This window comes from Actinoplanes sp. NPDC048967, assembly GCF_040649415.1.
Classification (GTDB): domain Bacteria; phylum Actinomycetota; class Actinomycetes; order Mycobacteriales; family Micromonosporaceae; genus Actinoplanes.
This window is the reverse complement of the sequence record NZ_JBEZFL010000005.1, coordinates 554119-609439: the sequence shown is the minus strand read 5'-3', so window position 1 is coordinate 609439 and position 55321 is coordinate 554119. Positions and strand designations below refer to the sequence as shown.

Sequence of the window (55321 nt, the reverse complement as noted above, 5' to 3'; positions counted from 1 at the left end):
TTTCGCCGCGAACTGGTTGAGCACCGTGAACGTCGCGCCGAGCCAGGCATTGGCCGTCGGCAGCCTCTCGGTCGGCACCAGCGCCGGGACGAACGCCGACGCTGCCGTGTCCGCCAGCGTCTCCCCCGTGCCGAGCACGAAGAAGACCGCATAGATCAGCGGTACGGTCACCGCGTCGCCGGCCACCGCCACCACCAGCGTGGCCATCGCAGCGGCTCGGATCAGGTTGACCGTCACCACCAGGCGGCGGCGGTCGAGTCTGTCCGCCCAGGCCCCGCTGATCAGGGCGAACAGCAGCCACGGCAGTTGCTGGGCGAAGACGGCGCCGGCCACCGCCGCCGGTTCGGCGGTGATCGAGGCGACCAGCAGCGGGCCTGCCGCCATCGTGACGCCGTCGCCGAGGTTGGAGACCGCGCTCGCGGTCCAGAGTTTGCTGAAGTCCGCGCCGAGGCGCGGGAAAAGGGCACGCAACATTGCTCCTCAAGACAGGGGTGACGGTCGACGACCGCCCCGTGCGAGGAGCTACGGGCCGCGGGAGACTAAGCGGCGCGTCCTCGCGTCGGGGCGAAGACCGTTGCCATGTCGAGTTGCATCACGCACCCTTTCTGTCGGCTGGTAAGGCACTCTAGATCGAAACGGGGAGGTACGGGTGCGGGGTCGTTCGCCGTGGCAGTACCCGGCCCGGATCGTGCCGATCGCGTTCCTCGGCGCCATCGCCGTGGGCACCGCGCTGATGATGCTGCCGGCCGCGCGGGCCGAGCCCGGGCATGCGCCGTTCGTGACCGCGCTGTTCACCGCGACCTCCGCCGTCTGTGTCACCGGGCTGGCCGTGGTGGACACGCCGAGCTACTGGTCCGGCTTCGGCGAGGTGCTGCTCACCGTGCTGTCGCAGATCGGCGGCTTCGGGATCATGACCCTCGCGACGCTGCTCAGCCTGCTGGTGTCACGGCGGCTCGGGTTGCGCAGCCGGCTCATGGCGCAGGCCGAGAGTGCCGGGCTGTTCAGCGGCAACGTCGGCGGCGTGCTCGTCCGAGTCGCGATCGTCATGTTCGCCTCCGAGGCCGCCATCAGTGTCGTGCTCACGTTGCGGTTCTGGCTGGCGTACGACTATCCGTTCGGCCGGGCCGTGTGGGAGGCCGTCTTCCACGCCGTGCAGGCGTTCAACAATGCCGGGTTCGCGCTCTATCCCGACAGCTTGACGCGGTTCGTCGGCGACTGGTGGATCTGCATGCCGCTCGCGCTCGGCGTGCTGACCGGCTCGATCGGCTTTCCGGTCCTGTTCGAGCTGGCCCGGGAGTGGCGTACCCCTGGCTTCTGGTCCACCCACACGCGGCTGACCGTGTGGGGCACCGTGTTGCTCAGCGGGATCGGTTTCCTGGTCTTCCTGACGTTCGAGTGGACCAATCCGCAGACCCTCGGCCCACTCGGCACCCCCTCCAAGATCCTGGCCGCGTTCACCCAGGACGTGATGACGCGTTCGGGCGGCTTCAACAGCATCGACCTGGGCAAGATGAACACCGAGACCATCGCCGTCACCAACGGCATGATGTTCATCGGCGGCGGCAGCGCCAGCACCGCCGGCGGCATCAGGGTCACCACGTTCCTGCTGCTGGCGTTCGTCATCTGGGCGGAGATCCGGGGCGAGCCCGACGTGGTCATCCGCAAGCGGCGGATTGCCGAGGAGACGCAGCGACAGGCCATCACCGTCGCGCTGCTCGGCGTCGCCCTGGTCGCCGGCGGCACGCTGGCGCTGATCGGGCTGACCGACGACGTGCCGTTCGACCGGGCACTGTTCGAAGTCACGTCGGCGTTCGCTACGGTCGGCCTCAGCACCGGCATCACGCCCACCCTGCCGCCGTCCGCGCAGGTCCTGCTCACCATCCTGATGTACGTCGGCCGCGTCGGCACGATCGCTGTGGGAACGGCGATCGCCCTGAACACTCGCCGCCGGCTCTACCGCTACCCGGAGGAGCGACCCCTCGTTGGCTGACAGAAAACTCACCGCGAGCCCGGACAACGTTGTTGTCGTCGGGCTGGGCCGCTTCGGCGGGCAGGTCGCCGCATCGCTGGTCAACCTCGGTCACGAGGTGCTCGGCATCGACGCCGACCCGCACATCGTGCAGGACTGGTCCGACCGGCTCACCCAGGTCGTGGAAGCCGACGCCACCGACACCGAGGCCCTGCGCCAGCTCGGTGTGCAGGAGTTCGCCCGGGCCGTGGTCGGCATCGGCACGAACCTCGAGGCCAGCGTGCTGACCGTGCTGACGCTGGCGGAGATCGGCGTGCCGGAGATCTGGGCCAAGGCGATCAGCACCAAGCACGGCAAGATCCTGTCCTCGGTCGGCGCCCGGCACGTCATCTACCCCGAGGCGGAGATGGGTGAGCGGGTCGCGCACCTGATCACCGGCCAGATGCTCGACTACATCGAGTTCGACGACGGCTTCGCCATCGCGAAGGTGCGGGCGCCCAAGGAAGCGATCGGCCGCACGCTGGCCGACATCGGCCTGCGCAGCAAGTGGGGCGTGACGGTGGTCGGCACCAAACTGCCGGGCGAGGACTTCACGTACGCGCGACCCGAAACGGTCGTGCCGCCGGGCTGCATCCTGATCGTGGCCGGCGACACGACCAAGGTGGAGCAGTTCGCCGCGGTGACCTGAGCGAAACCGCGGCGGGTCCGGCTCAGACCGTGACTGAGAAGCCGGACTTCTTCTCCGGTGCCTTGGCCGGCGGTCTGCTCGACTTCGCCGGCGCGGGCGCCGGCGCTTTCTTCCGCGGAGACGGCTTCTTCCGCACGTCATCTGACGCCGGCATCCCTCCGGAGGTCTCCGCCGAAGGAGCCGCCGCCACCGCCCCGAGCACCTCAGCCTGGCAGGCCTTACCGTTCAGCACGAACGCCACCGGCAGCGGATTGCTGATCCGATAACTGCCGCTCAACGTCACACTCGCCGACCGCCCCGGCCGCAGCTTCGTCCCGTTCTTGGCCCGCAGCACCAGCTTCCGCCCCCGCTGGGTGAGCCGTTTCGGCGCGTCGGTGAGCCGCTGACCACCCGCGAAATTGAACTCCAGCGACCACTCCGACAGCACATGCTCTCCCGTGTTGACCACGGTTACCTGGGCGCCGAAGTCCGACCCGGAGTCACGCTGCACGCGGTAGCGGACCTTGCACCCCGTACCGTGCGGGACCACCGCCCCCGGCCCGGCGCCGGCCGCCGCCGCCTGAGCTGTGCCGACGTCGACCGGCTCGCGGGTCGACGACCAGATCAGGCCCACCGCCGCCGCCAGGATGATCGTCGCGACGCCTGCCTGGATGCGATGCCGCCCGGCCAGCACCGCATCCGTGAGTCGCGCCCCCGGGACCGGCAGCCCACCAGAGCGCAGCAGCCCACCCGCGCGGAACAGCCCGCCACCCAGCGGCTGCGGACCGCCGAGCCGCAACGCCCGGGCCACCCGCAAACCGGCGCGGACCCGCAGCCCGGGTGCCCGGGCCGGCCGTGGCATCGGATGCGGTGACGGACGCAGCCCGGACGCGGGCGCACCGACGGCGATGATCGGCTGAAGACCGACCAGCGCGGCCAGTTCCGCGGCGACCACGGCCGCGCCGGGCCGGTCCTCGGGCTGCTTGGCCAGGCAGCGCAGACAGAGATCGGCGACCTGCGCCGGCATTCCGGGCAGCGACGGTACGGGCTCCGGATCAGCGAACAGGTGTGCCCGCAACGCCTGCGTGGTGTTCCCCGCCGGCCACGGCAGCCGACCGGTGAGTGTCCGATAGAGCAGTAGCCCCAAGGCGTACACGTCGGCGGCCGGTGAGACGTGGCCGCCGCCGAGCCGTTCCGGGGCCAGGTAGGCCGGGGTGCCCAGCAGGCTGCCGTCCGGTGCGGCGTCCCGCTGCCCGATCAGCGCCGAGATGCCGAAGTCGACGACTTTCGCTCCCGCGCCGGTGAGCATCACGTTCGCCGGGGTCACGTCGCGGTGCACCACACCTCGGGCGTGGGCCGTGGCCAGGGCTGAGGCCACCTCAGCCGCGATCACCACCGCGTCGCGCCAGGGCAGCGGGCCTCGGCGGCTCAGCCGGGCGGCGACCGACTCGCCCTCATGGAGTTCCATCACCACGTACGGGACCGAGCGGTGCTCGTCCAGCGGCGATTCCCCGAAGTCGAACACGCCGGTGATGTGCGGGTGGCACAGCCGGGCCGCGGCCAGCGCCTCCAGCCGCAGCCGGTCGCGGAACGTCGAGTCACCGGCGAGTTGCGGCGACAGCACCTTGACGGCGACGGCCCGGCCCAGCACCTGGTCGTGGCCCCGCCACACGACGGACATGCCGCCGGTGCCGAGCCGCTCGATCAGGCGGTACCGGTCGCCGACGAGGCTGCCCTGTCCCCCGGTCGCCAGCCAACCCATGTGCCGATTGTGGCCCGAGGGACGCCCCGCTCACCGGGGGTCGGCGGAATCCGGAAAGCCGCCGGGCGTGCTCTGACCAGCACATCGCTCTTTGTCCGGAATAACCCCGGCGCCACCCCGCCACGACCCGATCCACCGACGCGAAGCCGCCGGCCGACACCCGACGGGTGCCACCCGACCGCCGTCACCCGGCCAGGAGCTGATCCACCGGCGCGAAGTCGTCGGTCAGCACCCGGGCGTCGTCGATGAAATCGGTGAGTGGCTCACCCGACAGCAGCTGCACCGGTTCGTCCACCAGGTCGAGATGGTTGCGCAGCTCGTCCAGGGCCAGCGGCGACTTCGACGCGACGATCACGAAGTTCGAGCCGGTCTCACCGTCCAGGGCGGCCTGCGGCGCCACCAGGGCCACGTGCGGGAAGACGTCGGCCACCGTGGCCAGCTCGGCCCGGATGAAACGGTTCGGCGGGTAGTCGATGACGTTCTGCGCGTACACGCCGTCGGTGCGCAGGACGCGGGCGATGTCGGCGGCCATCTCCCGGGTGGCGAGGTGCCACGGGACCACCAGGTGGCCGAACGCGTCGCCGACCACCACGTCGTACCCCTGGCTCCGCTGCTCGGCCAGGCCGACCCGCGCGTCGCCGACGCGGACCCGCAGGTTCGGCCCGGTGCGCAGGCCCAGCTCGCGTTTGTCCAGGTCGACCAGGCCGCCGTCGAGCTCCAGGACGAGCTGGTCGCTGCCGGGCCGCGTCCGCGACACGTACGCCGGAACGGTGAACCCGCCCCCACCCAGGTGCAACGCACTGATCGGAGCACCGCCGGCCCGCACGACGTCCACCACGGCACCGATCCACTGCACGTACGCGAACTCGAGGTGAGTCGGGTCGTTCAGGTCGACGTACGAGTGCCGCGCCGAGTTCAGAATCAGCGTCCGCCCACCGGCCACGCTCGGATCGGCGTCCACCCGTGCGCAGTGATAGGCGGTCTCGATGTCGCAAGGGGTCGGCGCGGTGGCCCCCAGCCCGGCCCCGAACAGCCCGATGGTGACCACGACCGCCCTCGTCCGCGGCTTGCCGGGCAGCTTCAGCTCCGGGTTGGTGCGGTGCAGCCACCAGCCCAGCCCGAAGCCGGCCACGGCCAGCACGCCGGCCAGGGTCAGCACGATCCAGCTGCTGGGCATCGCGGCGACGAAGACGAAGCCCGTGCCCAGCGTCGCGGTGATCGCCCCGAGCGTGCCGAAGCTGGACAGCCGGCCCACCACCTCGCCGGTCCGGCGCAGGTCGCCGAGCTGCAGCTTCACCGTCAGCGGGGTGATCGCGGCGAGCAGGAACGCGGGCAGGAAGACAGCCAGCACGGCCAGCAGCAGCACGGCCGGCGCCGACCCGCCGCGCAGCAGCTCACCACCCCAGCGGACCAGCGGCAGGGTGATCGCCGTGCCGATCGCCGCCAGCAGCAGGGCGGGGGCGAGCAGCAGCCGGGGATCGAACTTGTCGGCCAGCCGGCCGCCGAGCCAGGTGCCGTACGCGATGGCGGCCAGCGAGATGCCGATCACCGAGCTGCTGACCTGCAGCGTCACCCCGACGTAGGGGCCGACGAGCCGCAGCGCCACGATCTCCAGGACCAGCACGGCACCGCTGGCGAAGAACACCAGGGCGGTGGCCAGTCCGGAAGGCAGGGCACGCGGGGCGGAGGTCTCCATCGCGCGGATGCTACCGGCGTGCTCCTGTCAGATGACTGATAGGTGCACGTGGTTGGTGTGGGTGGCGGCCGGCCCGCCCGAGCCGCTGTACGAACGCCAGCCGGTGCCCGGATGCCAGATCTGCCGGTACCAGATCACGTACAGCACGCCGAGCCGTGAGGAGTTCTTCACGAAGTACGCCGCCAGGTTGTCGCCGTATGTGCGGTCGCCGCCGGAGGCGTTGACGTTCTCGAAGCCGCCGGAGGCCGCGGAGAAGTCACAGGCTCGGCCCTTGGGGTGCTCACCGGAGGAACGCTGACTGAAGCAACCTGTGTACCGCTTGAAACCCGCCGCCCGAGCCTGCTGGTACGCGTTCAGCGTCCGCGGCGTGATGCACCCGCTGCCGCCCGGGGAGGGGTCGCTGACCGAGCAGGACTCCTTGGGCCAGGAGCCGTCGGAGTTGCGCGGGGCCGGCTTGGCCAGCGGCGAGTTGGCGTTGATGAAGCCGCTGCGCGACGCGCCGCCGCCGGCGATGGCCAACGCCTGCTCGGCTTGCTGCTTCTTCTTGGCCATGACCGTGACCTGCTTCTGCTGCTCCTTGATCTCCAGGTCGATGGCCTGCTTGGCCCGCCGGGTGGTCTCCAGCGCCTCCCGGTAACCGGTCAGGGCCTTGCCGTCGACCTGGGCCATCTGGTCCAGGCGCAGCGCGCGTTCCAGAAACGTGTCCGGCGACGAGGCGTTGAGCAGCAGAGTCATGGTGTTGAAGCGGCCTTGCCGGTATGCGCGGTTGGCGACCTCGCTGACCCGGCCCTGCAGCTCGGTGGTCCGCTGCTTGGCCTGGGCCAGCGTGACGGTGAGCTGCTTCTGCCGCTTCTGGGAGTTGTCGAGCTTGTTCTTGGCCTCGATGTGTCCCTTGGCCGCGGACTCGAGCGCCGACCGCAGCGTCTTGGTGCCGCCCTCGTCGTCCGGATCCGCGTGCGCGGCCGGGGCGGCGACGAGCAGCACCGCGAGGGCAGCGAGAATGGCCAGGACAGGCTGAAGCCGGCGCAGGAGAGTCGCCGCCACGGTCTACCTCCCAAGTCGTGAGCGCGGTGACTCTACCGCGCCGCACGTCGAAACGGCAGCGCGCTCACGTCGACGAATATCCACCGTCGACGAAGAGTGTCTGGCCGGTCACCGCAGCGCTAGCGGCACTCGCCAGATACACCGCGCATCCGGCGAAATCGCTCGGCAGCCCGTTCCGGCCGATCATCGTGCGCCGGGCATGCGCGGCGACCTTCTCCGGATCGGCGAAGACCGGTTCGGTCAGCGGCGTGTGCACCACGCCGGGGGCGACCGCGTTGCAGCAGACGCCCCGGGCCGACCACGCCTCGGCCTGCGAGCGGGTCAGGGCCACCAGACCGGCCTTCGAGACGCCGTAGGCGCCGCTGTTGCCGTACGCACGGAAGGCCTGCTGGGAGACCACGTTGATGATCCGGCCCCAGCCGCGCCCGGCCATCGCGGGCCCGAAACGCTGCCCGAGCAGGAAGGGCGCGGTCAGGTTGGCGGCCATGGTGACGTCCCAGTCGTCGTCGGTCAGCTCGTCCATCGGCGGGCGCCGGTTCACCGCCGCCGCGTTGACGAGGATGTCCGGTTCCCCGTACCGGGTGATGATCGTGTCGATCGCGGCCGGGAGCGCCGCCCGGTCGGCGAGATCCGCCGGGACCGCGGCGGCCTCGATCCCGTCGGCGGTTAGCTCGCGGACGGTCTCGGCCAGCGGCTCCGGGCGCCGGGCGACCAGCACGACGCGGGCGCCGGCGCCGCCCAGCGCGCCGGCCATGGCCCGGCCGATCCCGGAACTGCCGCCGGTCACGACCGCGGTCCGGCCGGTCAGACCGAAAAGCTCAGACAGGTACGCAGACATGCGGGCACCCTAATATCCGAAAGATGGCGTTCACCGAGGCATTTCCCGTCATCACCGTGGCCGACCAGCCCTGGGGCGAACGGCTCGCCCGCGCCGTCGATCCCGGCGGCCACAAGCTGATGATTCTGTCGAGGCTCTAGGCGAACAGGGCGGCGTGCGCCGTCCGCCAGATGTCCTCGTTGGCCGCCACCAGCAGGCCACGCTCCGAATCGGTCGGCCGGTACGCCGAGCCGTCGAGGTGCAGCACCGTGCCACCGGCCTCGCGCACGATCAGCGAGCCCGGCACGTGGTCCCAGGGCAGAATCCGCCAGAAGGTGGCGAACTGCTGCTCGTCGGAGACGACCGCCGGATACTCGTAGCCGGCGCAGTGATGGCCGCCGGTCACCGTGCCCAGCGTGGCGATCCGCCGCTCGATCCGCTCGCGCAGGTCGTCGGGGAAGTAGTTGCGCGACAACGAACCGGTCAGCTCGGCCGCACCCGGATCGTCGGTGCGGGTCTTGACCCGCAGCCCGTCGATGAACGTGCCGCTGCCCGCCTCCGCGACCGTCATCCGGTCGGCGACCACGTCGAGGATCCAGGACGCGGCCGGCTCCCCGTCGCGCAGCAGCGCGACCATCACGGCGAACGGCGTCTTGCCGGCCGCGAAGTTGTTGGTGCCGTCGACCGGGTCGACGATCCACACCGCGCCCGAGTCACCGACGCGGCCCAGTACGCCCGGGTCGGCCGCCACCGCTTCCTCGCCGACGACCTGCGAGCCGGGCAGCAGCGCGGTCAGGCCGGCGGTCAGCGCCCGCTCCGACTCCTGGTCGGCGATGGTGACCAGGTCGCCGGGCGACTTCTGCTGGATCTCCGAGTCGCTCAGATGCCGCCACCGGGGCAGCACGATGGTCTGCGCCACCTCCCGGACCAGGGTGGTGACCTCGTCGATCAGATCGTCACGCACGCGGCGGCAGCTTCACGACGCTGACGAAGAACTCGTCGATCTGCCGGATCACCGAGATGAACCGGTCGAAGTCGACCGGCTTGGTGACGTAGGCGTTGGCGTGCAACTGGTAGCTGCGCAGGATGTCCTCGTCGGCGGCCGAGGTGGTCAGCACCACCACCGGGATGCGGCAGAGGTCGTCGTCCTTCTTGATCTCCTCGAGCACCTCCCGGCCGTCGCGGCGGGGCAGGTTGAGATCGAGCAGGATCAGGTCGGGCCGCAGCGCACCCTCGTACGCGCCCTCGCGGCGCAGGTAGGCCAGCGCCTCGGCGCCGTCGGACACCACGGTCAGCCGGTTGCGGACCTTGTGCTCCTCGAACGCCTCCTGCGTCATGAGCACGTCGCCCGGGTCGTCCTCGACGAGCAGCACCTCGATGGGTGTGCCGTCCTGCCGCACCGCACCCGTCATGCCGAGCCTCCTTCAGCACGTTCCGGCGTCATGCCGCGACCTCATCCTGTTTCCGGGGTTCCGCCACCGGCACCCCGGCCAGCAGCGGCAACGTGAAGTAGATCGACGTGCCCTCGGTCACCTCGAGGTCGAGCCAGATCCGTCCGCCATGGTATTCGACGATCTTCTTGACGATGGCCAGCCCGATGCCGGTGCCCTCGTACGCGTCCCGCGCGTGCAGCCGCTGGAAGATGACGAAGACCTTGTCGGCGAACTCGGGCTCGATGCCGATCCCGTTGTCCCGGACGTTGATCTGCCACTCCTCCTCCAGCCGCTCGGCCGTGACCCGGATCACCGGGGCGACGTCCGGGCGGCGGAACTTCAGCGAGTTGCCGATCAGGTTGACGAAGAGCGTGGTGAGCAGCGGCTCCTCGCCCTCCACGGTGGGCAGGTCGGCCCAGGTGATCTCGGCGTCGTCCCCGGCCCGGGCCTCCAGCTGCGACTTCACCTCGGTCAGCACCCGGTCCAGGTCCACGTCGGTGAAGCCCGCGGTGAGCCGGCCGATCCGGGAGAACGCCAGCAGGTCGTTGATCAGGCGCTGCATCCGCTGCGCACCGTCGACCGCGAAGGCGATGTACTGGTCCGCGCGCTCGTCCATCTGGCCCGCGTAGCGCCGCTGGAGCAGCTGGCAGAAGCTGGCCACCTTGCGCAGCGGCTCCTGCAGGTCGTGCGAGGCCACGTAGGCGAACTGCTCGAGGTCACGGTTGGACCGGGTCAGCTCCTCCGCCTGCTGCTTGAGCTGGTCGTTGACCCATTCGATCTGCTCGCGGGCCTCGCGCACCTCGGTCAGCTCGCTGGCGATCTGCCGGCGCATCCCGTCCACGTCGGCGGCCAGGGTGCGCAGCTCCGGGGAACCGCTGCTGGTGATCTGCCTGTCGTAATCGCCGCGGGCCACCTCGCGGACCTGCTCGGCCAGCTCGGTCACCGGCCGGCTGACCAGGCGGTCGAGCAGCAGGAAGAGCACCGCTCCGGCCAGGATGACGACCACCGCGGCGAAGATCTCCAGCGCCACCAGCACCGTGCCGGTGCGCTTCGCGGCCTCGGCCGCCTCGGTGCGCACCACGAAGATGTCGGCCTGGAGCTTGGCGATCGCGGCGCGCAAGGCATCGAAGCGCGCGGTGCCGGCCGCGTCGACCACCTGCTGGCCGGCCTGCGGCCCACGTTCCCGCACGGCGTTGATCACCGGCACCGCGACAGCGGCCCGCCAATCGTCCGCCTGCTGCTGCACGGCCCGCAGCGAGGCTCGCACGTCGGCGTCCCCGCCGGGCCCGTTGAGCCGGTCGATCTCAGCCAGGAGCTGCGTCTGCGCGGCGAGACCCTCGTTGTAGGGCTTCAGGCTGTCCTGGTCGCCGCTGATCGCGTACCCGCGGACGCCGGTCTCCTGGTTGACCACCGCGGTGTTGAGGCTCTCGCCGGAGGAGCGCATCGGACCGGTCTTGTTCAGGATGGTGTCGATGTGCTCGTTGCTGTCCGCGGCGGTGATCGCGGCGAAGACGCCGAGGATCGTGAGCAGCAGCGCGACGGTCACCGACAGGGCCACCACCCGGCGGCGCAGCGTCCAGGTGCGCAGGTCGAGCAGGCTCATCGGCCGCCGCCCCGGGAGATCAGCAGCATCGCCACGTCGTCGGCGAGCGGGCCGCCGTTGCCCTGCTCGGCCCGGCCGACCAGCCAGGCCGGGAGCGCCGCCAGCGGCACCTGGATGGCGGCCGGCTCGGCGAGCACGCCGCACAGCCCGTCCACGTCGAGACGTTCGTTGCCCACGCCGGTGTGCCCCTCGATCAATCCGTCGGTGTACATCAGCAGAGACCAGTCGTCGCCGGAGAGCTCCACGTCGGTCGCGGGCGTGGGGGTCGGCTTGACGCCCAGCACGATGCCGCGGCGCGCGGCCACCGGCTCGGCCCGGCCGTCCTTGAGCAGCACCGGCGGCGGATGCCCGGCCAGCCGCACGGTGGCCCGGTTGGCGCTCAGGTCGAGGACCACCGACGCGACCGTGGCGAAGACCTCACGGGCCCGCCGCTCGCTCATCAGCACCTGCTCCAGCGCGCCCAGGATCTGGTCCTCCGGCACCCCGCCGAGCACCAGCGCCCGCCACGCCACCCGGAGCTCGACACCGAGGGCGGCCTCGTCCACGCTGTGCCCGCAGACGTCACCGACGATGACGTGGAGGCGGTCGGGACCGACCTGCACCACGTCGAAGAAGTCGCCGCCGAGCAGGCCCATCGCCCGTCCGGAACGGTAGAACGTGTGCACCGCGACCTCGGTGGTCTGCATCAGCGGCTGGGGCAGCAGGCCGCGCTCGAGCCGGGCCGACTCGGCCTGACGCAGCTCGACCTCGCGCAGCCGCTGGGTGTTCTCGTCGGCCCGCTTGCGCTCGACCGCGTACCGCAGGGCGCGGACCAGCAGGACGCCGTCGACCTGACCCTTGACCAGGTAGTCCTGGGCGCCCTCGGCGACCGCCGCGACCCCCAGGTGCTCGTCGGAGCGCCCGGTCAGCACGCAGACCGCGGCGCTGCCGGCCACGGCGAGCAGCTTGCGCAGGCCGTCGATGCCCTCGGCGTCGGGCAGCCCCAGGTCCAGCAGGACGCACTGCACGCCGCGCATCATCGGCCGGGCCTCGCGCAGGCTGGTCGCCACCCGCAGGTCGAACAGCGCACCGGCCTCGGCGAGCAGCTCCTTGACCAGGAAGGCGTCGCCCTCGTCGTCCTCGACCAGCAGGATGCGCAGCCGTTCGGGGGCTTTCAACGCCGCCGGCGGCACTGTGAGAGCGCGTTCGCTCACCACGCCACCCCGCACGACGGGGTGCGCGCAACGGCGGCTCCGGCGCGGTGGTAACGCTTGATGGCTCGACTCCTTCGGGCGTGACCCGCTGATAGTCCACCACCGGCTGCGGACGCACAACACCGGACACCCACGGCAGCGGCGCGGCTCACGCCGGCGGCCCGTACGACGGGTCCTCGGCCACCCGGCGGGCGTGCTCGGCGATCACCTGGCCCAGGATCCCGTGCAGCCGGCCGCAGTCGCCGCAGTGCAGGTTCTCGTCGAGGCGGCGGCTGCCGCAGCCGGTGCAGGTGCCCCGGTCGGCGGGATCCCGGTACGCCTCCAGGGCCCGGCACATCGCCCGCACGACATGGTCGCTGACCTGGAACGTCGCCTCCCCGAGCGCGGTGCGCAGGCCGAGCACGGCGGCGGGACCGGCCTCGGGCGCCGGGTCGTAGCAGGCGACCCGGTCGATGAACTCGGCGAACACGGCAGGGGGGTCGAGCGGGGCGGTCACCGCACAAAGTTATGTCACCGCCTCGAAAGATCCACGGGGTACCCGGGCGGGGCGGCAGCGGCTTAGATGGCATCCGAAGCGTCGTGAAGGAGGCTCACGTGGGCGTACCGCCGATCGAGGCCGCGTCCCGGGCCCTGGCCCGGCCCACCCACCGGGTGAGCGCGGCGCTGCTCGCGGTCCTGCTGCTGCTGATGGTCGCAGTGGCGGCAGAGCGGTCCGTGCAGCCGCCCGGAGCGCGGGCCGTCAATGCCCCGGCCGCCGAGTTCAGCGCCGGGCGTGCGTTCCAGCACGTCCAGGCGATCGGCACGGGGCCGCACGTGGCGGGCAGCGCACCGGCCGACGCGGTCCGCGAGCGTCTCCTGACCACCCTGCGCGGTCTGGGCCTGGCGCCCGAGGTTCAGGACACGGTGTCGGTGCAGGGCGGCGAGCTGTCGGCGAGCGCGGGCGGGACCGGCCTGGCCCGCGTCCGCAACGTGGTCACCCTGCTGCCCGGCACGGCGTCGACCGGCCGGATCTTCCTGGTCGCGCACTACGACTCGGCCCAGGTCTCGCCGGGCGGCAACGACGACGGGGCGGGCACCGGGGCGATTCTCGAGATCGCCCGGGCGCTGGCGGCGGGACCGCGCCTGCGCAACGACGTCGTGCTCGTGCTCACCGACGCCGAGGAGGCCTGCCTGTGCGGGGCGAAGGCGTTCGTCGATCAGCATCCGCTGGCCCGTGCCGGTGGCGTCGTGCTCAATCTGGAGGCCCGCGGCAGCACCGGGCCGGCGATCATGTTCGAGACCGCGACGGACAACGCGGGCCTGACCCGGGTGTACGCCCGGACGCCGCGGCCGGTGGGCACCTCGTTCGCCGTGGAGGTCTATCGGCTGTTGCCCAACGACACCGACTTCACCCCGTTCCTCGATGCGGGCTTCACCGGGTTCAACAGCGCTTACATCGACGGCTCGGCGGTCTATCACGCGCCGACCGACACCCCCGCGGCGATGGATCAGGGCAGCCTGCAGCACCTCGGCGCGAACACTCTGGCGCTGACCCGCGAGCTCGGCCGCCGCGAGCTGCCCGCGCTGCGTTCCGACGGCGACGCGGTGTATTTCCCGGTGCCCGGCGGCCTGGCCGTCTACCCCGGCACGCTGACCTGGCCGCTGGCCGGGCTGGCTCTGCTGGCCGTGCTGGCGCTGGCATGGCTCTCCCGGCGCCGCGGGCTGACCACCGGCGGCCGGCTGGCGGGCGGTTTCGGGCTGGCCCTGGTGCCGCTCATCGCGGCTCCGGTGGCGGCCCAGATCCTGTGGGCGATCCTGAAACTCATCCGGCCGGGGTACGCCGCACAGCTGATCGACCCGTACCGGCCGTTCTGGTACAGACTGGCGATCCTGGCCCTGACCGCGACGATCGTGTTCGCCTGGTACGCACTGCTGCGTCGCCGGATGAGCCCGGCGGCCCTGGCGGTCGGCGGCCTCGGCTGGCTGGCGGTGCTCGGCCTCGTCCTGGCCGCCTTCGCTCCCGGCGGCTCCTACCTGGCGGCCCTTCCCGCCCTGGCCGGTGCGCTCACGGGCATCGTGGCGGTGCTGTGGCGCGGCTGGTGGTCGGTGCTGGCCGTAACGGTGGGCGCGGCGGTCGCGGTCGTGGTGCTGCTGCCCACGGTGGTCATGTTCTTCCCGGCCCTGGGTCTGGCGATAGGCGCTGCCAGCGCGTTGTTCGCGACACTGCTGGCTCTGGCCGTGCTGCCGATCGTCGACCTGCTGCATCCGGAGGCCGGCGGCCAGCGCGGGCTGGTGGCGCTGCGAGCCCGGCGACTGGGCGGCCTGCCGACGCTGGTGGCCACACTCACCGCCGTGGCGTGTGCCGCGACCGGGCTGGCCGTGGACCGCTTCGATCCGGCCCACCCGTCCCCCACCCACCTGATGTACGCCCTGGACACGGACACCGGCCAGGCGCGCTGGCTGAGCCAGGAGAGCAAACCGCAGGAGTGGACAGCTCAATACGTCTCGGGCGAACGAGCGCCGGTCCTCGACACCCTGCCCGCGTTCGGCCCGGCGGAGGTGTTCAGCGGCCCGGCCCAGCCCGCCGGTCTGCCCGCCCCGAAACTGACCCCCTCGGCCGACACGACGACCGGGGGCTTGCGCACGGTCACGTTCCGGCTGACCCCGCAGCGAGCGGTACGCCTGATCACCCTGCACGTCAACGCGGAGGCGACGGTCAGCGCGGCCACGGTCGCCGGCCGTCCGGTGCCCACGGACCGAAAGGCGGGCGGACCGTGGGGCTTCGGCTTCGTGTTCCACGCGCCGCCGCCGGAGGGCATCGAGGTGAAGCTCACCGTCCCCGCGAATACCCCGCTGCGGCTGCGGGCGATGGACGCCAGCGACGGGCTGTCCAGCCTGCCGGGCTTCCGGCCCCGGCCCACGGACGTCGGGGTCGTGGGCTCACACAGTTCGGAGATGGCCGCGGTGGCCCACACCTTCACGCTCTGACGGCTCAGCGGCCGCGCCGGCCCTTGCCCTGCGCCGACTCGAACTTGAAGTGCACGAAGAGCCGTCCCCAGTTGTCGCCGTCCTTCTCGACCCGGTGGTAGAGCTGCTTGATCTCCTTCTGGTCCAGGAAGCGGATCACCTTCTTCTTGAGGGCGCCCGACCCCTTGCCCGGGATGATCTCGACCAGCGTGGCCTTCTTCTGGATGGCCTCGTCGATGACGTCGCGCAGCGCTTTGTCGATCTGGGTGCCCTTGTTGAAGATGTCGTGCAGGTCCAGCTTGATCTTCACGTCTGCGATCCTCGTCCCTCGTCGTTCTTGCCCAGCCAGGTCTCGACCCGCCGCAGCGCCTCGGTGTAGTCACCGTGATTCTTCATCGCCGCGGCCAGCCGCAGGTGCGGCAGGGCCTCACGAAAGCGGCCGGCCCGTTCGAGGGTCCGGCCGAGGACGTGGTGTGCGTAGTGATCGGAGGGATCGTGCTCGATCAGCGCTCTCAGCTGCGCCTCCGCCCCGCCGAGCTGCGCGGAGTTGAAGTAGGCGCGGGCCAGTAACTGGCGTACGGCCGCGTTGTGCGGCTCGGCCTCGACGATCGGTTCGAGCAGCCGGGCCGCCCCGAGGGGGTCGCCGGACTCGAAGAAGAATGTGGCCCTGCGGTACTCCTCCAGAAGATCCACGACCCCGCTCCCCACGCTCGCACACCAGCGGCTGATCTCACCCGCGGCGGAAAACCCAGGCAAAATCACACTGGCACCAACGCTGGCACAACATCTCTCGAACGGCGAGTGTTCCGCTGGCTCAAGCTTCCCGACAATTCGGCCCATTCCGCAACCCTCACGGCACAGAATGCCGGGGTGGGGGACTTCCCGCTCCATCTCGTCCAAGCGCCGCGGCGGCACCGGTCCGCGCGCGCCAAGCCGCTGCTGATCGGTGCCGTCACGCTGGTCATGTGCCTGTTCCTGGCCGGCGCGGCAGCACGGCCCGAGCCGCGCTCGGCGGCCTTCGCGATCCCCGGTATGACCGGGATCGGCTCACCGCCCACCGGCCGCTCCTGGGCTCCCACCCCTCGGGAGACCGGCGGCCTGCGCAGCCTCGCGACCGCCGGTCACGGCCGGTTCGCGCTGCACACCGCGGCCGGGGACGCCACCTTCCTGCCGGGCGTGAACCTGGGCAGCACCACGCCGGGGCACCAGCCCGGGGAGCTGTCGGTGAGCACCGGGCAGTACCGGACCTGGTTCGCGGCGATGGCCTGGCTCGGCATCCGGGTGGTGCGGATCTACACCATCCACCCGCCGTCCTTCTACACCGAGCTGGTGGCCTACAACCGGGCCAACCCGGACCGGCCGCTCTATCTCATGCAGGGCGTGTATCCCCCGGATGAGTCGTACGTCGAGAAGAACAACCTCTACGACCGGGCCGTGACGACCGCGTTCCAGCGGGAGATCCGGGACGCCGACAGCGCGGTGCGGGGACAGCTCACGCGTACGCCGCAACCGGGGCGGGCCGACGGCACCTGGACCGCCGACGTGACCCCCTGGCTGGCCGGCTGGGTCATCGGCGCCGAGCTCGACCCCGTCGCCACGGCCCGCTCCGACGACCGCAACGCGGACGCTCCCCCGGTCCGCGGCCGATACATCCGGAGCACCCCGCAGGCGTCCCCGACCGAACGCTGGCTGGCCGCGCGCCTGAACGAGCTGGCCACCCTCCAGGCGGCGGCCGGGCTGAGCCAGCCGATCGCCTTCGTCAACTGGCCGACCACCGACCCACTGCGCCACCCCCAGGAGCCGCTGCCCGAGGAGGACCTGGCCCAGCTCGACGCGAACCACGTGGTGGCGACCGGAAAGTGGCCGGCCGGGACCTTCGCCAGCTACCACGCCTACCCGTACTACCCCGACTTCCAGCGGCACGAGCCGGCGCTGCTGGCCCACCGGTACGCGGGCCGCGCCGACCCGTACGCGGGTTATGTCGCCGCCCTGAAACGGCACCACGGTGACCTGCCCACGCTGATCACCGAGTTCGGCGTACCGTCCGCGCTCGGATCCGCGCACAACGGCCCGCTCGGGCGCAGCCAGGGTGACCACAGCGAACGGGAGGCCCTGCGGATCGACGCGGAGCTGCTGCGGCTGATCCGCGACGAGGGTCTGGCGGGCGGTTTCCTCTTCGCCTGGACCGACGAGTGGTTCAAGGCCACCTGGAACACCCAGCGGCACCAGGATCCCGAGCGCCGCCAGCTCTGGCACGACGTGCTCACCAACGAGCAGCACTTCGGCCTGATCGCGATGGACGCCGCCGGCTCCCCGGAGGCGAGCACCCAGTACCTGCTGGACGACGAGAACGGCTGGCCGTCGCGGCGGGTCACGGCCCGGGTCGACGAGGCGTACCTGCGGTTGCGGGTCCGGCTCGGCAACCCCGCGCCGAGCACGCTGACCCTCGGCTTCGACGTGCTGCCCGGGCTCACCGGCGAGCCCGCGCCCGGCACCGCGAACCGCAGCGCCGACGCCGCGTTCTTCCTGGACCTGGTGGCCCGGAACGGGCAGGCGTACCTGCGCCGGGAGCTCGACCCGCTGCCGCTGGACGTCAAGGTGCCGGTCGCGGCCCGCGGGCCGGCGGCGATCGGCTGGCAGCGCTTCGAACTGATCGTCAACCGGGCCCGGACCCTCCCGGGCACCGGCCAGAAGCTGCCGGCCGAGCTGCAGAACGCCGGGATGCTCCGGTACGGCGGCCCGGACGCGGACAGCCGGGCCCTGTGGGAACGCGACGGCGACGATCTCGTGGTGCGGGTGCCGTGGGCGATGCTCGGCTTCGCGGACCCGTCCCGGCACATGGTCGGCGTGCCGGCCGGGCGCAAGCTCACTCTGCGGGCCGCGCCGGGGGTCGGGGTCACCGTGTCGGCGACCGGCACCGATCAGACGGCCGGCCCCGTGACCTGGGTGAACTGGAACCGGCCGTACTACACCGAGCGCCTCAAGCAGGGCGCCGAGCAGTTCCGGGACGCCGCCCTGGACACCGCGGGGTCGTGACGGCTCAGGACCGGCGGACGAGCATGGCGGCCAGCCCGCCGCCCAGCAGCAGGGTGCCGAGCGCGATGAGCGCGACCGGGCTGAGCCCGGTGACCGGCAGGCCGCCGCCCGAGCCGGGCAGCACCGAGACGCTCATCCGGCGCGGTTCCGGGGTGTCCGAGGGCAGGGGCGCGGCCGCGGCGGGCGTGGCTGTCACGAAGTCACTGACGGTGATGCCGTCGCCGGTGCGGACCACGACCGCGACGTCATACTCCCGGTCGTTGCGCAGCCCGGTCAGCTCGCAGACGCCGGCGGTGGGGACGGTGAGTGTGCAGCCGGACTCGTAGCCGGCGGTCGTCGCCCAGAAGTAGGCGAACTTCCCGGTGCCCAGGTCGGCCGGCGGCCGCCAGTCGACCCGCAGACCGCCGTCGAGGGCACGCACCCGGATGCCGGTCGCGGTGCCGGGCGGCCGGGGCAGACCCGTCACCGGTACGGGCACAGCACTGGCCGCAGTGCCACCCGATCCCAACTGTCCGCCGGCCCCGGCTCCCCAGCAGTACGCGTACCCCCGGGTGTCGAAGGCGCAGCTGTGCTCCTCGCCGGCATCCAGATCGCGCAGCGCGGGCCCGGCTGCGCGGACCGGCACCGCCCGGTCCACCGAACGCCCGCTGCCCAGCCGCCCGTCGGCCCCGTCGCCCCAGCAGAACGCCCGGCCGGCCCGGTCCAGCCCGCAGGTGTGAGCGCCGCCCGCGCTGATCTCGCCGAGCGCCGCGGCCAGATCAACGCCGACCGGCTCGCTCTTCGCCCGGCGAGCACCCCAGCAGAAAGCCTGTCCCTCGACTGCCAGCGCGCAGGCCTGTGTCCCGCCGACCGTGACTTCGCGGACCCGGCCCCGCACGGAGACGGCCACCGGCTCGTCCCGGTCACCGCGGTCGCTCGTCCCTAGTTGCCCGAACGCGTCCGACCCCCAGCAGTACGCGGCCCCCGCCGCGGTCACCGCACAGGTGGTGTCGCGGCCGGCGGCGATGTCGACCACCGGGCCCCGCATGCCGCTGCGCGCGCCGACCCGGACCGGCACGGTCGAGCCGCGCAGCCCGGCCACGCCGAGCTGGCCGTGCGAACCGTCGCCCCAGCACCAGGCGCCGCCCTCGTCGTCCACGGCACAGGTGTGCCGGGCGCCAGTGGTGATCTCCACCAGGTCGCGGCCGGCCGGACCGGTCACCGCCACCGGCGCGTCCCGGTCGGTCCGCGTGCCGTCGCCGAGCTGGCCCGCGGAGTCGTCACCCCAGCAGTGCGCGGCACCGCGGACGTCGATCGCGCAGGTGTGCGCCTGGCCCGCGTCGACGGCGACCGCTTTGTGCAGCGCGAGCACCGCCTGCCCGGCGGTGTGCGGCGCGACGCCGTCACCCAGCTGGCCCGACGAGTCGTCGCCCCAGCAGTACAGCTCCCCGAGGCTGGTGAGGGCGCAGGAATGGGCGCCACCCGCCGCGATCGAGGCCGTGCCGGGGCTCGCCAGCCGGATCGTGTCGGCGTTGATCCCGGGCGGGTACGGCCCCTGCGTGGCCGCCGCCGGGGCCACCGGCAGAACGATGAGGGCGAGAGCCGCGAGGGCACCACCGAGACGACCCAGTCGCAACCGTTCCTCCGCTCTCCACCGCCGGCACAACGCGGGCCATTATGCGGAGTTTTAAGCTTTTAGTCCGTTTCCGACACGCTCCGGCCACGCCTCACGGCCGGAACCTCGGCGAGCACCGGACACACAGGTGCTACACAGGAAGCGGAAAGCCGGCGCAAAGCGTGGCCCGCGACAGTAGGGGCATGACGATGGCGAACGCAGACAGCACGGAGCTCCGGCGCCCCGACGGTGGTCCGGTCCGGGTGCTCGTGGTCGACGACGAGCCCACCCTGGCTGAGCTGCTCTCGATGGCCCTGCGCTACGAGGGCTGGGACGTGCGCAGCGCCGGCGACGGGCAGACCGCCGTCAGGACCGCCCGCGACTTCCGCCCGGACGCCGTCGTCCTGGACATGATGCTGCCCGACATCGACGGCCTCGAGGTGCTGCGCCGGCTGCGCGGCGAATCGCCCGAGGTGCCGGTGCTGTTCCTGACCGCCAAGGACTCGGTCGAGGACCGGATCACCGGCCTGACCGCCGGCGGCGACGACTACGTCACCAAGCCGTTCAGCCTGGAGGAGGTCGTCGCCCGGCTGCGCGGCCTGATGCGCCGGATGGGCCACTCCCCGATGCGGACGGACTCGCAGCTCATCGTCGGCGACCTGAGCCTGGACGAGGACAGCCACGAGGTGCGCCGCGGGGGCGACCTCGTGACGCTGACCGCCACGGAGTTCGAGCTGCTGCGGTATCTCATGCGCAACCCGCGCCGGGTGCTGAGCAAGAGCCAGATCCTGGACCGGGTGTGGAACTACGACTTCGGCGGCCAGGCCAACGTGGTGGAGCTGTACATCTCGTACCTGCGCAAGAAGATCGACGCCGGCCGCAACCCGATGATCCACACCATGCGCGGAGCCGGTTATGTCCTCAAGCCCGCAGACTGAGAGCCGCCCGGCCCGGTGGAACCCGGCCGGCTGGCCGCTGCGCACCCGGCTGGTCGCGATCATGATCGGCCTGCTGATGCTGCTCGGCCTCGTGGTCGGCGCCACCGCCGAGATCTACCTGAACAAGTCGCTGTACCAGCAGCTCGACTCCAAGCTCGCCGAGACCAACGCGCGCAACCACCCTCGGGGACCCGGTGGCGGCGGCCTCTTCAACACCGACAAGCCCCCGCCCGGCTCCGAGGCCGACTGGATCGTGCTGCGCCTGAACGACAGCGGCGCGCGCACCGGCGGCGGCATCGTCGCCATCGGCACCGACGCGAACGGCTTCTACGACGACATCTACCAGGCGTTGCCCGCTGCCACCGTGGCTCAGCTGGCCGCCGTGACACCCGACGACGCCGCCCGGGACATCGACCTCGGCGGCGAGCTCGGTGACTATCGCGTGGTCTCGTCGCTGACCTCGGGGGGCGTGAGCGTCACCGCGCTGCCCCTCGCCTCGACGCAGGCGACGCTGATCCGGGTCGCCCTGGTCACCGGCGGGGCGGTGCTGGCCGCCCTGGTCATCGCGGGCTGGGCGGGAGCGTTCATCGTCCGCCGTACCCTCCAGCCCTTGTCCCGGGTCGCGGCCACCGCGACCCGGGTCGCCGAGCTGGAGCTGGACCGGGGTGAGGTCGAGCTGGCCCAGCGCGTGCCGGCCTCGGACACCGACCCGCGCACCGAGGTGGGCCAGGTCGGTTCGGCGCTGAACAGGCTGCTCGACCATGTCGGCAACGCCCTCGAGGCGCGGCATGCCAGCGAGATGCAGGTCCGGCAGTTCGTCGCGGACGCCAGCCACGAGCTGCGTACCCCGCTCGCCGCGATCCGCGGTTACGCCGAGCTGAGCCGGCGCAGCCGCCGGCCGGTTCCGGAGGAGATCGCCCACGTGCTGCGGCGGGTCGAGTCCGAGGCCCAGCGGATGACCGCGCTGGTCGAAGATCTGCTGCTGCTGGCCCGCCTGGACGCCGGCCGGCCGCTGGCCCAGGACCCGGTCGACCTGACGATGCTGGTGGTCGACGCGGTCAGCGACGCGCACGCGGCCGGCCCGCGGCACGACTGGCAGCTCGCCCTGCCCGAGGAGCCGGTCACGGTGGTCGGCGATGCCCAACGGCTGCACCAGGTCCTGGCCAACCTGCTGGCCAACGCCCGCACGCACACCCCGGAAGGCACCACCGTGACGGTCGGGGTGGGCGAGAGCGGCGGCGCGGCCGTGCTGACCGTGACCGACGCCGGGCCGGGCATTCCGGCGGAGTTGCAGCCGCACATCTTCGAGCGGTTCGCACGCGGGGACAGTTCCCGGTCGCGGGCGGCGGGCAGCACGGGCCTCGGGCTCTCGATCGTGCACGCGGTGGTGACCGCGCACGGTGGCACGGTCTCGGTGCAGACCGTGCCGGGCCGGACCGAGTTCACCGTACGGCTGCCGACCGCCGCGGCCCTCGCCGCGCCGCCTACGCCGGGTGTCCCCGTCGCAGCGCGTCCATGAGGACGTCGCGCAGATCCTCCAGCAGCGCGCCGGCGGCTTCCCCGTCGGTGACGTGCAGCTCCAGCGGGACCGACTCGCGGTCGCGGCCCACCAGCACGTCGAGCGCGCACAGCGCCCGCCCGGCCAGCTCGCTGGTCACGTCCGGGCACGCCGCCGCCACCAGCCGGTCGTCGAGCCAGGGCCGGGCCGCCGCACCGGGCAGCCCGGCCGCGATCGCGGCGATGGCGGTCAGCGCCTGCGTCGGTGGTATCTCATCCAGCAGGACGGACGGCGTCTCCCAGACCCGGAGCACGACCGCCGCCACGGCCTGTCTGCGCCGGGCCGGCGGGAGCTCGGCCAGGCCGTCCAGCAGGTACGGCGCGCTCGCGTTGTTCATGTGCTCAATCGCAGCACAGCAACTTGCACGTGCCCATACCCCGGCTGACGGACACCCGGACGCCGCGATGAGCTAAGCTCACCGCGTGTCCTGGACGTATCAGTGGTTTACGAGGCCGGCTCCCGCCGGTGCCTCAGCCATGATCCCATGACCTGAGACACCCCGTAGGGCCGGCCGAGGCAGCGACATTCGTCGCTGCCTTTTCGTTTGCACGAATGCCGGTCACCCCGGGGCTGCCGGCCCCCGGTCCCGGCGGAGGAGAAGACAGCCGTGACCATCCCCGAGGTGCAGCGGGTCAGCGACCAGCGCATCGAGACCGTCGTGCCGCTGATGAGCCCCGCGCTGCTGCATCACGAGCTGCCGCTGACCCACGAGTTGTCGGCGACCGTGCTGGACAGCCGCCGGCAGGTGGAGGCCGTGCTCGACGGCCGAGATCCGCGCCTGCTCGTCGTCGTCGGCCCGTGCTCCGTGCACGACCCCGTCGCCGCCACGGAGTACGCCGACCGGCTGCGCGGCGAGGCCGCCCGGCTCGCCGACGACCTGCTGATCGTGATGCGGGTGTACTTCGAGAAGCCGCGCTCGACCGTGGGCTGGAAGGGCCTCATCAACGACCCGGGACTCGACGGCACCGGCGACGTCGGCAAGGGCCTGCGGGTCGCCCGGGCGCTGCTGCTCGAGGTGCTGGGCCGGGGCCTGCCGGTCGGCGTGGAGTTCCTCGACCCGATCACCCCGCAGTACATCGCCGACACCGTGGCCTGGGGTGCGATCGGTGCCCGTACGGTGGAATCGCAGGTGCACCGGCAGCTCGCCTCCGGCCTGTCCATGCCGATCGGCATGAAGAACCGGCCCGACGGCAGCATCGCCACCGCCATCGACGCGATCAACGCGGCCGCGGCCCAGCACGTGTTCCCCGGCATCGACGTCTCCGGCACCCCCGCGATCATGCACACCACCGGAAACCCGGACTGCCACCTGGTGCTGCGCGGCGGCAAAGGCCCGAACTACAGCGCCGCCGACGTCAACGCCGCGCTCGGCCAGCTGCGCGCCGCCGGGCTGCCGGAGCGGCTCATCGTCGACTGCTCGCACGGCAACAGCAACAAGGACCACCTGCGCCAGCCGATCGTCGCCGACGACGTGGCCGGCCAGCTGGAGGCCGGCCAGCAGGGCATCAAGGGCGTGATGCTGGAGAGCTTCCTGATCCCGGGACGGCAGGACCTGGGCGGCGAGCTGGCGTACGGGCAGAGCGTCACGGACGCGTGCATGGGCTGGGAGCCGACCGTCGGGGTGCTGGACCGGCTCGCGACCGCAGCGGCGAAACGACGCGCCGGCTGATCCCACAGGCGGCCCACAGGATGGGCATAAGGGGCCGACAGGCAGGCGGAAGACAGTGACGAGGTCAGAGCTTCCGCCTGCCTCTCGAAGGAACCCCGATGACCTCGACGTTGCCCGTACCGCCGATGGTGTCGCCGGCCGGCCCACCGCCGGCCGCGCCTCCACCGCCGGATCGTCCCCGGTCCCGCTGGTCGGCGTTCTTGCGCGGCCGCGCGGACGACGCCCCCTGGGTACGGCCCGCGCTGCTCGCCCTGCTGTTGCTCACCGGCGTCCTCTACCTCTGGGGACTGGGCGCCTCCGGCTGGGGCAACGCGTTCTACTCGGCGGCCGTGCAGGCCGGCTCGGAGAGCTGGAAGGCGTTCTTCTACGGCTCGTCCGACGCGGCGAACTCGATCACCGTCGACAAGACCCCGGGTGCACTGTGGATCATGGCGCTGTCGGTCCGGATCTTCGGACTCAGCTCGTGGAGCATCCTGGTGCCGCAGGCGCTGATGGGTGTCGCGACAGCCGGCCTGCTGTTCACCACGGTCCGCCGCTGGTACGGCCCGGCCGCGGGCCTGCTCGCCGGAGCCGGGTCGGCGCTGACCCCGGTCGCCGTGCTGATGTTCCGGTTCAACAACCCGGACGCCCTGCTCGTGCTGCTGATGGTGGCCGGCGCCTACGCGACCGTCCGGGCCATCGAGAACGGTTCCACGAAGTGGCTGGTGCTGGCCGGGGTGTTCGTCGGCTTCGGCTTCCTCACCAAGATGCTGCAGGCGCTGCTGGTCGTGCCCGCGTACGCGCTGGCGTACCTGTTCGCCGGCCCGCCGAAGCTGGGCCGGCGGATCGGTCAGCTGCTGCTCGCCGGGCTGGCGGTGGTCGTCTCGGCCGGCTGGTACATCGCGATCGTCGAGCTGGTGCCGGCGTCGATGCGGCCGTACATCGGCGGTTCGCAGAACAACAGCCTGCTGGAACTGACCCTGGGCTACAACGGTCTGGGCCGGCTCAACGGCGAGGAGACCGGCAGCGTCGGTGGCGGCATGTGGGGTGAGTCCGGGCTGCTGCGCATGTTCGACAGCGCGCAGGGTGGCCAGGTCTCGTGGCTGCTGCCGGCGGCACTGATCGTGCTGGTCGCCGGGCTGGTGCTGACAATGCGCGCGGCGCGTACCGACCGGTTGCGGGCCGGGCTGATCCTGTGGGGCTCGTGGCTGGTCATCACCGCGGGCGTCTTCAGCTTCATGCAGGGCATCTTCCACGCGTACTACACGGTGGCGCTGGCCCCGGCGATCGGCGCGGTGATCGGCATCGGCTCGGTGTTGCTGTGGCGGCGCCGGAACAACATCTTCGCGGCGCTGACCCTGGCGGCGGCGATCGCGGTGAGCGCCTGGTGGTCCTTCCACCTGCTCGGCCGCAGCGCCGACTTCGTGCCCTGGCTGCGCTGGGTGGTGCTGGCCGGCGGCATCGTGGCGGCGTTGGGCATGCTGGCCGGGCTGCGGTTGCCGGCTCGGCTGGCCCTGGTCATCGCGGGTCTCGCCCTGGCCGCTGTGCTGGCCGGGCCGGCCGCGTACGCGGTGCAGACGGCCGCTACGCCGCATACCGGCTCGATTCCGTCGGCCGGCCCGGCTTCTCAGGGCGGCGGCTTCGGTGGTCGCGGCGGCCCGGGCGGCGGTGGTCCCGGCGGTGCTGGTGGCCGCGGTCAGCGCGGCGGCTTCCCCGGTGGCGGTTTCCCGGGCGGCGGCTTTCCGGGTGGCGGTTTCCCGGGCGGTGGCACGCCGCCGGGCGGCACCACTCAAGGCGGCACCACTCAAGGCGGCACCACTCAAGGCGGCACCGCTCAAGGCGGCACCGCTCAAGGCGGCACCGCTCCCGGCGGGGCGACGAACGGCGGCGGTGTGCGCGGTGGTGGCGGCATGGGCGGGTTGTTGAACGCCGCCACGGTCAGCGACGAGATGAAGTCGCTGCTGGACACCGACGCCGACCAGTACACCTGGGTCGCCGCCGCGGTCGGCTCGCAGAGCGCCTCCGGTTATCAGCTGGCCACCGGCGATCCGGTGATGGCGATCGGTGGCTTCAACGGCAGCGACCCGTCCCCCACGCTGGCCCAGTTCCAGCAGTACGTCGCCCAAGGAAAGATCCATTACTTCATCGGCGGCGGTGGCTTCGGCGGCCGGGGTGGCACCAGCTCGGGCGGCAGCAACGCCGGCTCGCAGATCGCCGAGTGGGTCAGCGCGAACTTCACCAGCCGGACCGTCGACGGAGTGACCCTCTACGACCTCACCACCCGGTAGCTGACGACCGGACCACGGGCGGCCCTCCACGCCGGGGGCCGCCCGGCCGGCGTGTCACCGCCAGCCACAGAACTCATAGGGCCGCCACAGGTTCGCCACAATCCGGGCAAAGCCGGGGAGCCGACCTTGGTGGCATGAGCCTTTCCACGCTGCCCTCGTACGCCGACGACCAGGTGCGGGCCGTTGCGCCGGTGCTCGACGTGGTCGTCCCGGTCCACAACGAGGAGATCGACCTCGAGCCGTGCGTACGCCGGCTGCACGCGTACCTGCGGGACGGGTTTCCGTACCGCTTCCGGATCACCATCGCGGACAATGCCAGCACCGACTCCACCGCCGAGGTGGCCGACCGCCTCGCCGAGGTGCTGCCCGGCGTCACCGCGGTGCACCTGAGCGAGAAGGGCCGCGGCCGGGCGTTGAAATTCGTGTGGACCCACTCCGACGCGGCCGTACTGGCCTACATGGACGTGGACCTGTCGACCGACCTCGGCGCACTGCTGCCGCTGGTCGCCCCGCTGATCTCCGGCCACTCCGACCTGGCCATCGGCTCCCGGCTGGCCCGCGGCTCCCGGGTCGTCCGCGGCGCCAAGCGCGAGTTCATCTCCCGCACCTACAACCTGATCCTGCGCGGCACCCTGGCGGCCCGCTTCTCCGACGCGCAGTGCGGCTTCAAGGCGATCCGCGCGGACGTGGCCGCCCGGTTGCTGCCGATGGTCGAGGACACCGGCTGGTTCTTCGACACGGAACTGCTGGTGCTGGCCGAACGCGCCGGGCTGCGCATCCACGAGGTGCCGGTGGACTGGGTCGACGATCCGGACAGCCGGGTGGACATCGTGGCCACGGCGCTGGCGGACCTGCGCGGCATCGCCCGGCTGACCCGGGCACTCGGCACCGGCCGGCTGCCGCTGGGCGCGCTGCGGGAGCAACTGGGCCGCAATCCGCTGCCGGTCGCCGGGGTGCCGGCCGGCCTCACCGGCCAGCTGCTGCGCTTCGCCGCGGTGGGGGTGGCCAGCACGCTGGCCTACCTGCTGCTCTACGCGCTGCTGCGCACCGGCGCCGGCCCGCAGGCGGCCAACCTGGTCGCGCTGCTGGTGACGGCGGTGGCGAACACGGCGGCCAACCGGCGGCTCACTTTCCGGGTACGCGGCCACGACGGCGCCTGGCGTCACCAGGCCCAAGGGCTGGTCGTCTTCGCCGTCGGGCTGGGCCTGACCAGTGGCTCGCTGGCCCTGCTGCACGCCGTCAGCGACCCACCGACCACGGTGGAACTGGGCGTGCTGGTGACGGCCAACCTGGTCGCCACCGGGGTGCGTTTCCTGCTCATGCGGATCTGGGTCTTCCGCGCCGCGCAGCCGATGCCGGCGAGCCCGGCAACCGCCCATGAACCCGGCATGAACGCAAGGGCCTCGACTGTATGAATTCGATGACCGGCGGGTAACAATGGCAGGGACCGGGGTCGCCAACGGCCCCGGTCGATGTGCCTTTCAGTCCGGGCCCCGCCGGAGGTGGCGACATGCTCAGCAAGGAAGACAGCCGCAGGCTGGCGCAGCTGGAACGCCAGCTCCGCCGGGACGACCCGGACTTCTGCGCCCGGATGCGCGGCGACCTGCCCGCCCGCCGGCGCATGCCGCTGTCGCTGGTGCTGACCGGCGTGGTGATCTGGGCCGCGGCCCTGACCCTGGCCATCTTCGGCTGGTGGGGCGCGGCGGCGGTCGCAGCCGTCTGGGGCACGGTGATCGTCGCGGCGCTGGCCTACCGCTGCCGTCCCGGCCGCGACACAACCCACCCCGACCTGCCCCCGTCAACTTGGTAACCGCAACCAGCTGAATCTCCCGCGGCCAGCCCCGCCGGCCGCCGAGCGGCCGAGACCAGGACCGCCGCGCCGCCACGCCGCCGGGTTCCCGGAACACCGCGCTGCCGGACCGCGCGGCCGGCGGTCCGACTCAGCCGAAGCTGACCGTGGCCTCGGCCGCCTCCCGGCCCCGGGCCACCACAGCCGCCTCCTCCTCCACCGCCTTGCGCACCTTCGCGGACAGCCCGTCGAAAGCCGTCACCGAGAGATCCACCCGCTTCTTGCCGGCCATCTTCGCCCGCCACACCCCGGCGATCTCACCGTCGATCAGCAGCACGCCCGGGTTGCCCAGCAGCTTCCAGATCTCCTTCTGCCGCGCCCGATCCGGCACCAGCACGTCCCGGTCGCGGGCCTGCAACAGCGGATCCATCGCCGGCAACAGCCGCACCCCCGGCACCGGCTCGGCCGCGGCCAGCTCCGCCACCGCCCCGTGCGGCAACCAGGCCTTGCGGCCGTCGATCCGCACCTCGGCCACGTCGTCGGGCCAGACCTTCTTCATCTCCGCCGTGGAGCTGCCGAGATATTTGCCCAGCTCCAGCGGCGTCGCCGGCCCCAGCAACCGCAGATAGGTCGTGATCAGCGCCTCGATCCCCGCGTTTTCCGTCGGCAGCGGCGGGGCGTCGCGGATCGGGCCGAGCGTCGCGTCCTTGCCGCGGGACTCGACCTGGACGCCCCCGGCCAGCCCGGAGTGCTGCCAGACGTTGCCGGCGATGTGCCGGGCCGCGCAGCTGCGGCAGTCGTAGGTCAGCTCCGCCGGCACCCGTGCGCTGACCTGGGTGCTGACCTCGCCGCGGGGCATCGAGGAGTGCACCACGTCGCGGAACGCCTGCGCGGTCACGGTGAAGGCCCGGATGCCGAGTTTGCCGCCCTCGGGGATCTGACCGCTCTTGATCCGGGCCGCCGCGTCGGCGTCGCTGACCGGCCAGAGCGCCTTGACCAGTGACTTGAGATCCTTGCGGCGGTGCAGGTGCGGGGCACCGCGGGCCGCCCACACCATCAGGAGGCGGTCGTCGGCGAGCTCGGCGTCGGTGCGGGCCGCCAGCGCCACCTGCACCGAGCCGGGCGTGTATTCCTGCACGCCGAGGTCGAGCACGGGCAGGTCACCGGGGCGCTTCCGGCCCCGCTCGGCGAGGCCCAGCGCGGCCACCCGGTAGGCCATCACCCGTCTGCGGTCCACGTCCATGGGAACCACCTTTCACCCGCGTCGACCGTAGCGCCGGGCTGCGACATTTCTCAGTCGTTCCAGGCGCGTGCCGCCGCCGGCCGAGACCAGTTCCCAGGTGTCGAGGCTGCTCGGGCCGTACGGGCCCTCCTGGAGGATGGGTGCTTCGCCGGTGAGCCGGTAGCCGCAGCGCCGGGCCACGGCACAGCTCGCCGTGTTGGCCGGGTCGATGCGCAGCACCAGGCGGCTCAGGCCCAGGGTGCTGCGGGCGTAGGAGGAAAGCAGGGAGAGGGCGGTGGACGCCAGGCCGCGCCGGCGGTGGGCGGCGCCGATCAGGTAGCCCAGCTCGGCCTCGCGTACGCCGGCGTCGACGCCGAAGAGCAGCACCTCGCCGACCGGGCGGGTGCCGTCGACGGTGATCGCCAGTTGGATGCGCTGGCCGCTGGCCCGGCTCTGCCGGGCCCGTTTCAGGTACGCGACGCCGGCTTCGAGGTCGAACGGGGACGGCATCGGCGTCCAGCGCGCGATCTCGGGCTCGTCGAGCAGCCGCACCAGATCGTCGAGGTCCTCGTCCCGCCATTCGCGCAGCGAGATGCCGTCTCCGGTGAGGGCGATCGGGTATGGCAGGCGGCCGGCGGTCGTCATGCGCCGATCCTGCCCGTAAGCGACCGGTTCCTGCCAGTAGGGGAGCCTTAAGAAAGCCGGGTCGCGCTCGTCAGCTCCGGACCACCATCGGCGCGGTATCCAGCAAAGACCAGTCGTGGCTTATGTCTGCGGCCGCATGCAGCAGCAACGGCAGATACTCGGCTGTCAATTTATCGACAGACGTCTCCGCCGCGTGCACGGTGACGTTGAGCGCGGCGACCACCTTGCCGTCGCCGTTGCGGACGCCGGCGGCGATCGACCGGATGCCCAGGGCAAGGTCCTGGTCGGCCAGCGCCCAGCCCTTGGCGCGCACCTCGCGCAGGGTGGCGTCCAGCGCCGCGCGGTCCGGCTGCCAGCGGGCGTTGATGCCGGACCGGCCCGGCTCCGCCAGCACCTTCTCCAGCTGGGCGGGCTCCAGCGCGGCCAGCAGCACCTTGCCCATCGAGGTGGCGGCGGCCGGGAACCGGGTGCCGATCGACACGGCCAGCGTGACGATCTTGGGCACCGCGACCCGGGCCACGTACACGATGTCGGAGCCGTCGAGCTGGGCCATCGAGGTGGACTCGCCGGTCAGTGCGACCAGGCGTTCCATGTGCGGGCGGGCCACATCCCACATGTCCAGCGAGTTCACGTACGCCATGCCGAGCTCGAGCACCCGCGGGGTCAGCGTGTATCCGCGCTCGACGGCCCGTACGTAGCCCAGCTCGGTGAGCGTCAGCAGGATCCGGCGCACGGTCGGCCGGGCCAGTCCGGTGTCGGCGGCGATCTCGCTCAGCGTCGACACCCGGCGGCCCGGCCGGAAGCTGCGCACCACGTCCAGCCCGCGGGCGAGGGCCTCGATGAAGTCAGGACCGGTCTCCCGTGCCATCGAGCCCCCTCCCGTGATGATCCGACCGGCTAATGCTTCCACTGCGCCGAGCCGGCGTCCCACTCGGTGTACTGGTACGGGTTCTCCCCCACCTTCGTCTCGGGCACGTCCGGGTTCATTCCGCGGGTCCAGGCCTCCTCGCCCAGCGTGGCCCGCAGGTACTCGACGGTCCGGCCGATCTTCTCCCGGGCGGCGGCCAGGTCGGCGCCGACCAGTTTGTGATCCTGCTTGACGATCCGGCCGTTGACCAGCACGGTGTGCACGTCGCCGCGCTGCGCCTGGAAGGCCACGTGACCGTACGGGTTGAGGATCGGGAACATCGCCGGCGAGTCGTCGTTCTTGAGCAGCACCACGTCGGCCTTCTTGCCCGGTTCCAGGCTGCCGACGACCGAGTCCATCCCGAGGGCCTTGCTGCCGCCGCGAGTGGCCCAGTCGACGACCTGCTCGGCGCGCAGGTGCAGGTGGGTCACTGTCTCGGCCTTCCGGTGGGCCTCCATGTGCTCCCGGGAGCGGTCCGCGCCCAGCGTGGTGCGCATCGCGGAGAACAGGTCGGCGCTCCACCAGACGCTGGTGTCCTGGGACAGCGACACCGGAATGCCGTGATCGCGCAGGGCCCAGGTGGGCGGGTAGCCCTGACCGGCGCTCTGCTCGCTCTCGGTGGCGACGGAGACCGAGCCGCCGGTGGCGGCGATCCGGTGGTACGAGTCCTGGTTGAGCGTCGCCGAGTGCACGTAGATGGTCTGCGGGGTCATGAAGCCGTGCTCGTGCATGAGCCGGATGCCGTCGTCGTTGGTCGCGCCCCAGACCCCGGCGTGCGTGGTCACCGGCACGCCCAGCTCGCGGGCCACCTCGAAGGCCGCCTTCTCCGGGAAGGCGGGGTCGCCGGTGACGTCGAACGCCATCTGGAAGCCGAGCATGTCGTCGCCCGAGGTGAACCGCCGGCTCACGAAGTCGCGGAACTCCGGAGTCGCGGACCACTCCCACGGGCCCTGCTGGATGTTGCCGTACGCGAGCACGAACCGCCCGGGCACCGCCTGCAGCGCGTCGACCGCGGCGTCCGCGTGCTCGACCGTCTGCAGGCCGTGCGACCAGTCCACGGTCGTCGTGACGCCCGCGTCGAGCGCCTCCAGGGCGGACAGCAGGTTGCCCGCGTGGATGTCCTCGGGGCGGAACAGCTTGCCGGACTCCAGGTAGTACCAGACGAAGTACTGGGTGAGGGTCCAGTCGGCGCCGTAGCCCCGCATCGCCGTCTGCCACATGTGCCGGTGGGTGTCGATCATGCCGGGCATCAGGATGCCGCCGGTCGCGTCGATCACCGTGGCGCCCTCGGGGGCGGTGAGTCCGACCCCGACCTCGGCGATGCGCTGATCGATCACCAGCACGTCGGCGTTCGGCAGCACGGTGTGCCGATCGTCCATCGTCAGCACGGTGCCGTTGCGGAACAGAACACTGTCGGTCATTCCCGGTCAACTCCCTCCGGACAGGCGTCCGTCTGACGGTCACTGCCTCGGCGCCAGTGTGTTGCGGCTCACCAGCACTGTCAAGGGCATGTTTCGGCGCGGTGACGGTTGACAGCCCAGCGCCTCCGAGTCGAGACTGGCGGTTGCGCGGACGCTTGTCCGCCTAGCGGTCAGACCTCGGAAAGGCGGCACATGGGACCCCTCAGCGGACTGCTCGTCGCGGACTTCTCCCGGATCCTCGCCGGTCCGTACGCGACCATGCTGCTCGCCGACCTCGGCGCCCAGGTGATCAAGGTCGAGGGCCCGGCCGGCGACGACACCCGCACCTGGATGCCCCCGGTGCGCGACGGCGTCTCGACGTACTACCTGGGCATCAACCGCAACAAGCGCTCGATCGCCCTGGACCTGAAGAAGCCCGAGGACCTCGACGTGGCGCAACGCCTGGCCGGCCGGGCCGACGTGATGATCGAGAACTTCCGGCCGGGCGGGCTCAAGCGCTTCGGGCTGGACTACGACACGGTCGCGACCGGCAACGAGAAGATCATCTACGCGTCGATCAGCGGCTTCGGCACCGGCGCGGGCGCGAACTACCCGGGTTACGACCTGATGGTGCAGGCGATCTCCGGGCTCATGAGCCTGACCGGGGACCCCGACGGCTCGCCGTACCGGGCCGGCATCTCGGTCTTCGACGTGATGGCCGGGCTGCACGCGAGCATCGGCATCCTGGCCGCGCTGCACCACCGCGGGGCCACCGGCACCGGCCAGCACGTCGAGGTCAACCTGCTCTCCTCCGCGCTGTCCGGGCTGGTCAACCACTCCAGCGCGTACGTCGCCGGGGGCACGGTCCCCTTCCGGATGGGCAACGCGCACCCGAGCCTGTTCCCGTACGAGCCGCTGCCCACGGCCGACGGCGAGCTCATCGTCATCGCCGGCAACGACGGCCAGTTCCGCAAGCTGTGCCAGGTGCTCGACCTGGCCGACCTGCCGGACGACCCGCGCTTCGGGCGCAACCAGGACCGTACGGCCAACCGCGAGGAGTTGCGCCCGCTGCTGGTGGAACGGCTCAGCAAGCGCACCAAGGACGAGTGGTTCCGCGAACTGCTCGCGGCCGGGGTGCCCTGCGCGCCGATCAACACGATCGACGGCGGCGTGGCGCTCGCCGCGGAGCTCGGGCTGGATCCGGTGGTCGAGACCGGCGGGGTCCCCGGCGTCCGCAACCCGATCACGTTCTCCGGCACCCCGGCGAGCTACGAGCTGCCCCCGCCCGGACTCGACGAACACGGTGAGGAGATTCGCGCGTGGCTGACGAAGGACTGAGGTTCCCGACCGCGATCGGCACCTCGGACGAGACGCAGATCCGGCTGCTCGGGCAGGATCTGGCCGCCGACCTGATGGGCAAGGTCGGCTTCGGCGAGCTCGCGTACTGGCTGGTGGCCGGTCGCCGGCCCACCCCGGGCGAGGTCCGGGTCTTCGAGGCCGTGCTGGTCGCGCTGGCCGACCACGGTTTCACCCCGACCGCGATCGCCGCCCGCCTGACCTACCTGAGCGCGCCGGAGTCGTTGCAGGGCGCGCTGGCCGCGGGTCTGCTCGGTGGCGGCTCGCGTTTCCTGGGTGTGACCGAGGACTGTGGACGGTTCCTGGCCGGAGTGCTGGGTGACGGCGTACCGGAAGACGACGCGGGCTTCGACGCCCTCGCGCTGGCCGCTGTCACCGAAGCCCGCGCCGCGAAGAAGTTCGTGCCGGGGCTCGGGCATCCGGTGCACAAGCAGAAGGACCCGCGTACCCCCGTCCTGATCCGCATCGCGGAGGAGGAAGGCCTGCGCGGCCCGCACCTGCGCCTGTTCGAGGCCATCGGCCGGGTGCACCCGCAGGTGCTCAACCGCACCCTGCCGCTGAACGGGGCCGGCGTCTGCGGTGCCGCCCTGGCCGACCTGGGGCTGCCCGTGGATCTGCTGCGCGGCTTCGCGCTGCTGGCCCGCGCGGCCGGTCTGCTCGGCCACCTGGCCGAGGAACGCCGCAACCCGATCGGCATGGACGTCTATCTGACCGTCGACCGCAACGCCGTCTACGAGGATTAAGGAGCCGGCATGGCCACCGTCGTCGCGGTGATCGCCTCCACCCACCACCCCTTCTACTACAAGGCCAGTACGGCCACCGGCGAGGACCGCCCGCCGTTCGCGGACGAGTGGGTCCGCAAGATCACCGCGTTCCGCGAGACCCTGACCCGGGCCCGCCCGGACGTGCTGGTGATGGTCGGCTCGGACCACTTCCACCAGCTCTGGCTGGACAACATGCCGCAGTTCCTGGTGGGCAAGGCGCCGTTCTACGACGCCAACTTCTACAACGAGGAACGCGAGTTCGGCCTGCCGCGGATGCTGCTCAAGGGCAACGAGGACCTGTCCGCGCACATCCTGCGGGCCGGTCTTGACGAGGGCTTCGACCTGGCGTTCAGCAACGAGCTGCGGATCGACCACAGCATCACCTGCCCGATCATCACGCTGCGGCCCGAGGCCGACCTGCCGATCGTGCCGATCTACACCAACATCTTCGCGCCGCCGCTGCCCCAGCCGAAGCGCTTCGTCCAGCTCGGGCAGACGATCCGCGACATCGTCGAGTCGTGGCCCAGCCACCTGCGGGTCGCGGTCATCGGCACCGGCCACCTCTCCCTGGAGCTGGGCGGGCCGCGCCAGTTCGGGCCGCACGGGCCGGACCCCGACTTCGACCGTAAGGCCGTCGAGTGGATCGCCACCGGTGACCTGGACCGCTGCCTGGCCGAGGTGACCCTGGACAGCCTGCACTCCCCCGGCAACGCCACTCACGGCTTCATGGACTTCATGCTGATGATGGGCGTCGCCGGCGCCGGCCAGAAGGCCGACTACGTGGACAGTCTCGACCTGTTCCACACCATGGAGGCGTACTTCACCTGGTACCCGAACGGGGTGGACGCGTGAGCAAGTATCTGGTGGACAAGTTCCTGTACTACGTCGACCGGGATCCAGAGCTGGTCGAGCGCTACCGCGAGGACCCGCGCGGCACGGTGACGTGGTGGGAGGCCGAGTGCGCGAACACCGTGCTGAACTGCCACGCCGGTGAGGCCAGCACCTGGCTGCGCTTCACCGACGAGGAACGCGAGGCGCTGGCCACCCACGACCACGTCACGCTCTTCTCGCTCGGCGCCCACCCGTTCCTGACGCTGACCCTGTTCATCGCGATGTTCGAGCGCGACCACGGGCCGCTGGAATACCAGAAGGCGTTCGGGGCGCGGCTCGCGCACTTCGAGATGCCGTACCCGGACATCGCCACGTGATGCGGGCCGCGCTCCTGCACGCCTGCGGCGCGCCCCCGGAGGTCGGCGAGCGGGCGGTGCCCGTGCCGGCCGCGGACGAGATCCTGGTACGGGTCACCGCAGCGTCCATCACCCCGCTCGACCTGCTGTGCGCATCCGGGACGTCGTACTTCGGCGCACCGGCGACCCCGTACGTCCCGGGCGTGCAGGGGGTCGGCACCCGCGACGACGGCACCGCGGTCTGGTTCCCCACGAGTGCAGGCATGCGCCCCGGTGACGGCAGTCTCGCCGAGTACGCAGCCGTGCGCGCCGCCGACACCGTGGAGCTGCCGGACGACGTCGATCACCGGCTGATCGCGGCACTCGGGCTGTCGGCGGTGGCTGCGCAGATGGCCCTGACGTGGCGCGGTGAGCTGCAATCGGGCGAGCACGTGCTGGTGCTGGGCGCAGGCGGTGTGGTCGGACAGGCCGCCGTACAGCTGGCCCTGCTGGCCGGCGCCGGCCGGGTGACCGCGGCCGCCCGTTCCCGAGCCGCACGGCAACGGGCTGCGCAAGCGGGGGCGGCTGAGGTCGTACCGCTGAAGGACGGCGACGATGTCGCCCAGCTGGCGGCCCGGCTGAGGTCGGCCACGGACGGCCCGGTCGATCTGGTTCTGGATCCGCTGTTCGGGGTCCCCGCGGCGGCCGCCCTGCGGACGCTGCGGCCCGGCGGCCGGCTGGTCAACCTGGGCAGTGCGGCGGGCGAGACCGCGCCGCTGGACTCGGCGACGCTGCGCGCCGGATCGCTGCGCATTCTCGGCTACACCAACAACGAGCTGACCCCGGCGCAAAGGTCGGCGGCCCTCACCCTGATCGCCGCGCACGCGGCGGCCGGCCGCCTGACGGCCGACCACGAAACGGTACGGCTGAGCGACGTCACCACGGCCTGGCCCCGCACCGACCGCCGGATGGTCGTCATCCCCTGATTGCGGGCTCCACTAAGGTGGGTCGCTCGGGACTCTCCGGTCAGGCGCGTCCCCGTGGAGGAAGGCCCACGATGGCGAAGCCTGCCGAGCAGCGACCCGGCGACCGCCCCGAGCTGCCGACAAGGATTCCGTTCGCCGGCCCGCACCCCGGCACCTTCGCCCTCGACCGGCCCGCGCCCGGCCCGCGGACCGGGACCCGCACTCCCCTGGCCCGGGCCACCGGCTTCCGGCCGCCCCGCGTGGTCCCCGCACCGGCCCCGCAGCCTCAGCCGGTGGCCGCCGAAGTCGTCCCACCACGCCGGCCGAGGTCATGGATCCTGCCCGCGGCCGCCGCTGTCCTGGTCCTGGTGGCCGGCGCGCTGTGGTGGTCGCACGATCGCGCCGATCCACCGGCGCCGCAAGCCGCGCCCGGGCTTCCGCCGGCCGTTGCTCCCACCATGCGGATCACCGCACCGGGCTCGGCGGCATCCGCCGGGGTCGGCAGCGACAAGGCGACCACCGGATCGGCCGCCTCGGCCGGTTCGGCCTCGGCCGGTGAGCCGGCCTCCTCCGGCGGATCGCCCGCCGTGAGCCGCCCCGCCAAGCCGGCCGGGAAGCCCACAGCCGCGGTCAACACCACCGGCCGCAACCTGGCCCTCGGCTCGCGGGCCACGGCCTCCAGCGTCGAGCGATCGTCGTGGGGGCCCGCGTACGCGATCGACAACGACACCACGACCCGGTGGAGCAGCGGTTTCAGCGACCCGCAGTGGCTCACAGTGGACCTCGGCAAGAGCTGGGAGATCAGTGAGGTGCTGCTGCGCTGGGAGAACGCGCACGCCACCGCGTACCGGGTGGAGTTGTCGACCGACGGCCGGAAGTGGAAGCAGGTCTTCAGCACCACCGACAGCGCGGGCGGTGACGTGACCGTGCGGGTGCCGAAGCTCCCGGCCCGGCTGATCCGCATGTACGGCACCGCGCGCTCGACCGACTACGGCTACTCGCTGCTGGAGATCGAGGTGCGCTGACCGGCGCTGTCAGTCGCCGGCCGCCTCGGACTCGCTGTCAGCCCGTTCCTCGGCCGATCGGGAGGTCTCCAGGCGGACCCGGTCGATGCGGTCGACACCGCGCTGGACCGCCGCGCGGGAGCGTTGCAGGAAGTCGTTGCTGCGGTCGGTCTTGGCCGAGGTGCGCTCGATCGCGTCCCGGAACCGCCCGATCGGGTCCACCGACCGCTCGGCCTGGTGCTCGGCTTCGTCGTCGAGCTTGCGCTCGCGCTCGGTGGCCTCGACCTCCCGCGCGTCAGCGTCCAGCTCGCGCCGGTCAGCGTCCCGTTCGCGCTGGTCGGCACGACGGTCACGCTCGTCCGCCGCCTTCTCGCGTGCGTCGAGACGGCGCTCCCACTCGTCCAAGCTCGCAGCCCTGGCCCTCCGCCGGTCATCCGGAGCTTCCGAATCACCCACGAATCGAAGCCTACAGTCGCTCGGAGGTGGCCGGGAGGCTCACCTCGCACCACACCACTTTTCCCGGGGGCCGGACGTCCCAGCCCCAGCGGGCGGCGAGCCGGTCGACGAGCAGCAGGCCCCGGCCGCCGGCCACGGCCTCACCCGGCCGGGCCATCCGGGGCTCGGCGTCGCCGGTGTCGCTGACCTCGATGCGGATCCGCTCGTCATCGGCCTGCACCTGGAGGTATCCGGGTGGCGGGGCGTGGTTGACCGCGTTCGCGACCAACTCACTGGTGACCAGCATCGCGGTCTCGACGATCTCCTCGGGGACTCCCCAGCCGCGCAGCGTCCCGGCCACGAACCGGCGTCCCATCCCGCAGGCCGAGCCCGTGGCCGGGACGTCGTCCAGCACCGCGAGGCGACCACCGGCGGAGCCCTCCGGAGCGGAGTCGTCCCGAGCGGGGGAAGGTGGCAACGTCAATCCAGTGGACCAGCGGCAGACGGTGGGCGGGACAGTCCTGGGCGCCGACCGGACAACCCCGGGCATCGGCGTTGCACCGGCTCAGTCTGCCATCGTTCGTCCGGACCGGCAGTCCTTGCCCACCGCCGGCCACATCACCGGGCCGGCGGCTCGTCCGGACCGGCTTGTCACCGCGCCGGCGGCTCGTCCGGACCGGCTTCCAGGCCCGCCGCCCGGCCACATCACCGGGCCGGCGGCTCGTCCGGACCGGCTTCCTGGCCCGCCGCTCAGGTGTGTCAGCGGGCCGGCGGCTCGTCGTCGAGCTCGAAGAGGTCCAGCGTCCGGCTGGCCGACAGGGCCAGCCGGGCTGCGTGAGACAGCCGCCGCAGCCGCAGCCGACCGCCGCCGCGGCGAACCCGGTCTCCGCCGGCGAGCAGCTCCGCGATGCCGGCCGCCCCGAGGAAGTCAAGATCAGCCAGATCGATGATCAGGATGTCGGGCGCGCCGGCGGCAAGGACCCGGTCGATGTGCCGGGTGAACCGGCCGACCGTGTCCATGTCCAGGTCACCGGCGGCGCGTACGACCGTCACCGGGCCCGACTCCGCAGTCACCATCGAGAGGACCGTGGTCCCCGCGAAGGCCGCGAACGTCATCCGCGACGCAGCCATGGCCGGCCTTTCCGAATGCCTAATGCGCCTCGGCGGTGGCCTGGCGCTCACCGGGCTTGCTGGGCTCAGCGCCCTGGACCGCGAAAGGATCACGCAGCCGCGTCATCGCCTCGGCGCTGTTGTCCGCTACCTCCGACTTGTCCTGCGGCGCGGCGCTTCCGGCCGGGGCGAGGAACAGGTCGGCGTCGTTGTTGTCAGTGGAGTTCATTGACCGATCCGATGCTCTTATGGGGTGGGCGCGGGCGGGCTCTCGAGCTCTTTGAGGTCGAGGTGCAGGGTGGACAGCAGTCCGCCGTGCAGGAACGTGTCCACGTCGTCGGGCAGCTCCCGGTCGACCCAGTCGGCCCGGGCGTTCTGGCCGCGTTCGCGGAGCTTGGCGATGATGGCGCTCTTCTGGATGATCATTTTCTGGCCCGTCTGGAGGAGTGTCGCGACGTCGGCGAAAACGAAAAAAGCGCCAGACGGGTGCGTATACCCATCGGGCGCGGAAAACGTCAACGGATTCGAAACGGGAACACACTCACGGTAGCACGAATCCGTTTTCCCGCAGTCGCACGGGAATCTGGTCCGGCCGGCGGTTCGCACCACCCGTGTACGCTGACGCCCGAGTCGCCAGGCGGGCTCACCGGTCGCCCGAAACCCGCAGGTTCTGCGGTCAGTACAGCGGCGAACCGGGTGGTCAGCTGCTCGCACATGAGGCGTACGACTCAGCGACGCGCGACCCCCGGCGACCTGGCGGCTTCACATGCGCGGGCTCAGGCGCTGCGCTGCCGGCTCCGGTAGGCCCGCATCGAGACCTGTGAACTGCAGGCCGGGCTGCAGTAGAGCCCCGAGGAATTCCGCGTCTTGTCGAAGAAAGCCTCGTGACACCCGATGTTCTTGCAGACTTTCACCCGCGGCCAGCCGCCCTGGTAGGCCAGGTTGGTGACCGCCGCGAGCACCGCGCCGAAGACCCCGAGCACCCCGGTCTGGGCCGGCACCAGCGTGCAGCCGGCGGCACTGATCCGCGGGACCAGCGGATAGCGGACGGCGATGCGCTCCAGATAGCCCTGGGCCCCGGCCACCTCGTCCTCGGCCGCGCAGCCGGAGTGCGCCCGCAGCAGCGTCAGCAGGGCGGCCCGCAGATCACCGGCCGCGACGACGTCGGCGCCGTCGACTGTGGCCTCGCCGGCATATCGGGTGAGCCAGGCGGTCAGCTCGGTGCCGCTGTTGGCGAAGCCCACGATGAGGTCGCTGTGGGTGCACACCGCGGGGGTGCAGACGTCCTCATGCATGCGCTCAGCCTAGCGGGCTCCGTTACTGGCAAAAAAGAGACGGTGCTAACTCTCGGCGCTGCGCCGCCTGGATGGTGAGGACCGTCGGGCGTACGGTGACAGCAGAAGTCGACTCGTGGAGGTTCTGATGTCATCTGTCCTGCTGGTGCTCTCCGGTGCCCGGGTGTGGAGTCTCAAGGACGGCACCCAGCACCCGACCGGATACTGGGCGGAGGAGTTCGTCACGCCGTACCGCCTGCTGATCGAGGCCGGCCACGACGTCACCATCGCGACGCCGGGTGCCCGCGTCCCGGTCGCCGACGAGGCGAGCCTGGGTGACGAGTCCGGCCCGGAGCTGCGGGCCTACCTGGACACCGTCAAGGACCTGCTGGAGTCGCCGGCCCGGCTCGAGGACGTCGACCCGGCCGGCTACGACGCGGTCTTCATCCCGGGCGGGCACGGCCCGATGCAGGACCTGGCGGTCAACCCGGACGTGGCCCGCATCCTGGCCGCGATGCTGCCGGACGACAGCAAAGTCGTCGCCTCGCTGTGCCACGGCCCGGCCGCCTTCCTGGCCGCCGGTGACGCGGAGGGCAACTGGCTCTTCAAGGGCCGCAAGCTGACCGCGTTCACCGACGAGGAGGAGACGCAGGCCGGCCTGGCCGACAACGCGCCGTGGCTGCTGGAGACCCGGCTGCGCGCCGGCGGTGCCGTCTTCGAGTCCGCCCCGGCGTGGGCGTCGCACGTGGTCGTCGACGGCAACCTGATCACCGCGCAGAACCCCGCCTCCGCCGAGGCCGCGGGCCAGGCGATCCTCGCCAAGCTCTAAGCACTCCCCGGGGAGACGAACTCGGGCTGGTCCAGCACCCGCAACCAGGTGCCGTCGCTCTGCCGGCGGACCACCTGGGCGCGGGCGCCCGAGCCGTCCTTGGGCGGGGTCGAGGTCAGGGCCAGCTCGCCGCTGATCAGCGTGGGCAGCGGCGGCTCCTGCTCGAAGGCGGGCAGGTGCGGCAGGGCCTGCTCCCACAGCTTGCGGATGGCCTCCCGCCCGACGGTCTGCTGCCCGGGCGGGTAGGCCATGACGGCGTCCTCCTCATAGAGCAGGGCGATGCCCTCGGCGTCCTTGGCGTTCGCGCGCTCGACGAACAACCGGGTGAGATCCTCGGGCCTGGTGGCTTTCTCGCGGTCGGTCATGCGACTAGTCTTGACACGCGGGAGGGACAAGTCCAACAGATAGTTCTTGTCCTAGCTAGTATCAGCGCTCATGGATCTGCGGCAGCTCGAATACTTCGTGGCGGTGGCCGAAGAGGCCAACTTCACCCGCGCGGCGGACCGCGTGCACATCACCCAGTCCGGCGTCAGCGCCCAGATCCGCCAGTTCGAACGCGAGCTCGGGGCCGACCTTTTCGACCGCTCCGCCCGCATGGTCCGCCTCACCCCGGCCGGGGCCGCGGCGCTCCCGCACGCCCGCACGGCGCTGGCTGCGGCCCAGGCGATCCGCACCGCCTGCGACGAAGTGAACGGACTGGTCCGCGGCCAGCTCCGGATCGGCATGGTCACCGGCTGCACGGTGACGCCCCTGTTCGACGCGCTGGCCTCGTTCCACCGGCGGCACCCCCGGATCACGATCGCGCTGAGCGAGGACAACTCGGACGCGCTGCTCGAGAACGTGCGTGCGGGCCACCTCGACATCGCGCTGGCCGCGGTGGCGGGCGGCATGCCGGACGGGCTGGAGTCGATGACCATCGTCAGCGAAGGACTGGTCGCCGCCGTGGCGCCGGGTCATGCGCTGGCCGAGCGGGAGACGGTGCCTCTGCGCCGGCTGACGGCGTACCCGTTGATCTGCCTGCCGGTGGGCACCGGGGTCCGTGGCGTGCTCGACCAGGCCTGCGCGGCCGCCGGGATCCGCCCGGCCGTGGCGCTGCAGGCGACCGCGCCGGGCGCGATCCTGGACCTGGCCGCCCGCGGCCTGGGTGTGGCGATCCTCAGCGCGTCGATGACGGCCGAGCACGAAGGGGTGCGCTCGGTACCGATCGAGGACGTCGAACTGCCGGCGATGCTCGCGCTGGTCTGGCGGGGCGAGAGCATGGTGCTGCGGGCGCTGCTCCCCCACTGCCGGCGCGCCTTCGAGATCTAGCTTTCGCGTCGGCCGGCCTGCTTCCGATCGGCTTGCTTCCGCCCGGCTTGGGTCAGCTGGCGCAGGCGACCTCGGCCTGTTCGCTCCACGGGGTGCCGTCGAAGCCGTCGCGGGGTCGGGCCTCGCGGTCCTCGTCGTCGAAGGTCCGCACCGACAGCGTGACCGGGAGCCGGCCGAGCGGCAGCCCGTGTGCACAGTCGACCTGCACGTCGGCGTCGGCCAGCACCGTCGCGCCGGGCTCGACCCAGCGCTCCTTGTTGACCCCGCGGACGCTGACGCCCGGCCGCGACGCGAAGAGGTCGCGGATGTCGATCGGCAGCGGGCCGGCGTTGACGAGCGTCACCCGCCGGGTGAGCGTGACGGTCGCGACCCGGCCCCCGGAAACGACGGTGTCCGCGGGCAATCCGTCGACGAACGGACTGGCCTCGGCGAAGACAAGAACGGCGACCTGCCGCTCCCGAGCCACGGTCTGCCGGTGCACGGACCAGCCGTAGGTGGCGCAGGCGCCGAGGACGGCGCCGATCACCAGCGCGGAGGCGACAAGCAGGCGCGGCTTGCGCCGGGGAGCAGGGGGTACGACGGCCGGCCGGTCCAGATCGATCACATTCATACGAGGCCCTCGCCCTGGCTCGGAACGGGAACGGACGGTCAGTGAACGTACGGCACGAGCACCGGGTTGCGGCCTGCGCCCACAACCTTAACCGTCCGTGGCATCCCGATCCCGTTCCACCGTGGCCGATGCGCCCGCCGCCCGCAGCCGGCCGGCCAGGAGCTGCAACTCCATCTCGGTGCCGGGCCGCCCGGGCCCGGTCAGGACAGCCAGCGCTTCCGGTACGGCGGCCAGAGACGTTCCACCCGCCCGCAGGACCCGCATCACCGCGACCCCCGTGACCTCCGCTGACAACCGGAGCCGGTACGTGCCGCACTGATCCAGCAAGGCCTGCCGCAGGTCACCGGGTGTCTCGTCCCAGCCCATCGCCTCGACGAAACTGTCCCCGCACTCATGGGTCAGCACCCAGTGCAGGCGACCGTCGATGATCGTCTCGTAGACCTGCCCGACCGCCGGCCCGTCGCACGAATCACACTCGACGGGCACGGCGGCCTGGCAGTCGTCCATGGTGGTTGAGGCTAGCGAGTGATTCCTGCGTACCGTTGCTTGTGGTCTCGGCGGCCGCGCGGTCAGCCGGCGGAGGCCGGCGTCAGCAGGTCGGCCAGGCCGATGCGGCGCAGGAACTCGCTGCGGACACGGTCGGCGACGGCGCTGACGACCTCGCTGCCGTCGTCGCTGGGATCGATGTGCACCCGGAACGGGCGCTGTCCGTGCGGCGTGCCGACGATCGTGGTGATGGCGTCGGCCACCTGGCTGACGTCGGCGGTCGGCGGGGTGAGCGCGGCCAGGGCCTCGCCGACGTGGTCCATGAGACCGGCGTACTTCTCCTCGTAGGCGGCCACGGTCGCGGTGTCGGCCGGGCTGCCGGCGTGCGCGAAGTGGTTGGTGCCGGAGGTGAAGGCGCCCGGCACCACGATGGAGGTCTCGATGCCGAAGCGGGCCAGCTCACCGGCGTAGCTGACGGCCAGGGCATCCATGGCGGCCTTGGCCGCGAAGTACGGGCCGAGATAGGGCGGGGTGCCACCGCGGGTGCTGGTGCTGCCCACCCACACCAGCAGGCCGCGACCCTGCGCCCTCAGCTGCGGAAGCACCGCGCGGTTCACCCGCTGGGCGCCGAGCACGTTGACGTCGTACAGGGCCGCGAGCTGCTCGGGGGTGAAAGCCTCCGCCGGTCCGGTGACCATGTGCCCGGCGTTGTGCACGACCACGTCGAGCCGGCCGATTGTCCGGGCGGCGGCCTGGACGGACTCGTCGGTGGTGACGTCGAGTTCCACGGTGCGAAGATCCACGCCGTGCCGGGCGGCGTACTCGGCTGCGTCGGCCACGGCGGGGGCGTTGCGGCCGTTCGGGTCGCGGATGCCCGCGTACGCGATGTGCCCGGCGCGGGCCAGGGCCCGCGCCGCCAACGCACCGAATCCGCTGGACGCGCCCGTGATCAGGACAGTCTGGCTGCTCATGTCATCACTTCCCGTGCGGGTCGGCGGCGTTCACGGTCTGGACGACCTGGTCGTACTCGCCGCGCACCTCGGCGTACCGGAGGAACTTGACCCGGTCGACCTGGATCTCCTTGGCGTCGGGCTGGTCCTGGAGCAGGGACACGACCTCCGACACGTACTCGTCGAGCGGCATCGCGAAGTCACTGGTCTCCTGACCCGGCAGCAGCGCGGTCCGCACCGAAGGCGGCACCAGCTCGACGACCTTGACGGACGTGTCGGCGAGCTGCAGCCGCAGCGACTCGCTGAGCATGTGGATCGCGGCCTTGGACGCGTTGTAGCTCGGCGTGACCCGGAGCGGCACGAACGCCAGGCCGGAGGAGACGGAGACGATCGTCGCGTCGGGCTGCTTCTGCAGGTGGTCGATGAACGCGCCGATGAGCCGGATCGGGCCGAGGACGTTGGTGGTGATGGTCGCCTCGGCGGAAGCGAGGAAGGAGGACGGGGTGTGCCAGTCCTCGACCCGCATGATCCCGGCCATCGTGACGATCACATTGAGGTCGGGGTGGCGGCTGAGCACCTGCTCCGCGGCGGCGTCGATGCTGGCCGGGTCGGCGGTGTCGATCCGTACGGTGTCGAGCCCGGGATGTTCCCGGGCGATCTGCTCCAGCAGGTCACCGCGCCGCCCGCCGACAATGACGGTGTTGCCGCGGGCCTGCAGCGCGAGGGCCAGGGCAAGGCCGATGCCGCTGGTCGAGCCGGGGATGAAAATGGTGTTTCCGGAGATGTTCATGCCGTGAAGTCTGGGCAGCCGGCCGGGCCGGCGGCAGAGATCCGTCATCGGGGGATCAGAAGTCCCTGGATGTGCCGCGCGAGGCGACGATACTGGGCAGGTGGACCGTGCCGCACTCGCCGACTTCCTGCGCCGCCGCCGTGCCTCCCTGCAGCCCAGCGACCTCGGTCTACCCGCCGGCCTGCGCCGCCGCACGGCCGGACTGCGCCGCGAGGAGGTGGCATCCGCGGCGGCGATGTCGACTGATTACTACACGCGGCTGGAGCAGCAGCGCGGACCGCAGCCGAGCGAGCAGATGCTGGGCTCGCTGGCCCGGGCGCTGCGGCTGAGCAACGAGGAACGGGACTACCTGTACCGGGTGGCCGGCCACAACGCCCCCGCCCCGGCGACCGCGGCAACACAGGTGGCGCCGGCGCTGATGCGGGTCCTGGAACGCCTCGACGACACCCCGGCGCTGGTCCTGTCCAGCCTGGGCGAGCGCCTCGTCCAGAACGCCATGGCTGCCGCGCTGCTCGGGGATGTGTCGGGTTATACGGGGTTGGCTCGGAGCGAGATCTATCGGTGGTTCACGGATCCGGCTGAGCGGCTCCGGTATCCGGAAGAAGATCGTGACCGGCAGAGCCGGGCCCAGGTGGCCAATCTACGGGCTGCGTATGGGGCTATGGGGGCGCGGTCCCGGGCCGGGGAGCTGTTGCGGGCGCTGCAAGGGGTCAGTGCGGAGTTCGCGGAGCTGTGGGAGCGGCACGAGGTGACCCGGCGGTTCGGGGATCACAAGGTGCTGGTCCATCCCGTGGTGGGGGAGATCGAGCTGGACTGCCAGGCGTTGTTCACGGAGGACCAGTCGCAGGCCCTGCTGGTGCTGACGGCGCCTCGGGGTAGTGAGGGGTTCGAGAAGCTGCAGCTGCTGGGCGTGATGAGTCAGCGAGATATGACGGCCAACGCCTGATAGTGAGGGGTGTCCTCGCGGTAGGAATCGAACCTACAACGCACTGCTTAGGAATGGGCCAGCGACCCCATCGTGGCAGTGCCGCTGACCTGCGGAGGTGCCGCAACGAACAACCGAGCGAGCAAGATTCGTTGCATCTCTCCTCTGCATACTTCGGCCGCCGTACCTCTCCGGTCGTGGCGGCGCGTCGAGCCCTCATGAGGAGTGACGAGTCGTCGTGGTGCAGTCTCTGGTCGTGGAGATGCTCACCTTCTTCGGGCGCGTCATGCCCTCTAATGTCGGGATCACCATCCCCCGCTCGCGAAGTGAGCTGGTCGTGGACGCACTCGGGCTCCGGCTGTCGATTGAGTTCGACGTCGTGGCCTCTGATCTAGTCGCAATCACCCGGGTGGAAGGCACCGCGGATCTTCCGACCATCCGCAACTACGTGGTCGAGGGCGTGTCGACCTTTCTTGACGCCGCAGGAGTACTGGAAGGGCTCGCCCTCTCCCTTGAGATGCGGTCTGTGGCGCTCCCGGACGGACAACGGGTTGGACTCGATCCGCGTCACGGCCAGTTGGCGACGGTGCTGGGGGGACTGACGCAAGAGCAGATGCTCGCCGCGTTGAACGCCGCCCCTACCCGTGTGGGCTACGTGTTGCGCGACTTGCGGTTTGCGCTCGCTGACCCAGCGACCAGTGCCTTTTGGTGCTACCGCGCTATTGAGACAGTGTCGCGACACTGGGCTCCCGCAGACGATCCTGACGACAAGAAGAACAAGCGATGGCCGGCTATGTATGCGGCGCTCGGTGACAACCAAGTCGACGTGTTGCGCTGCAAAGCCCTAGCCGACAGGCCGCGACACGGACACAACGAGGCCCTGTCCGCGACTGATCGAGAGCAAGCGCTCGCGATCGCCTGGACGGTGCTCGGCCGCTACGCCCGGTTTCTAACCGAGGCTGCGCCCGCCTCTTAGGGGTGCACTCACGGGCTGCGACTCTGGCTCACCGACCCGAATCCGGGCCTCGGCCCGATACTGCTGTGATGATCTCGTTTCCGGCTCCCGCGCTCTGCCAGGTAGCGGATGAGGACCTCATGGTCTCAATCGGCGCCGTTATGTTTCCAGAGTGCATCAAGCGTTGGCCTGGCGAGAACGGCTTGCGCCTGTGGGTTGATGGCACTCCTACGGACACAGCGGCCCGAGTTGACGCGGTTGCGAAGTTTCAGACGGTGCTGGGTGTTCTTCGAGCATGGAGGCAAGGGGCTGGCCAGTTGGCCGAGGAGCTTCGCGCTGGTCTTGGACATGGTTCGGTGCGTGATGAGGCCGGCAACCAGTGGGTGCTCGCGGGACCGGCGGTTTCCTACGGGATCTCGGGAGGGGAAGTCGAGCGCCTGGCGGCAGACGCCTCCCGTGGTATCACAGGGAGTCAGAACCTACGCAATGCTCTGTGGTTGAACGGTCGCGCGAACCGCACTGCGGCCGACTACTACATGATCCACGAGTACGCGGGACATCAATTCAACGGATCCGGTGGGATCACGAAGACGCTTGGGCTCTCTGGTAAGTCCCAGGGTCGGCTCACCCAATCAGCCAACAATCTGTCACCCCTGCAAGGGGGCCGACACGCAAGCCACGGTGGTATCGCGCCGCTGACCCTCGACGAGCAGGGCGGGTTCATCGCCGACCTACTACGTAGATGGATTGAGCGCTGAACTGAAGTTCAGTGCTCTGAGGTCCAGGGTTGTGCACCGCGATTGCTGGCAATCGTCACTCAGCCGGCTGGGGTAGCTCAGCGGTCACTACCTCCGCCGCCGGCGGCGCGTGCAGAGACCCGAGGCGCGGCGACTCCTCGCTGATGCGCTGGCACCGACGTCGCCGAGCGCGCCGGCCACTTGGTAGACGTCCTGCTCAAGGTCTACGCCAAGTGCCTCGACGGCGACCGGGCCGGGATGCAGGCCAGGATCGACGCGACGCCCTGGACGGGTGAAGCCGCCGGTAAGGCCGTGAGAGTCGTAACCGTTATTTGCAGGACTGGTGACAAACAGCCGCTTTCAGCCACACACGGTGACCGGCCACAGGTCTTCGATCAGACTCTGTCTGTGCTGCTCAGCGTCTGTTTCGCTGGTGGTGGAGGTGCCCCCGGTAGGAATCGAACCTACGACACACGGTTTAGGAAACCGATGCTCTATCCCCTGAGCTACGAGGGCCTGCCGCCCACATGTTACCTACCAGCACAGACGCAGGAGTGCCCAGGCGTCCCAGCTGCTGTCACGCAGTGCCGCCGGGGGTCGTGGGAGCGGTCCTGTCGCTGGTCGGAGCACCTTCGAGAACGTCGAAGCGACTGTTCGTTCTAGCGGCAGCGTCGCCGGGGTGTCTCACGCACGGGGTGCCCCAGCGCGTGGCTTCGACCGGTGACGGCTCCAGGAAGCGGCGGCGTCAGCAAGTGGGCCGAGGTGGCTGGCTTCCGGTCGTTGCTGTTCGCGTTCGCGGCTCAGGGTGGCAATGCCGGCAGCGAAAGCATCGACATCCTCGCGACGAGCGGCTGACCACACAGGGATCCCGCCGGCCCAAGCCTCGGCCTGCTCCGGGCTGTGGCCGGAGCGGACCAATCGAATAACCATAAGAGCAGTGTCGATCCACGCGGCTCCGCGGCATGGCATCGACCAGTCCACGAGGGTTACGCCGCCGTCATGGAGGAGGAAATTGTACGGAGTGACGTCTGTGTGGACCAGCGTGTTGCCGTCAACCATCTCGGCGGGAATGTGGCCTGCCCATCGGACAGTGGCCGGCTGGACCCGGGCTGCGGGGCACGGCGTGAGCACAGTTGCCATCGCGCTCAAAGCAGCGGCCACTGCGGGAAGATCGGACGAGCCTGGGGCCAGATCGGGATGCCGACCGGCAACGTACTCGAATCCAAGAAGTAGCCAGCCGTTGCATTCGACCTGCCAGAGCAACCTGGGCATTGGCGGCGGGAGATGGGCGTTTATCCGGGCCTCGTTGCGATGCATCCAGCCCATGGGATTGTCGGCAGCGGCGCCCTTGCAGAAGTAGCCGCCGGTGCTGGTGCCCAGAATGACCGCGACGTCGGAGATCACACCCGTCTGGACCGGTGTCGCCTGGAGTATCGGCCCGGTGTGGTTCTCGACCTCTGCTCTGACAGCAGGCGGCAGTTCGTGCCATGGATAGCGAGGCACGGGTGCGGGCTCCTCACGTCGCGGCTGGGGAGAGCGTACTTCCCCAGCCGCGTACTGCCCGCCTAACGCGTCGGGCTGTCGTGGCACCCGGCGTGACATTGGGTGCAGTCGGACGCTGCGGTCATCGACCACAGCTCCCGGTCGACCACGCACCCGGCCTTGCGCATCGCGGCGACCGTGACGGCCAGCGTTGCCGCGCTGGCCTTCGGCACGGTCGGCCATTCGTCACTGGTCGGGTTGTCGTCGGGCACGTGGTGGATGAACCGGCCGGCGATCTGGTCGCAGAACTCGGCGTACTCGTGGGTGTAGAGGATGAACGTGTGCCAGCCGATGTCGACGAGCTCACTCGGCCCGATCGGCTCGGTCGCCGTGGCACAGGCCTCCAGGAATGCCACCGTCTGACCCAGGATGCGGTCGGGCATCCCCTCGGGCAATTCAGGGTGCTCGGCGGCGACTCGGGCGACGAGTCGATCAGCCAGCGCTGCAGGCAGCAGAATGCGGTGCGGGTTGAGGCCGAGAGACGTGGTCTGTGAGGTCATGGTTTCTCCGTAGGTTGCGCCGTCTTCCTGCATTCATGAACTCGCATTGCGGCGCGCCGATGAAGGGACCGGACGGCACAGTGGCGTCAGGACGACCTGGCCTGCTAAGTAGGCCGCCCTGGCATACCCGGCTAGTCGTCGCTTCCTGCGATCGCCAGCTGAGCGATACCGTCGTGATGGCGACCACCGATCGGAGGTGCTGATGATCGGTCGACAGATCGCTGCTCTGCGGCACGCCAGCGGCTTGACGCAGGAGCAGCTCGCTGAACGCGCCCATGTGTCTGTCGACGTCATCCGCCGCTTGGAGCAGGGACAACGCAGGACTGCACGGATCGCCACGCTGCACGCCATAGCTGCGGCCTTGGATACCAAGGTCTCGATCAGCTTCGGTGACCGCGTGGCGGCGGAATCGACTCCGCATGGCCGTGGCCATGACGAAAATGAGAGCTCTCGGAGCCGAGGCCCAGAAACGAGTGACATGAATCGACGGGAGCTACTGCGCCTGGTCACAACGGCTACTGCCGTGATCGGTGTCTCGTCAGCCAATGCGGATATCGACCGGCTCACATCTCCAGCACCCGGACGTCTGGGAAGGGCGGAGCTCGCCGATCTCGCCGCTTTCAATAAAGGCCTGTGGGCACGGTTTGTGATGGCACAGGCGAAGGCTGATGTTGCATTGGCAGCCTGGGATCAGATACGTCGGCTGACAGAGGCGCTACGTCGGTCGCAATCGACGATCGTTCGCCGACAGCTCTGCACACTCAGTGCCGACGTGTTCCAGCTCGCAGGCGAGTTGATGTTCGACGCCAACCGCTACGCCGACGCTGGCCACTGCTATTCCCTCGCAACGACTGCGGCTCGGGAGGCAGGCGCCATGGATCTGTGGTCGTGTGCGTTGACCAGACTCGCCTACATCAGCGTCTACGAGCAGCGGTTCGCCGACGCTGTTCCGCTGCTTGAGCTCGGCAGAAGCCTCGCGCATAGTGGCGATTCGCTCATGAGCGCAGCCAACTGGGCATCCGCAGTGCTGGCCCAGGCTTTGGCCGGCCTGGGCGATCACGCTGCCTGTGAGCGCGCGCTTGAGCAGGCGGAGCAGGTGCAAGGGCTCACTCAACCGGGCAACGGCGGTTGGCTTCGCTTCGACGGCTCACGGCTTACTGAGGACCGAGCGAGCTGCTACGTACAGCAGCGTCGCCCGGATCTCGCCGAGCCCATCCTGCTCGGACTTCTGAGAAAGCAACAATCAGGGCGGCGCCGCGGGATCGCACTCGTCGACCTGGCAACTGTCAGCGCCCAACGGCCGGACGTCCTGCGGCTGGTCAGCTACGGAGCGGCGGCGGTGGACCATACCCGGCAAACCGAGTCAGGCGTCGTGCTTCGTAAGCTGCAGATCCTACGGTCTGAGCTGGCCCCCTTTCAACGAGACCCGCATGTCCGAAACTTGGATAGCGAGATCGCCCATCTGACCGTTGCACGCCACTGACCCGACAACCTGAATGAGAGGCTCCGCAGTGACTGCAGAGGCCGGCAAGCGATTCCGCGAGGCGTGGATCGCCGGGGTCAGCAAGCACTATCCCGGCGAACCCAAGGCGGGTTATGTCACGCCGTGGGATGAAACTCCTGAGTGGGAACGGAAAAGCGCTGCTGCGGTCTATCAACTCGTGGCCGACCTGATTCGGATGAGCGAGGGCGCTGCTGGGCGCCTTGAGCGCGTTCAAAAAAGCCAATTCGTCGCGGCATGCTGGACCGCTCAGATCTATCTGCGCATCGAGAACCCGAAGCCGTCGTACGTCGCCCCGTGGGAGGCACTGCCCCCCTGGCAACAAGAGGTCGACGCGGACATCTTCGAGGCCATCGAGGGGTTCGAGATTTCTAGCTGAATGCTACCCGCACCTCGAACACGAAGACCCCCGCAGATCGAAAGTGAGTAGGCCCGCAGATCGAAACCCTGCAGGTAGCATGATGTGGTGCCCGCACCGCACCTCGTCCCCCGCCGCGTCGCTGGACAGGTGGGTGCTGCCCTGGCCGACACCCGTGTCGTTCTGATCAACGGAGCTCGCCAGGCCGGCAAGAGCACCCTAGTCCGCATAGTCGCCGGCGATCGCCTGGCCGAGCGTCGCGACCTCGACCGCTCCCAGGACCGAGCCGCCGCGACCGCCGACCCCGTCGGATTCGTCGACTCCCCCGAGCTGCTGGTCATCGACGAGATCCAGCGCGCCCCGGAGCTGCTGCTGGCGATCAAGGCCGCCGTCGACGAGGACCCCCGCCCCGGCCGCTACCTGCTCACCGGCTCGTCCCGGCTGTTCGGCATGGTCGCCGCCCCTGACGCGTTGCCCGGCCGGATGGAGACCGTTGAGCTCTGGCCGTTCTCCCAGGGCGAGATCGACGACGAGCCGGACGGTTTCATCGATGCCATCTTTGCGCTTGGACCCGGTCTGCGGCACGAGTCAGCGGTGACCCGGGCCGACTACGCGGCCCGAATCGTCCGAGGGGGCCTACCCGAAGCGACAACCCGGGACGACGCCCGTCGCCGCCAGCGATTCTTCGATGCGTACGTGCAAGCGCTCGTCGACCGCGACGTCCGGCAGCTCTCCGACATCCAGCACAAGGGCCAGTTACGCAAACTCGTACGCCTGCTCGCCGCCAGGTCCGCGACCATCATCGCCGCCAATTCTTTGGAGTCCGCGCTTGGACTGAGCCGGCCCACGGTGGCTCGCTACCTTCAGGCGCTGGAGGAGATCTTCCTGGTCAAGCGAATCCCGGGCTGGTCGCGCAATCTCGGCACCCGGGCAACCGCAGCCGCGAAATTGGTCTTCGTGGACTCGGGCATCGCCGCCAACGAGCTCGCCACCGATGCCCGGGCTCTGCTCAGGCCGGGAGCACCATTCGGCCCCCTGCTCGAATCGTTCGTTCTCTCCGAGCTGTCCCGCCAGCTCACCTGGTCGGAGCAGCAAGCCGATCTCTCCCACTACCGCGACCAGAACAAATACGAGGTCGACGCCGTTCTGGAGAACAGATCCGGCCAGGTCGTCGGCATCGAGGTCAAAGCCGCCACCTCCATCGGTCTCGACGACTTCCGCGGGTTACGCCGGCTGGCCGACCGCCTCGGCGACGACTTCATCGCCGGCGTCGTCCTCTACACCGGCACCGCCACGCTGCCGTTCGGAGACAAGTTCCGCGCCATGCCCGTCAGCGCCCTGTGGCAGGTTCCCGCTCCGGCCTGATTTGTTGAGGAAACGCGTAGGCGGCAGCACCGAAGTGCTGCCGCCTCCCCCGTATCAATCTCAGCGCTTCCAGCGCGCCGCGGCCAAAGTGTCGCGGAGCGTGTAATACGCCGGCTTACGCTCGAAGTTGTCGCCCATCACCGTGGCGGCCCCTTCCGAGGGGAAGAACACCGGCACCCACGAGTACTTGTCGGTGAAGCCCCAGATGGTGAACGAGTTGCAGTCATCAACGGCCAGACAGGCGTCCAGAACGGTCTTGTAGTACGCGGCCTGCGTCTGCAACTGCTCGGCAGTCGGCACGCCACCCTCGGGCAGGTCCATGCGCACGTCGAGTTCGGTGATCGCCGTGTGCAGACCGAGGTCGTCGAAGCGCTGCAGCACACCCTGCAGTTGGTCCGGCGCGCCGTACCGCGTACTCAAATGGGCCTGGGACGCAAAGCCGTGCAGCGGCACGCGGTCGGCCAGCAGCTGCTTGGCCAGCGCCTCGTACGCGTCGACCTTCACGCCCGGCCATTCCACGCCGTAGTCGTTCAGGAACAACTGGGCCTTGGGGTCGGCCCGGTGCGCCCAGCGGAAGGCGTCGGCCACGATGCCCGGGCCGAGTTCGCGGATAAAGATGTTCTCCTGGCGGTATTCGCCGTTCTCGTTGAAGATCTCGTTGGCGACATCCCACTGCTGGATCTTGCCGCGGTAGTGGCCGACCACCGTGGTGATGTGGTCCTTGAGAATCGCGCGCAGCTCCGCCTTGGTGAACTCGCCCTCCGCCAGCCACGCCGGGTTCTGGCTGTGCCAGAGCAGCGTGTGACCGCGGACGACCTGGCCGTGCTGCCGCGCGAACTTGACGATCGCATCGGCCGGGCCGAAGTTGTACTTGCGGCGCTCGGGGTGGATGAACTCCCACTTCATCTGGTTCTCGGGAGAGACCGAGTTGAATTCCCGGGCCAGGACCTTCCGGTACGGCTTGTCGAAAGTGAACGGGTCCGGGTAGTCCTGCTCGAGGTGGTGACCGCCGCCGGCGACCGCGGTCCCGATGCGCAGGTCACGCGGCGCCGCCCAGCGCAGCGGCACATTCCATTTACCGGGGTGGTGGTCCACGACGGACGAGCCGGCGGTTGCCTTCGTACTTGCCTGCGCCGGCTGGATGCCGGGGCCGATCAGTGCCGAGGTGGCGAGGACGGCCACGGCGACACGGTATGCCTTTCTCAAGATCACTCCTTTGAGGGGCGTCGGGCCGCCGCACACATCAGCTCAATGCCGAAAGTTTCGGGGTGGACGGACCGGAAGACCCTCGTACGCTAAGCCGGAAGCACAGCCTTCGTCAATGTTTCAGCTTCATGAACGACCGGACTTCACGCATCTCAACCAGGGCATCTCACCCCGGAACTGACGAGTCAGACAGGCCGGATGACTACCGATCAGATTCCGTAAGTTTCAGCACCCCAGGGATCCCCACCGGGGCCGAACACAGTGCTGGCCGGGAGCGTCCCGAAAATCTCGGGCCGCTACCCGGCCAGCACTGCTCAATGCGCGAGGCGGCTAGCTTTCCACCGTGCCGATCATGCGCGGTACGCAGGTCATTCGAGGATCGTCATGCCTGGTCGGCCCAGACCAGAAATTCTCGCGGTGGCCGGCTTGCCAGCAGGTCACCGATGGGCGACCTCGACACCGACTCCAACCAGGCATCGAAAGGTGTCGCACCCCCGGGGAACCACCACTCCGAGTGACTCTCCGCTTCAAGATCGCGATCCAGCGGGAATCTGTACTCGAACTGCACCTGGGAATAGGACTCGTGCTCTCCGTCTGAATCAACGACTTCCAGCTGTCTCACCATGCTCACCACAAAGGTGGGATCCGGGAGCCAGCCGACCTTGCCGTATTGAAAGAGATATCCGTCGGCGTCCTGGTCTTCGGGGACATCGAACTCTGTCGCAGCGAACCTTCGGGCCAGCTCCGTCAGGGCGGGCACGGGCGAGCCGGCCCGGATGTCGTCGTCGACGAGGCTGCGGGCGATGTCGACCGCCTCGTCCACCTGGTGTTTGTTGGACAATCGAACCTCCGTCATGCGACGCCGAGGAGCGGGAAACACCCATCCCCGCCACACGATCGCGTGGCGGGGATGGGGCAGATCAGGGCCTACGGCCAGTAGCCGCCTTGGAGCTGCCTTCTGACATGGCCGATCACGTCCAGAGCCTCATTTCGGTTTCTGGCCCCGGCCATGAGGTCGTTGACGTAATCG

General features: G+C 70.7%; 58 protein-coding genes and 1 tRNA gene (2 of these 59 running past the window's edge). 24 read left to right on the top strand and 35 right to left on the bottom strand.

What is annotated here, in order from left to right:
• On the bottom strand, positions 1 to 471 hold the beginning of the coding sequence (locus AB0C12_RS24595; RefSeq protein ID WP_360551971.1) for an MFS transporter. Its footprint begins 759 nt before the window's first position; the window shows 471 of its 1230 coding nt (coding positions 1-471); its start codon is at positions 469 to 471; its stop codon lies off the left edge, out of view.
• Between the two features lie 223 nt (positions 472 to 694).
• Between AB0C12_RS24595 and AB0C12_RS24590 the strand changes: the two genes are divergently transcribed.
• Together AB0C12_RS24590 and AB0C12_RS24585 are read left to right on the top strand one after the other, a co-directional pair.
• Positions 695 to 1990, top strand: a complete 1296-nt coding sequence (locus AB0C12_RS24590) for a potassium transporter TrkG (RefSeq protein WP_360551969.1) — start codon at positions 695 to 697, stop codon at positions 1988 to 1990.
• Complete coding sequence (locus tag AB0C12_RS24585) at positions 1983 to 2657, top strand: TrkA family potassium uptake protein (protein WP_360551636.1); 675 nt, start codon at positions 1983 to 1985, stop codon at positions 2655 to 2657. Before AB0C12_RS24590 ends, AB0C12_RS24585 begins: the two co-directional genes overlap by 8 nt.
• A gap of 22 nt (positions 2658 to 2679) precedes the next feature.
• On the opposite strand, the gene AB0C12_RS24580 is transcribed toward AB0C12_RS24585, so the two are convergent.
• The 9 genes from AB0C12_RS24580 to AB0C12_RS24540 form a co-directional block, all read right to left on the bottom strand.
• Complete coding sequence (locus AB0C12_RS24580; protein WP_360551634.1) at positions 2680 to 4398, bottom strand: serine/threonine-protein kinase; 1719 nt, start codon at positions 4396 to 4398, stop codon at positions 2680 to 2682.
• A 184-nt stretch (positions 4399 to 4582) separates the two neighbouring features.
• On the bottom strand, positions 4583 to 6094 hold the full coding sequence (locus AB0C12_RS24575; protein ID WP_360551632.1) for a fused MFS/spermidine synthase: 1512 nt from the start codon (positions 6092 to 6094) through the stop codon (positions 4583 to 4585).
• A 27-nt stretch (positions 6095 to 6121) separates the two neighbouring features.
• Positions 6122 to 7138, bottom strand: coding sequence for a hypothetical protein (locus AB0C12_RS24570; protein WP_360551630.1), 1017 nt, complete (start codon positions 7136 to 7138; stop codon positions 6122 to 6124).
• 64 nt (positions 7139 to 7202) lie between these two features.
• On the bottom strand, positions 7203 to 7976 hold the full coding sequence (locus AB0C12_RS24565; RefSeq protein ID WP_360551628.1) for an SDR family oxidoreductase: 774 nt from the start codon (positions 7974 to 7976) through the stop codon (positions 7203 to 7205).
• Between the two features lie 136 nt (positions 7977 to 8112).
• On the bottom strand, positions 8113 to 8919 hold the full coding sequence (locus AB0C12_RS24560; RefSeq protein WP_360551626.1) for an inositol monophosphatase family protein: 807 nt from the start codon (positions 8917 to 8919) through the stop codon (positions 8113 to 8115).
• Positions 8912 to 9367 (bottom strand): response regulator, encoded by a 456-nt coding sequence (locus AB0C12_RS24555; RefSeq protein ID WP_360551624.1) that lies wholly within the window; start codon positions 9365 to 9367, stop codon positions 8912 to 8914. The genes AB0C12_RS24560 and AB0C12_RS24555 overlap by 8 nt, the downstream gene beginning before the upstream one ends.
• Before the next feature lie 28 nt (positions 9368 to 9395).
• Positions 9396 to 10991 (bottom strand): ATP-binding protein, encoded by a 1596-nt coding sequence (locus tag AB0C12_RS24550; protein WP_360551622.1) that lies wholly within the window; start codon positions 10989 to 10991, stop codon positions 9396 to 9398.
• A complete protein-coding gene (locus tag AB0C12_RS24545; protein ID WP_360551620.1) occupies positions 10988 to 12184 on the bottom strand; it encodes a fused response regulator/phosphatase in 1197 nt (398 codons plus the stop codon). The genes AB0C12_RS24550 and AB0C12_RS24545 overlap by 4 nt, the downstream gene beginning before the upstream one ends.
• A gap of 148 nt (positions 12185 to 12332) precedes the next feature.
• Positions 12333 to 12680 (bottom strand): hypothetical protein, encoded by a 348-nt coding sequence (locus AB0C12_RS24540; RefSeq protein WP_360551618.1) that lies wholly within the window; start codon positions 12678 to 12680, stop codon positions 12333 to 12335.
• A 98-nt stretch (positions 12681 to 12778) separates the two neighbouring features.
• Between AB0C12_RS24540 and AB0C12_RS24535 the strand changes: the two genes are divergently transcribed.
• A complete protein-coding gene (locus AB0C12_RS24535; RefSeq protein WP_360551616.1) occupies positions 12779 to 15151 on the top strand; it encodes a M28 family peptidase in 2373 nt (790 codons plus the stop codon).
• 4 nt (positions 15152 to 15155) lie between these two features.
• On the opposite strand, the gene AB0C12_RS24530 is transcribed toward AB0C12_RS24535, so the two are convergent.
• Together AB0C12_RS24530 and AB0C12_RS24525 are read right to left on the bottom strand one after the other, a co-directional pair.
• The gene (locus AB0C12_RS24530; RefSeq protein ID WP_212987410.1) at positions 15156 to 15440 is read right to left on the bottom strand and encodes a Smr/MutS family protein; all 285 of its coding nucleotides are present in this window, start codon (positions 15438 to 15440) and stop codon (positions 15156 to 15158) included.
• A complete protein-coding gene (locus tag AB0C12_RS24525; protein WP_360551614.1) occupies positions 15437 to 15823 on the bottom strand; it encodes a tetratricopeptide repeat protein in 387 nt (128 codons plus the stop codon). Before AB0C12_RS24525 ends, AB0C12_RS24530 begins: the two co-directional genes overlap by 4 nt.
• A gap of 177 nt (positions 15824 to 16000) precedes the next feature.
• Here AB0C12_RS24525 and AB0C12_RS24520 point away from each other — a divergent pair, with 177 nt between their 5' ends.
• Positions 16001 to 18166: a hypothetical protein gene (locus AB0C12_RS24520; protein WP_360551612.1), complete on the top strand. Its 2166-nt coding sequence runs from the start codon at positions 16001 to 16003 to the stop codon at positions 18164 to 18166.
• A 4-nt stretch (positions 18167 to 18170) separates the two neighbouring features.
• Here AB0C12_RS24520 and AB0C12_RS24515 read toward each other — a convergent pair whose 3' ends face one another.
• Positions 18171 to 19781, bottom strand: coding sequence for a hypothetical protein (locus AB0C12_RS24515; protein ID WP_360551610.1), 1611 nt, complete (start codon positions 19779 to 19781; stop codon positions 18171 to 18173).
• A 182-nt stretch (positions 19782 to 19963) separates the two neighbouring features.
• Here AB0C12_RS24515 and AB0C12_RS24510 point away from each other — a divergent pair, with 182 nt between their 5' ends.
• Together AB0C12_RS24510 and AB0C12_RS24505 are read left to right on the top strand one after the other, a co-directional pair.
• Positions 19964 to 20698: a response regulator transcription factor gene (locus AB0C12_RS24510; protein WP_360551608.1), complete on the top strand. Its 735-nt coding sequence runs from the start codon at positions 19964 to 19966 to the stop codon at positions 20696 to 20698.
• On the top strand, positions 20676 to 22217 hold the full coding sequence (locus AB0C12_RS24505; protein WP_360551606.1) for an ATP-binding protein: 1542 nt from the start codon (positions 20676 to 20678) through the stop codon (positions 22215 to 22217). The genes AB0C12_RS24510 and AB0C12_RS24505 overlap by 23 nt, the downstream gene beginning before the upstream one ends.
• Here AB0C12_RS24505 and AB0C12_RS24500 read toward each other — a convergent pair.
• Complete coding sequence (locus tag AB0C12_RS24500; protein ID WP_360551604.1) at positions 22183 to 22593, bottom strand: hypothetical protein; 411 nt, start codon at positions 22591 to 22593, stop codon at positions 22183 to 22185. The two genes, AB0C12_RS24505 and AB0C12_RS24500, sit on opposite strands and share 35 nt — an antisense overlap.
• 270 nt (positions 22594 to 22863) lie before the next feature.
• On the opposite strand from AB0C12_RS24500, the gene AB0C12_RS24495 reads away from it, so the two are divergent.
• The 4 genes from AB0C12_RS24495 to AB0C12_RS24480 all read left to right on the top strand — a co-directional run bounded on the left by AB0C12_RS24495 (position 22864) and on the right by AB0C12_RS24480 (position 28002).
• The gene (locus AB0C12_RS24495) at positions 22864 to 23925 is read left to right on the top strand and encodes a 3-deoxy-7-phosphoheptulonate synthase (protein ID WP_360551602.1); all 1062 of its coding nucleotides are present in this window, start codon (positions 22864 to 22866) and stop codon (positions 23923 to 23925) included.
• Positions 23926 to 24023: 98 nt separating this feature from the next.
• On the top strand, positions 24024 to 26192 hold the full coding sequence (locus AB0C12_RS24490) for a glycosyltransferase family 39 protein (protein WP_360551600.1): 2169 nt from the start codon (positions 24024 to 24026) through the stop codon (positions 26190 to 26192).
• Positions 26193 to 26326: 134 nt separating this feature from the next.
• A complete protein-coding gene (locus AB0C12_RS24485; protein ID WP_360551598.1) occupies positions 26327 to 27607 on the top strand; it encodes a bifunctional glycosyltransferase family 2/GtrA family protein in 1281 nt (426 codons plus the stop codon).
• A gap of 95 nt (positions 27608 to 27702) precedes the next feature.
• On the top strand, positions 27703 to 28002 hold the full coding sequence (locus AB0C12_RS24480; protein ID WP_360551596.1) for a DUF3040 domain-containing protein: 300 nt from the start codon (positions 27703 to 27705) through the stop codon (positions 28000 to 28002).
• 130 nt (positions 28003 to 28132) lie between these two features.
• Here AB0C12_RS24480 and AB0C12_RS24475 read toward each other — a convergent pair whose 3' ends face one another.
• The 4 genes from AB0C12_RS24475 to AB0C12_RS24460 all read right to left on the bottom strand — a co-directional run bounded on the left by AB0C12_RS24475 (position 28133) and on the right by AB0C12_RS24460 (position 32176).
• Positions 28133 to 29224, bottom strand: coding sequence for a crosslink repair DNA glycosylase YcaQ family protein (locus AB0C12_RS24475; RefSeq protein WP_360551594.1), 1092 nt, complete (start codon positions 29222 to 29224; stop codon positions 28133 to 28135).
• 12 nt (positions 29225 to 29236) lie between these two features.
• Entirely contained in the window at positions 29237 to 29848 is a 612-nt protein-coding gene (locus AB0C12_RS24470) for a GNAT family N-acetyltransferase (protein WP_360551592.1), read from the bottom strand.
• Positions 29849 to 29918: 70 nt separating this feature from the next.
• Entirely contained in the window at positions 29919 to 30716 is a 798-nt protein-coding gene (locus tag AB0C12_RS24465) for an IclR family transcriptional regulator C-terminal domain-containing protein (RefSeq protein WP_360551590.1), read from the bottom strand.
• 29 nt (positions 30717 to 30745) lie between these two features.
• Positions 30746 to 32176 carry an amidohydrolase family protein gene (locus AB0C12_RS24460; RefSeq protein WP_360551588.1) on the bottom strand — a complete coding sequence of 477 codons (1431 nt, stop codon included), beginning with the start codon at positions 32174 to 32176 and terminating at the stop codon, positions 30746 to 30748.
• Positions 32177 to 32368: 192 nt separating this feature from the next.
• On the opposite strand from AB0C12_RS24460, the gene AB0C12_RS24455 reads away from it, so the two are divergent.
• From AB0C12_RS24455 to AB0C12_RS24430, 6 genes are all read left to right on the top strand, one after another.
• Entirely contained in the window at positions 32369 to 33493 is a 1125-nt protein-coding gene (locus AB0C12_RS24455) for a CoA transferase (protein ID WP_360551586.1), read from the top strand.
• A complete protein-coding gene (locus tag AB0C12_RS24450; protein WP_360551584.1) occupies positions 33475 to 34254 on the top strand; it encodes a citryl-CoA lyase in 780 nt (259 codons plus the stop codon). The genes AB0C12_RS24455 and AB0C12_RS24450 overlap by 19 nt, the downstream gene beginning before the upstream one ends.
• A 9-nt stretch (positions 34255 to 34263) precedes the next feature.
• Positions 34264 to 35127 carry an extradiol ring-cleavage dioxygenase gene (locus AB0C12_RS24445; protein WP_360551582.1) on the top strand — a complete coding sequence of 288 codons (864 nt, stop codon included), beginning with the start codon at positions 34264 to 34266 and terminating at the stop codon, positions 35125 to 35127.
• Entirely contained in the window at positions 35124 to 35483 is a 360-nt protein-coding gene (locus AB0C12_RS24440; protein WP_360551580.1) for a hypothetical protein, read from the top strand. The genes AB0C12_RS24445 and AB0C12_RS24440 overlap by 4 nt, the downstream gene beginning before the upstream one ends.
• Positions 35483 to 36427: a zinc-binding dehydrogenase gene (locus tag AB0C12_RS24435; protein ID WP_360551578.1), complete on the top strand. Its 945-nt coding sequence runs from the start codon at positions 35483 to 35485 to the stop codon at positions 36425 to 36427. Before AB0C12_RS24440 ends, AB0C12_RS24435 begins: the two co-directional genes overlap by 1 nt.
• A gap of 71 nt (positions 36428 to 36498) precedes the next feature.
• On the top strand, positions 36499 to 37431 hold the full coding sequence (locus AB0C12_RS24430) for a discoidin domain-containing protein (protein ID WP_360551576.1): 933 nt from the start codon (positions 36499 to 36501) through the stop codon (positions 37429 to 37431).
• A gap of 9 nt (positions 37432 to 37440) precedes the next feature.
• Here the strand turns inward: AB0C12_RS24430 and AB0C12_RS24425 are convergent, their stop codons facing one another.
• The 6 genes from AB0C12_RS24425 to AB0C12_RS24400 all read right to left on the bottom strand — a co-directional run bounded on the left by AB0C12_RS24425 (position 37441) and on the right by AB0C12_RS24400 (position 40250).
• Positions 37441 to 37815 carry a hypothetical protein gene (locus AB0C12_RS24425; RefSeq protein ID WP_360551574.1) on the bottom strand — a complete coding sequence of 125 codons (375 nt, stop codon included), beginning with the start codon at positions 37813 to 37815 and terminating at the stop codon, positions 37441 to 37443.
• A gap of 61 nt (positions 37816 to 37876) precedes the next feature.
• Positions 37877 to 38260, bottom strand: coding sequence for an ATP-binding protein (locus AB0C12_RS24420; RefSeq protein WP_360551572.1), 384 nt, complete (start codon positions 38258 to 38260; stop codon positions 37877 to 37879).
• Positions 38261 to 38604: 344 nt separating this feature from the next.
• On the bottom strand, positions 38605 to 38922 hold the full coding sequence (locus AB0C12_RS24415; RefSeq protein ID WP_360551570.1) for an STAS domain-containing protein: 318 nt from the start codon (positions 38920 to 38922) through the stop codon (positions 38605 to 38607).
• A 73-nt stretch (positions 38923 to 38995) separates the two neighbouring features.
• The gene (locus AB0C12_RS24410; protein WP_360551568.1) at positions 38996 to 39184 is read right to left on the bottom strand and encodes a hypothetical protein; all 189 of its coding nucleotides are present in this window, start codon (positions 39182 to 39184) and stop codon (positions 38996 to 38998) included.
• 17 nt (positions 39185 to 39201) lie between these two features.
• The gene (locus AB0C12_RS24405) at positions 39202 to 39381 is read right to left on the bottom strand and encodes a hypothetical protein (protein ID WP_360551566.1); all 180 of its coding nucleotides are present in this window, start codon (positions 39379 to 39381) and stop codon (positions 39202 to 39204) included.
• A 350-nt stretch (positions 39382 to 39731) separates the two neighbouring features.
• Positions 39732 to 40250 (bottom strand): CGNR zinc finger domain-containing protein, encoded by a 519-nt coding sequence (locus AB0C12_RS24400; protein ID WP_360551564.1) that lies wholly within the window; start codon positions 40248 to 40250, stop codon positions 39732 to 39734.
• Positions 40251 to 40377: 127 nt separating this feature from the next.
• Between AB0C12_RS24400 and AB0C12_RS24395 the strand changes: the two genes are divergently transcribed.
• Positions 40378 to 41058, top strand: coding sequence for a type 1 glutamine amidotransferase domain-containing protein (locus AB0C12_RS24395; RefSeq protein ID WP_360551562.1), 681 nt, complete (start codon positions 40378 to 40380; stop codon positions 41056 to 41058).
• On the opposite strand, the gene AB0C12_RS24390 is transcribed toward AB0C12_RS24395, so the two are convergent.
• On the bottom strand, positions 41055 to 41423 hold the full coding sequence (locus tag AB0C12_RS24390; RefSeq protein WP_360551560.1) for a nuclear transport factor 2 family protein: 369 nt from the start codon (positions 41421 to 41423) through the stop codon (positions 41055 to 41057). The two genes, AB0C12_RS24395 and AB0C12_RS24390, sit on opposite strands and share 4 nt — an antisense overlap.
• A 70-nt stretch (positions 41424 to 41493) precedes the next feature.
• Between AB0C12_RS24390 and AB0C12_RS24385 the strand changes: the two genes are divergently transcribed.
• A complete protein-coding gene (locus tag AB0C12_RS24385; protein WP_360551558.1) occupies positions 41494 to 42366 on the top strand; it encodes a LysR substrate-binding domain-containing protein in 873 nt (290 codons plus the stop codon).
• A 52-nt stretch (positions 42367 to 42418) separates the two neighbouring features.
• Here the strand turns inward: AB0C12_RS24385 and AB0C12_RS24380 are convergent, their stop codons facing one another.
• The 4 genes from AB0C12_RS24380 to AB0C12_RS24365 all read right to left on the bottom strand — a co-directional run bounded on the left by AB0C12_RS24380 (position 42419) and on the right by AB0C12_RS24365 (position 45202).
• Entirely contained in the window at positions 42419 to 42976 is a 558-nt protein-coding gene (locus AB0C12_RS24380; protein WP_360551556.1) for a hypothetical protein, read from the bottom strand.
• An 87-nt stretch (positions 42977 to 43063) separates the two neighbouring features.
• Positions 43064 to 43483 (bottom strand): hypothetical protein, encoded by a 420-nt coding sequence (locus AB0C12_RS24375; protein ID WP_360551554.1) that lies wholly within the window; start codon positions 43481 to 43483, stop codon positions 43064 to 43066.
• A gap of 62 nt (positions 43484 to 43545) precedes the next feature.
• A complete protein-coding gene (locus AB0C12_RS24370; RefSeq protein ID WP_360551552.1) occupies positions 43546 to 44433 on the bottom strand; it encodes an SDR family NAD(P)-dependent oxidoreductase in 888 nt (295 codons plus the stop codon).
• A 4-nt stretch (positions 44434 to 44437) separates the two neighbouring features.
• Complete coding sequence (locus AB0C12_RS24365; protein WP_360551550.1) at positions 44438 to 45202, bottom strand: SDR family NAD(P)-dependent oxidoreductase; 765 nt, start codon at positions 45200 to 45202, stop codon at positions 44438 to 44440.
• A gap of 100 nt (positions 45203 to 45302) precedes the next feature.
• Between AB0C12_RS24365 and AB0C12_RS24360 the strand changes: the two genes are divergently transcribed.
• The 3 genes from AB0C12_RS24360 to AB0C12_RS24350 all read left to right on the top strand — a co-directional run bounded on the left by AB0C12_RS24360 (position 45303) and on the right by AB0C12_RS24350 (position 47840).
• The gene (locus AB0C12_RS24360; protein ID WP_360551548.1) at positions 45303 to 46148 is read left to right on the top strand and encodes a helix-turn-helix transcriptional regulator; all 846 of its coding nucleotides are present in this window, start codon (positions 45303 to 45305) and stop codon (positions 46146 to 46148) included.
• A 235-nt stretch (positions 46149 to 46383) separates the two neighbouring features.
• A complete protein-coding gene (locus tag AB0C12_RS24355) occupies positions 46384 to 47103 on the top strand; it encodes a hypothetical protein (RefSeq protein ID WP_360551546.1) in 720 nt (239 codons plus the stop codon).
• 68 nt (positions 47104 to 47171) lie between these two features.
• Positions 47172 to 47840 (top strand): hypothetical protein, encoded by a 669-nt coding sequence (locus AB0C12_RS24350; protein WP_360551544.1) that lies wholly within the window; start codon positions 47172 to 47174, stop codon positions 47838 to 47840.
• A gap of 422 nt (positions 47841 to 48262) precedes the next feature.
• On the opposite strand, the gene AB0C12_RS24345 is transcribed toward AB0C12_RS24350, so the two are convergent.
• From AB0C12_RS24345 to AB0C12_RS24335, 3 genes are all read right to left on the bottom strand, one after another.
• Positions 48263 to 48335 (bottom strand) — tRNA-Arg (locus tag AB0C12_RS24345).
• 168 nt (positions 48336 to 48503) lie between these two features.
• Positions 48504 to 49223, bottom strand: coding sequence for a phosphotransferase (locus AB0C12_RS24340; protein WP_360551542.1), 720 nt, complete (start codon positions 49221 to 49223; stop codon positions 48504 to 48506).
• A 161-nt stretch (positions 49224 to 49384) separates the two neighbouring features.
• Complete coding sequence (locus AB0C12_RS24335; protein ID WP_360551540.1) at positions 49385 to 49861, bottom strand: hypothetical protein; 477 nt, start codon at positions 49859 to 49861, stop codon at positions 49385 to 49387.
• Positions 49862 to 50063: 202 nt separating this feature from the next.
• Between AB0C12_RS24335 and AB0C12_RS24330 the strand changes: the two genes are divergently transcribed.
• The 3 genes from AB0C12_RS24330 (at position 50064) to AB0C12_RS24320 (ending at position 53085) form a co-directional block, all read left to right on the top strand.
• A complete protein-coding gene (locus tag AB0C12_RS24330; protein ID WP_360551967.1) occupies positions 50064 to 51344 on the top strand; it encodes a helix-turn-helix transcriptional regulator in 1281 nt (426 codons plus the stop codon).
• Between the two features lie 28 nt (positions 51345 to 51372).
• On the top strand, positions 51373 to 51741 hold the full coding sequence (locus AB0C12_RS24325) for a hypothetical protein (RefSeq protein ID WP_360551538.1): 369 nt from the start codon (positions 51373 to 51375) through the stop codon (positions 51739 to 51741).
• 87 nt (positions 51742 to 51828) lie between these two features.
• On the top strand, positions 51829 to 53085 hold the full coding sequence (locus tag AB0C12_RS24320) for an ATP-binding protein (protein ID WP_360551536.1): 1257 nt from the start codon (positions 51829 to 51831) through the stop codon (positions 53083 to 53085).
• Positions 53086 to 53145: 60 nt separating this feature from the next.
• Here AB0C12_RS24320 and AB0C12_RS24315 read toward each other — a convergent pair whose 3' ends face one another.
• From AB0C12_RS24315 to AB0C12_RS24305, 3 genes are all read right to left on the bottom strand, one after another.
• A complete protein-coding gene (locus tag AB0C12_RS24315; RefSeq protein WP_360551965.1) occupies positions 53146 to 54297 on the bottom strand; it encodes an endo-1,4-beta-xylanase in 1152 nt (383 codons plus the stop codon).
• A gap of 376 nt (positions 54298 to 54673) precedes the next feature.
• On the bottom strand, positions 54674 to 55132 hold the full coding sequence (locus AB0C12_RS24310) for a hypothetical protein (RefSeq protein WP_360551534.1): 459 nt from the start codon (positions 55130 to 55132) through the stop codon (positions 54674 to 54676).
• 86 nt (positions 55133 to 55218) lie between these two features.
• Positions 55219 to 55321: the end of a DUF6531 domain-containing protein gene (locus AB0C12_RS24305; protein WP_360551532.1), read on the bottom strand. 6050 nt of this gene lie beyond the right edge of the window; 103 of the gene's 6153 nt are visible here — the last part of the coding sequence; the start codon falls outside the window, past its right edge; its stop codon occupies positions 55219 to 55221.

Coding starts and splice junctions, on each gene's coding strand:
- AB0C12_RS24445 (WP_360551582.1), top strand. CDS start 34,264: ATGGCCACCGTCGTCGCGGTGATCGCCTCCACCCACCACCCCTTCTAC.
- AB0C12_RS24565 (WP_360551628.1), bottom strand. CDS start 7,976: ATGTCTGCGTACCTGTCTGAGCTTTTCGGTCTGACCGGCCGGACCGCG.
- AB0C12_RS24350 (WP_360551544.1), top strand. CDS start 47,172: ATGATCTCGTTTCCGGCTCCCGCGCTCTGCCAGGTAGCGGATGAGGAC.
- AB0C12_RS24490 (WP_360551600.1), top strand. CDS start 24,024: ATGACCTCGACGTTGCCCGTACCGCCGATGGTGTCGCCGGCCGGCCCA.
- AB0C12_RS24395 (WP_360551562.1), top strand. CDS start 40,378: ATGTCATCTGTCCTGCTGGTGCTCTCCGGTGCCCGGGTGTGGAGTCTC.
- AB0C12_RS24460 (WP_360551588.1), bottom strand. CDS start 32,176: ATGACCGACAGTGTTCTGTTCCGCAACGGCACCGTGCTGACGATGGAC.
- AB0C12_RS24485 (WP_360551598.1), top strand. CDS start 26,327: ATGAGCCTTTCCACGCTGCCCTCGTACGCCGACGACCAGGTGCGGGCC.
- AB0C12_RS24480 (WP_360551596.1), top strand. CDS start 27,703: ATGCTCAGCAAGGAAGACAGCCGCAGGCTGGCGCAGCTGGAACGCCAG.
- AB0C12_RS24410 (WP_360551568.1), bottom strand. CDS start 39,184: ATGAACTCCACTGACAACAACGACGCCGACCTGTTCCTCGCCCCGGCC.
- AB0C12_RS24510 (WP_360551608.1), top strand. CDS start 19,964: ATGACGATGGCGAACGCAGACAGCACGGAGCTCCGGCGCCCCGACGGT.
- AB0C12_RS24335 (WP_360551540.1), bottom strand. CDS start 49,861: ATGACCTCACAGACCACGTCTCTCGGCCTCAACCCGCACCGCATTCTG.
- AB0C12_RS24470 (WP_360551592.1), bottom strand. CDS start 29,848: ATGACGACCGCCGGCCGCCTGCCATACCCGATCGCCCTCACCGGAGAC.
- AB0C12_RS24415 (WP_360551570.1), bottom strand. CDS start 38,922: ATGGTGACTGCGGAGTCGGGCCCGGTGACGGTCGTACGCGCCGCCGGT.
- AB0C12_RS24380 (WP_360551556.1), bottom strand. CDS start 42,976: ATGAATGTGATCGATCTGGACCGGCCGGCCGTCGTACCCCCTGCTCCC.
- AB0C12_RS24555 (WP_360551624.1), bottom strand. CDS start 9,367: ATGACGGGTGCGGTGCGGCAGGACGGCACACCCATCGAGGTGCTGCTC.
- AB0C12_RS24390 (WP_360551560.1), bottom strand. CDS start 41,423: ATGACCGACCGCGAGAAAGCCACCAGGCCCGAGGATCTCACCCGGTTG.
- AB0C12_RS24465 (WP_360551590.1), bottom strand. CDS start 30,716: ATGGCACGGGAGACCGGTCCTGACTTCATCGAGGCCCTCGCCCGCGGG.
- AB0C12_RS24475 (WP_360551594.1), bottom strand. CDS start 29,224: ATGGACGTGGACCGCAGACGGGTGATGGCCTACCGGGTGGCCGCGCTG.
- AB0C12_RS24580 (WP_360551634.1), bottom strand. CDS start 4,398: ATGGGTTGGCTGGCGACCGGGGGACAGGGCAGCCTCGTCGGCGACCGG.
- AB0C12_RS24400 (WP_360551564.1), bottom strand. CDS start 40,250: ATGCATGAGGACGTCTGCACCCCCGCGGTGTGCACCCACAGCGACCTC.
- AB0C12_RS24375 (WP_360551554.1), bottom strand. CDS start 43,483: ATGGACGACTGCCAGGCCGCCGTGCCCGTCGAGTGTGATTCGTGCGAC.
- AB0C12_RS24385 (WP_360551558.1), top strand. CDS start 41,494: ATGGATCTGCGGCAGCTCGAATACTTCGTGGCGGTGGCCGAAGAGGCC.
- AB0C12_RS24575 (WP_360551632.1), bottom strand. CDS start 6,094: ATGGAGACCTCCGCCCCGCGTGCCCTGCCTTCCGGACTGGCCACCGCC.
- AB0C12_RS24455 (WP_360551586.1), top strand. CDS start 32,369: ATGGGACCCCTCAGCGGACTGCTCGTCGCGGACTTCTCCCGGATCCTC.
- AB0C12_RS24500 (WP_360551604.1), bottom strand. CDS start 22,593: ATGAACAACGCGAGCGCGCCGTACCTGCTGGACGGCCTGGCCGAGCTC.
- AB0C12_RS24430 (WP_360551576.1), top strand. CDS start 36,499: ATGGCGAAGCCTGCCGAGCAGCGACCCGGCGACCGCCCCGAGCTGCCG.
- AB0C12_RS24370 (WP_360551552.1), bottom strand. CDS start 44,433: ATGAGCAGCCAGACTGTCCTGATCACGGGCGCGTCCAGCGGATTCGGT.
- AB0C12_RS24550 (WP_360551622.1), bottom strand. CDS start 10,991: ATGAGCCTGCTCGACCTGCGCACCTGGACGCTGCGCCGCCGGGTGGTG.
- AB0C12_RS24435 (WP_360551578.1), top strand. CDS start 35,483: ATGCGGGCCGCGCTCCTGCACGCCTGCGGCGCGCCCCCGGAGGTCGGC.
- AB0C12_RS24505 (WP_360551606.1), top strand. CDS start 20,676: ATGTCCTCAAGCCCGCAGACTGAGAGCCGCCCGGCCCGGTGGAACCCG.
- AB0C12_RS24330 (WP_360551967.1), top strand. CDS start 50,064: ATGATCGGTCGACAGATCGCTGCTCTGCGGCACGCCAGCGGCTTGACG.
- AB0C12_RS24405 (WP_360551566.1), bottom strand. CDS start 39,381: ATGATCATCCAGAAGAGCGCCATCATCGCCAAGCTCCGCGAACGCGGC.
- AB0C12_RS24365 (WP_360551550.1), bottom strand. CDS start 45,202: ATGAACATCTCCGGAAACACCATTTTCATCCCCGGCTCGACCAGCGGC.